This window comes from Candidatus Palauibacter scopulicola (genome assembly GCF_947581915.1).
GTDB classification, from domain to species: domain Bacteria; phylum Gemmatimonadota; class Gemmatimonadetes; order Palauibacterales; family Palauibacteraceae; genus Palauibacter; species Palauibacter scopulicola.
Genome location: NZ_CANPWG010000010.1, coordinates 1 through 56,658, shown reverse-complemented (window position 1 = coordinate 56,658; position 56,658 = coordinate 1). Strand labels below are relative to the sequence as shown.

Genomic DNA, 56,658 nt, shown 5'->3' with positions numbered 1-56,658 from the left:
TCGCGTGGCCGGGCGTGTAGGCCACGCGCAGGGTACGGCCGCCGAGTTGCACCGCGTCTCCCTCGTCCACCTCGGTCACGGACTCCGCGGGCACCGGGAGGAACTCGCCCCAAAGGGTCTCCATCAGGTCGCCGTAGATGCGGCCGGCGGAGGCGAGGAGACGCTCGGGCCGGATCACGTGGATCGCCCCCACGGGGTGGACGTACACCCGCGCTTCGGGGACCCGGCGCACGATCGTGCCGGCGGCCGTGGCGTGATCGAGGTGGATGTGCGTGAGCAGGACGGCGCGCACGTCGGCGAGGCCGAACCCGGCTTCCCCGAGCCCGGCCTCCAGCGCGGGAAGACAGGTCGTGGGCCCGGGGTCGACGAGCGCGACGCCGTCCCCGGTCTCCAGCACGCCGGTCCCGATCGCCAGATCGAAGCCCTGGAACTTCAGATCGACGATCGAGGTCCGGGCGTCGAGCATGCGGCTCGTCATCCGTCCTCCTCCGAAGGGCGCAGTTCGATCCAGAGTCCGCCGGCGTTTCCGAGTACGATGTTGTCGGAGGCGGACTCGCGCCCGCCACGGACGGTGAGCGACACGACCGGCGCCGAGCCGGGGTCGGCCATCCACAGGCGTGCGTCGACCACGTACACGGTCCCCCCGCGGATGCCGACGGCGCGGCCGTACAGGTGCTCGGGGTGACGCGACGGGCCGCAGTCGCGGGCCCCGAAGGCGAGCAGGAACCGGGTGAGGCGGTCCGGATCCTCCATCATGATCCAGACGGCCTGCAGACCCCTCGCGCCGTTCGGGTGTTCCGGCAGCCCGGACACGGTCGGCGGCTCCTGGGCTTCCGGATCGGGCTCGACGAAGAACACCGCCTGCAGGGGATGGTCCGGAGGGAAGGCCGCCCTTCGTCCCATCCCGGAACCGGCAGCCGCGAGTTCGGGCTCGACGTCCCGGGCGATGGCGAGGAGTTCATCCAGGCCGGTCCCGTCGTTCCCGGCGAGAGCCACGTACGCCCCGCCCCCGCCGTCGACGATCAGGTCCGTGTAGCGCCGCAGCTCGGTGGCGCCCGAAGCGTCCGGGTCACCCGAGCCGCTGACGGTCCGGAGTTCGAGCCGGGTCCCGTCACCGAACCCGATCTCCGCCGTCTCCAGTCCGTTGGCGTCGCGCCGCCCGTCCCGGACGTGAAAGCCGAACTCGTCGGTGAGCCGCCGCGACAGAGCGTCGAGGTCGCCGACGGCGACAGGTACGTGGTCGAGGCGCAACGAGGAGCCCGGCGCCAGGCAGGCCACCGGGGCACTCTGTGCGAGCACGCCCGAAGCCGTTCCGAGCAGCGCGCCGGCGACCATCGCGACCAGACGTCGCGGATCGGCAGGCGCCTTGCGCGGCCCCTGCCGCGCCCCCGCGTTCGATCGAGTCATGGGAGTTGAGCGGTGGTTCATGCAGACAAGATGTCGCGGGGACGGCGAGGTCGATAGTTTGCCCGCCATGAAACGACCTCGACCCGACGAGCACGGCGACTACTACGCCATCTACATCGACCGCGTGCCGGACGACCGGACCCTCGCCGACGTCCTCGGCGAGGCGCCCGATGCGCTCGATGCGCTTCTCGGGGACCTCCCGCCCGGGCGCGAGAACTTCGCCTACGAGCCCGGCAAGTGGACGTGCCGCGAGGTTCTGGGTCACGTGATCGATGCCGAGCGGCTCTTCGCCTACCGTGTCCTCCACATCGCCCGCGCGGACTCGGCGGAGCTGCCGGGGATGGATCAGGATGAATGGGCCGAGGCCTCGAACGCGGCCGATCGCCCGATCCGCGAACTTCTGCATGAATTTCGGGCGCTTCGCACCGCGAACGCGGCTCTCTTCGGCTCGCTCGACGAGGACGCGCTCTCGCGCCGCGGGGTCGCGAGCGGCGCGGAGTGCACGGTGCGGGCGCTCATCCATATCATCGCCGGTCACGAGCTTCACCATCGGGACGTGCTCAGGGAGCGGTATCTGTGAGGAGATTGAGATGACGGAGGTTACGCTCTTCTACCTGCGCCCCGGCTGAACGAGCTGCAAACGCACCCGTGCGGTGTTCGACGAGACCGGCGCAACGATCGCGGAGGAACGATCCGCCACGAAGGCGCCGCTGACGGATGAGGACGTGCGGGCGCTCCTGGCGACCGCCGAGCGGGTGGTGATCGCCCGGGGCCGGAGTCGGCGCGATCTGGGTCCAGGGGAGACCGAACTCGACGCGCTGAAAGGGCCTACGGGGAAGTACCGCGCGCCGATCGTGCTCGCGGGGACCACGCTCCTGGTCGGCTTCAACGCCGAGGCGCTCGCCGAACTGTAGCGCGCCAGCCGGGATGGCACCGCATCCCGGGACTCAGCGGGCGGTCTGCACCGTGAAGCCGAAGTCCCCCCTGATCGTATGGCCGTCCTGCGCCATGGCCCGCCACATGACCTCGTAGTCGCCGTCCGAGAGCGTCTCGCTCACGTTCAGCACGACGACGCTCGGGTCGTCCTCCTGGGCGGTCGCCGGCTCCAGGTCGAGGGGTTCGCCTCCCTTCGGCAGGAGGCGAACGGACGTCCCGGCCATCTGCGGCGCCTGCGTGAACCACAACGTGATCGTCGGGGGGCTGATCGCGATCGTCTCATCCTTCTCGGGAGACGACTCCTTGAGGGAGAGGTGCGCGCCGACGAAGACGCTCGCCGTCGTCAGCGTGACGATCGCCAGGACGACCGCCCGGTTGCGAATCCATTCCCCCATCGGATTTGTCCCGAGTTCCGGTTAGCTCGTGTGTCGATCTGCGGCCCGACGATGGTGCGTCCACCGCTCACCTCTCGAATACACCTCCGACAGGCTGTCCGTTTAGTCGCGCGGCAACCTCCCCGGGGCGGAAGCGCCGCGGCGCCGAAAACTTGACTCGTTTCGCCCCCGAAAGCAGCTTGATGCACTGATCCGACGTGCCCTTTGGCGGCGCCCGGAATACCTCTGGCGGCATAGCTGTGAAGCGGATCTCTTCTCGACAGCCGCGGGATCTTCGCCGTTTCGGCGTTCGCGCCATCGTCCTCCTTCAGGCCTTGGTGTTCGCCATTCTTCCGGCGGTGGATGCGATGCTCGAAGCCGGGGGGCCGGACGTCGTCGTGCATGTCGAAGGGGAGCCCGGGGAGCACGGCGACCCCGGGCACAGCCACCTGCTGTGCCAGCTGGCTCGCACGGTGTCGCTCGGGTTCCCCCTCCTGATTCCGATCGATCTGTCGCCGGCCGCCGAAACCGGCCCCCACACCCCGGCCGCGCTCGCCTGGCAACGCCGCCCGATCCTGCCCGGCGGAAGCGGTCCCAGAGCTCCGCCTCGAGCCTGAGCCGCTGCCGGGCCGTGGTCCCGGAAGCCCCCCGAGCGTCCCGTGGGAGGCGGATCGCACGTCTCCCAAACACACGTTACCCACTGAAGCGTTTCAGCGCGGTGCGCGGCGCCCTCTCGAGCAGGAGCGGTCGCTGGCGCATCTCGAAGAAGGCAGTCCATGGTGATCAGGCGTCTGGCCGGTCTCATCACGGCCGTACTGGGAATGGCTGTTGGAGCCGCCGATTCGTCCGCGCAGGTTGAGCATGCGGGCGAGATCGAGGGCGTCGTGCGCGATGCCGACTCCGACGAGCCTCTCGCCGGCGCCCTGGTCTCCATCCCTGCGTCGGATCGGACAGCGGTCTCGCACGGCGACGGCATGTTCCATATCCCGGTGCCGGGCCCGCGCATTTACACGCTGCGGGTCGAACGCCTGGGCTACCGCACGGTCTCGCTGGAGGTTGACGCGTCGCTGGAGGAGGTCGTGGTGGTGGAGATGGAAGCCCATCCCATCGCCCTGCCGGATCTCGTGGTCACCGGGTCCGTCGTGGCCCGCGCGGCGAACGAGGTGCTGCGCCCGACCAGCGTCTTCGCGGGGGAGGATCTGCAGCGTCGTCTGGCGGGAACCCTGGCGGAAACGCTGGCCTCCGAGCCGGGACTGGCGGTGAGCAGTATGGGGCCCAGTTCGGTACACCCCGTGATCCGAGGCCTCAGCGGCGACCGCATACTGATGCTCGAGGACGGGGAACGGGTCGGCGACGAGTTTGCGAGCGGCCCCGACCACGCCACGGCGATCGATCCATCGTCTGCGCGCCGCGTCGAGGTGATCCGGGGGCCGGGTGCGATTCTCTACGGCAGCAACGCGCTGGGGGGCGTCATCAACGTCGTCCGCGATGACGTGCCCTCCTCCGTGCCGCACCACCTCACGGGCGCGTTCACCCTGCAGGGACAGAGCGTCAGCAACGCGGCGAGCGGGAGCCTGAATCTCACGTATGGAGTGACGGACCATATTCCCGTGCGGCTGGAACTCGGGCTCCGCAGCAGCGGCGACCTGGAGACGCCGGTCGGACCCCTCCGGAACACGAGCACAGATATTCGGGAGGTTTCCGGAGGCGCCTCCTGGGTGGACGATTGGGGCCATGCCGGCGGGACCTTCCGCTACTACGGCAACGACTACGGCATCCCCGGAGGGTTCGTCGGGGGTCACGAGGCGGGAGTCCGCGTCGAGATGGAGCGGACCGCGACCCGGCTGCGCAGCGTGCTCCGGCCGCGGGGGATCGTAGAGAGCATCGAGGTCGATGCGGGACACACGTGGTACGAGCACCGGGAGATCGAGCCTCCCGACATCCTGGGCACGCTCTTCAAGCGCCAGACGGTGAGCGGTGACGTTCTCGCCCGTCACGGCGGCTGGGGCCCTTTCTCCTCGGGGGCGCTGGGGACGCGGGCTTCCTGGGAGGACTTCGGCTTCGGAGGCAGCCTCTTCACGCCGAACTCCACGCAGACCTCGCTCGCCGTGTTCGCGCTGGAGGAGGTCGATCTGAATCCGATACGCCTGGAAGCGGGCCTGCGCTACGACTGGGTACGCGTGCGGCCCGACCGGGAGGATCCGGTGTCCGACATCGGCCACATCCGGGAGAGGTCGTTCGGTGCGGCATCCGGGTCCCTGGGGGCCCTGGCGCAACTCACGCCGAACTTCACGGTTGGCGCTTCCGTCGCGCGGGCCTTCCGTACGCCGAGCGTCAACGAACTTTTTTCGGAGGGTCCCCACCTGGCGGCCTACGCCTTCGAGGTGGGGAACCCGTCGCTCGAGACGGAGCGCGGGATCGGGATCGACCTGTTCGCCCGCGTTGCGGGAAACCGGCTGAACGCCGAGATGACGTGGTTCCGCAACGCGATCGCGGATTACGTCTTCCCGCTCGAAACGGGCGAGCTGAGCCGGGTGCGCCTGCCGATCTTCCAGTTCCAGGGGGAAGACGCGGTGCTGACGGGATTCGAAAGTGCGCTCGAGTGGGCGCCGGTCGGCGATCTGACCGTGGAGGCCGTGGCTTCGTATGTGCAGGCCAGGATCGAAGCGACGGAGGAACCGCTTCCGCTGATCCCGCCGCTGCAGGCGCGCTTCGCCGTCGGTTACGCGCCTCGCAACTGGTTCGTCGAAGCCGAAACGCGGGTCGCGGCTCGCCAGGATCGGACGGGGGCCTTCGAGACCGCAACCGATGGGTATGCCGTTTTCGACCTCTCCGCCGGACTGCGGATCACGGTCCTGGGGCGGCTGAACGTGATCACCGTACGGGGAGAGAACCTTGGAAACACCGTGTACAGAAACCACTTGTCGCGCGTGAAGGAGATCATGCCCGAAGCCGGGAGATCCATCACCGTGGCCTATCGCGTCGTCTTCTAGCGCGAGCCATCCGCGCCGAACGCGGAACTGCCTCGTGACGGGAGCGAACGGAACATCAACACAACGAGGTGAAGAGAATGAGACACTATCAGCCGAAACTGTCACTCGCCCTGGCGACCGCGGGACTGCTGGTCCTTGCCGCCTGCGGCGACGATGGCCCCATGGAGCCCGATCACGAAGATCACGCCGAGGAAGTCGAGGGCGTGACCCTGTCGCTGAGCGGCCAGACCGTCGCGTCCTATGACGGACACGATGGAGCGTGGACCGGAGAACTCGAGGTCGAGCCGGGCGAGGAAACCGCCCACATCAACGTGCAGTTCACAGACCACGACGGGCACGCAGTGACGCTCGGCAGTGACTTCTACCTGCGGGTGGACGTCGCGAACGAATCGATCGCCGAGTTCGAGCAGGACACGCCCGGCGAGTTCGGGGGACACCTGCACGGCGTGGCGGAGGGCGACACCGAACTGACCTTCAGCCTCATGCACGGCGCGGTCGGGTCGGGACACGCCGACTTCGTCACCGCGCCCCTCCACGTGCACGTGCACGAGCACTAGGCACCATCACGGCGACGGCTGACGCGGCTCAGCCGTTCGCTGAAGTTCGGCAAGCCCTCCCCGCAGCGACTCCCGGGGAGGGCTTGTCTTTGCTCGCTTGACCGCCGGATCGGGTGCGGCTCAGGTTCACCACTCGTGTGCCGCCGCCCGTAAACGGCCGCGTCGCCAGTCGACGGTCCTACTCCTATTGAGAGGTTTCGATGAGCAGAGCGCGCTCAACATCCCAGGCGCCGCCGTCCACGTTCCGCTTCACCTCCCTCCTCCTCGCGCTCGGCGTCGCCGTCGCGGGGTGCGCGGAAGGCGGCGGAAGCGCCGCGAACGGCGCCGAGTGGAAGAACATCGCCGGCAACGACATGGGCCAGCGCTACTCCTCTCTCGACCAGATCGACGCGGAGAACTTCGGGGATCTCGGGATCGCGTGGATCTGGGACGGGTCGGACTACCCGGCCGTGAACGCGCGCGCCACGCCGATCTACGTCGACGGGATGCTGATCTCCGTGGCGGGCGAGAAGCGGCACACGTACGCGATCGACGCGGGCACCGGGGAGAAGATCTGGGAGTACGTCGAGCCCGAAACCTTCCGCTGGGAATACTCGATGCGGAAGAACCACGGGAAGGGCGTCGCGTACGGGGAGATCGACGGTCGCGCGGTCGTCTACATGGTGAGCCCGGCCTTCTTCCTGCACGCGCTGTGGGCCGACACGGGCGAGCACGTGGAGGGCTTCGGCGGGCCCGTCAGCGTCCCGGGCTTCCCCGAGTCGGGGGTCGTCGACCTGCTCGCGGGGCTGGGGCACGAGTTCGACCCGTACCACGGCATCCCGCTCGAGACCGGCTACATCACGAGTTCGTCGCCCCCGATCGTCGTCAACGGCGTGATCGTGGTCGGGAACTCCGCCGAGCAGGGCTACAACCAGTCACGGCGCGAGAACGTGCCGGGCGACATCCTCGGCTACGACGCTCGCACGGGCGACTTCATGTGGAAGTTCAACGTCCTCCCCGGCCCGGGCGAGTTCGGACACGAGACCTGGGAAAACGACGCCTGGGAATGGACCGGCGACATCTCCTCGTGGGCGCCGCTCTCCGCGGACCAGGAGCGGGGCATCGTCTACATCCCGACCAACGGGGCCACGATGGACTTCTGGGGCGGCTTCCGGCCGGGAGACAACCTGTTCTCCACAAGCTTGATCGCGCTCGATGTGCAGACGGGAGAACGGGTTTGGCACTATCAGCTCGTGCACCACGACATATGGAATTACGACACGCCGCAGATCCCCGTGCTGATGGACGTGACCGTCGATGGCGAGGACATTCCAGCGGTCGTACAGGTCACGAAGCAGGCCTTCGCGTACACGTTCAACCGGGAGACGGGCGAGCCGATCTGGCCCATCGAGGAGCGGCCGGTGCCGGAGGGTCTCATGCCGGGCGAGGCGCTCTCGCCGACGCAGCCGTTCCCGACCTGGCCGGCGCCGTACGACATGCAGGGGCTGACGCACGACGACCTGATCGACTTCACGCCGGAACTGCGGGAAGCCGCGATCGAGGCGCTCGACGACTATGTGATCGGGCCGCTGTTCACGCCGCCGCTGCACCGGGACAACGATCTCGGCAAGATGGCGTCGATGTGGTGTCCGGGAGACGTGGGCGGCACGAACATCGACGGGACGCCGGCGGCGGATCCGGAGACGGGCATCCTCTACGTGACGTCGCAGAAAGGGTGCGGGTCGCGGATCATGGTGCCGGGTGAGGAGCGTGACGCCCGGGAGCCTGCGCAGACGGGGACGACGATCACGAAGTTCGCGGTCGGCGGGTTCGCGGGGGTTCGGCGGGTGCAGGGGCTGCCGCTCTTCAAGCCCCCGTACAGCCGGATCACGGCGATCGACATGAACACGGGCGAACACCTGTGGTGGATCCCGGTGGGAGACACGCCGAACAGCGTGCTCGAGCACGACGCGCTCCAGGGCATGGACATCCCGAATACGGGCACGGGGCGGCAGGCGGCGCAGATCGTCACGAGCACCCTGCTCATGTACACGGGGGAGGGGAGCGATGGGACCTCCTACCTGTTCGCCGTGGACAAGGCGACGGGCGAGCGACTCGGCCGCGTCGAGCTTCCGGCGCTGCCGCGGTACGGGATGATGACCTACATGCACGAAGGCAGGCAGCACGTCGTGATCCAGGCTCCCAACACCCTGGTGGCGCTGCGCCTCGCCGACTGATGCGCGGGACCGCATGAGTCGTCGCCTATTCGTCGGGCTCGCGGTGGCTGCGCTCTCTGCCGGGGTGGCGGCGCCGGCCGCGGCACAGCGGATCAGCGGAACCGTGCGGGAGACTGATGGCGGCCGACCCATCGCGGGCGGCTTCATCAGCCTGCTGGACCGCGAGGGCGAGGCCGTGGAAGCCGACTTCACGGCGGCCGATGGGATCTTCTCGTTCACGGCGCCCGGTCCCGGCCGGTATCGGATCCGCGTCGAGCGTATCGGATACGCGAACTGGATCACGGAGCCCTACGAGGTGACGGCCGGGCATCCGCTCGCGGTCACGGTGGAAGTCCCGCCGGATCCCGTCCGGCTCGGCGACCTCCGCGTCGAGGTCACCGGATCCTGCCTGGACGATCCGAGCGAGGGGGCCGCCCTCGCCACGGTCTGGGAGGAGGCGCGCAAGGCGCTCGAGACCGCGGTGTGGGCGGAGGGCCGGGGCGAGCTCACGTTCACACTCCGGGAGTACCAGCGCACGCTCGATCCGCGCCATCTCACGACGCTGGAGGCGGAGAGTCGCACGCGGCGGCACGTCCGACTGCCCCCCTTCCGGAGCCTGCCGGCCCGCCGGCTCACGACGTCCGGCTACGCGCGCGTGGACCGGGACTCCGCCGTCTTCTACGCACCGGATGCGACGGTGCTGCTGTCGCCGGAGTTCCGGGACACCCAGTGTTTCGGGCTCGACCGCGAAGAGGTCGACGGCGAACCGATGCTCGGCATCACGTTCCGCCCGCGGCGGGGGCGCGACGTGATCGACATCGAGGGCACGCTCTGGCTCAACGAGGAGAGCGCCGAACTGCGCCGCGTGCAGATCCGGTATCGCAACGTCCCAATGCCACGGAACGCGCAAAGGCGGTACATCGGCGCGGATCTCACGTTCGACCGCCTGCCGGACGGTCCGTTCTACGTCCGCGACTGGTGGGTGCGGTTCCCGATCGGGAGCCGCAGCACACGCTTCCGGGCGGGTCTGTCCGCCCGTCCGGATCCGGTGCTGGTCGCCTATCGCCAGGCGGGCGGTACGGTGACGGACGCCTTCGCGGGCGGCATCGCGTTCGAGGTGGGCGAGGGCGCGGTCACGGGCGTGCTGCGGGACAGCGTGAGCGGCGAGCCGCTCGCGGGCGCGGAAATCGTCGTCCGGGACTGGGACGACGCCGCGGCCTTCCTGCCCCGGCCGGAGGCCGCGGACGTGCCCTTCAGCGCGGTCACGGACCAGGCGGGCGGCTTCGAGGTGGCGGGGCTTCCGGATGGCGTCTACGCGCTGGGAGTCGACCACCCGAAACTCCAGGCCGCGGGAGTGCGGCTCAACGAGACGCGCGTGGTCGTCGAGGACCGGACGAGCGAGCCCCTGCAGCTGTGGACGCCGTCCGGAGACGCGCTCTTCGCGCGCATCTGCCCGGGTTCGTCGCCCTACGGGAGTGCGGGCGCCGTGGTCGGCTTCGCACGCGATGCCGCCACGGGGCTCCCGGTGCCGGACATCGAGGTCGAGGTTGTGTGGCGGGTGCGTCGTCTCCAGGGCACGGCGCGCAGCGCGTCCATCTCGGAACAGTCCCGATACGCGGGTGGCATGTCCGACGAGCGGGGCCGCTTCGCGATCTGCGGCGTCCCGCTCGGCGAGGCCGCCTTCCTGCGGCCAACGGGCGCGGAGAAAGCTGTGGAATTCGAGCTGGTCACCCGCGTCGCGTGGCGCGACGTGCTCGTCGAACCGTAAACCCCCCGCCGCTCCCGTCCTCCCGCGGCTCCGGTGGTCGGTCGGCGGACGGCGCGACTTCGGCTGCGTCCTTTCCATGCCTCGTTCGTCTTATGGGGCGGAGGAGGGGGACAGGATCCGATATAGAGACCAAAGGGAGGCTTCCGACATGCGACTGCAACTTGCACTCAACGTGCGGGACATCGATGAGGCAGTGGACTATTACGGCAAGCTCTTCGGTGCCGCCCCGCACAAGCGCCGCGCCGGCTACGCCAACTTCGCCATCGACGAGCCGCCTCTGAAGCTCGTGCTGTTCGAGAACCCGGACGCGGCGGAGCGCGTGAACCACCTGGGCGTGGAGGTGTTCGACGACGCGCGGGTCCGCGAGGCCGGACACCGGCTGGAGGCCGCCGGGATCCTCAGCGAGACCGAGGAGGAGACGGTGTGCTGTCATGCGACGCAGACGAAGGTCTGGTCCGACGAGCCGCAGGGCCTGCGCTGGGAGTGGTACCGGGTCACGGACGACACGCCGGACGGCGAAGCGCTGATCGCGCCAGCCGCGGCCGCGCCTTCGGCGGCCGCCTGTAGCGACGAATCCGAGACCTGCTGTGCCTGAACCCGCGTCGCGGGCTTTGCCCGCCTGGTCCGAGTTTCAGCGGCGCATGCGACGCTTTGTGGGGGGCCGCGTCGAGCCGGCGTGGGTTGATGATGTGACCGGCGACATCGTCGTGCGGCTGCTGCAGCGTCAGGACAGTCTCGCGGAGGCGCGGGATCCGCTCTCCTGGACCTACCGGGTCGCGGCCAACGTGATCGCCGACCATCACCGGCGCCGTTCCGTCGAACGGCGGACCTTGGCGCAACTCGGTGCCGAAGTTCGTGCGCCCGATCCGGGCGCGGACGGCGGCGACCACGAGGCGACGCGGCGGGATCTGGAGGCCTGCCTTCTGCCTTTTGCGCTCGAACTGCCGTCGAAGTACGCCGAGGCCCTTCTGATGACGTACTTCCGGGGCTGGAGCCAGGTCGAGGCGGCGGAGCGGCTGGGATTGAGCGTGTCGGGCATGAAATCGCGCGTACAGCGGGCGCGGGCGATGCTGAAGCGGCAACTCCTGGACTGCTGCGACTTCGAGCTGGACCGGCGCGGCGCGGTGATCGACATGCGCCCCCGCGAAGCGCGCCTGGACGGGGGCCGCGGCCGGAGTACCGCCGAAGGGGCCGGCGGGTGAGAGTTGCGGTCGTCGGCGGCGGCGTCATCGGGTTGTGCGTCGCGCACTACCTCGAGCGTCGCGGGGCCGAAGTCGTCCTCCTGGAGCGCGATCGGATCGGAGGGGGGTGTTCGGAGGGCAACGGCGGATGGGTCTGTCCGTCGATCTCCCGCCCGCTGCCGGCTCCGGGGATGACGCTGACCTCGCTCCGCTGGATGCTCCGGTCGGGCAGCCCCCTCTACATCAAGCCGTCGGCCATGCCCCGGCTCATGGGTTGGCTGTGGGCCTTTCGCGGTCACTGCAACGCCGAGAGCTACCGCGCGGGCGTTGCCGCCCTCGCGGGGCTGAACGCCGCGACGGACCGGTTGTACCGCGGTCTCGTGGACGAGGGCATGGCATTCGAGCGCGCCGAGAGCGGGACCATCCTCGCCTACGACGATGAGCGCGAACTCGCGCAGACCCGGGCGCTGCTGGCGAGACTGGGAGAGGCACGCGTGGGGCCCGTGGACATCCTCGGCCGCGAGGCCCTCGCGGAAGCGGAGCCGGATCTGCGGGGCGGCCTGATCGGCCTGCGGGTGCGCGGCGACACGCACGTGCGCCCGGAATCGCTGTGCGCCGAGCTTGCCGCGAGCCTGGAGGCGCGCGGCGTGGAGATCCGGACGGGAGAACGTGTCCTGGGCTTCACGGGGAAGGGCGACCGTGTCCGTGCGGCGATCGCCTGGGCCGCTCGAGGCGGCGACGCAGCCGACGGGTGGCCGGTGAGGATCGACGCGGATGCCTTCGTGCTTGCCGCGGGAGCCGAAACCCCCGTTCTGGCGGAGTCCCTGAGGGCGAAGCTCCCCGTGCAGGCGGGGAAGGGCTACAGCATCACCGTCAGGAACGCGCGGGTCGGGCTCTCGCAGCCCCTGCACGTGACTCCGGCGCGGATCGGCTTCACGCCGTTTCGCGGGGCGGTGCGCACGATCGGGACGATGGAGTTCTCCGGCTTTAACCTGCGTCTCGACCGGAGGCGCATCGCGATCCTCGAGCGGGCCGCGCGGCGCTACCTGCCGGGGGCGCTGGAGGGCGCGGAGCGCGTCGACTGGGTGGGCATGCGGCCCGTGACGCCGGACGGCCTCCCAGCCATCGGCCGGCTGCCCGGTCTCCCCAACGTGTACGTCGCCACGGGACACCAGATGCTCGGCGTCACGCTGGCCCCCTCGACCGGCCACGCGCTCGCGCAACTCATGCTCGATGGAGGATCGGACATCGACCTCGCACCCTTCGACCCCGCGCGCTTCGCCTGACCCCGCCGAAACGTCACTCCGGTCGCCGGCCGAAAGGGTGTTCTCCGAACACTAAACGAGCGATTGCAGCCCTGTAGCGGCGACCGCATCGTGGAGCCCGTCGCCCATGGTGGTCGACCATACGGAGCTGGATGGACGATGGCACCTCTTCGACTCGGCGCACAGCCCGGGGCGCGAGCCCCGCATCCTCGCCGTTGCCGCGTCCTGTTCCTCGCGCCGCTGCTGGCTGCAGGGTGCGGAGACGGCGAACCCGGCACCGCGCCGCCGGGGGCGCCCGTACCCACCACCCTGGCGATCACTCCCTCGTCCGCGGTTCTGGCCGCCCTGGGACAGACGGTGCAACTGACGGCGACCGTCCGCGACCAGACCGGCGCCGTCATGCCCGGCATCGGCGTGAACTGGGCGAGCACCGACGGCCGAATCGTGACGGTCGATCCCGCCGGGCTGGTAACGGCGGTGAGCAACGGAGCCACGAACATCACGGCCACGGTGCAGGGCGGCGGCGCCTCCGGAGGCGCCGCCATCACGGTTTCGCAGGCGGTCACCGCGCTGACGGTGTCACCCGATCAGGCCGCGGTCGACGCGCTGGAAACGCTCCAACTGACCGCGCAGGCCCTGGATGCGAACCAGCACCCGGTCGCCGGGGTGGGCTTCTCGTGGCACTCTGATGACGAGTCGGTGGCTACCGTCAGCGCCGACGGTCTGGTGACCGCGGTAGCACCGGGATCGGTAGTGATATCCGTGCAGGTGTCGAGCGCCGCCCTCACCGCGACCGCGCGGATCGTTGTGAAGGTGTCCGAGAGGTTTGCCCTCGTGGCGCTGTACAACGCCACCGGAGGCTCGCGCTGGACGCGAAGCGGCAACTGGCTGACGGACGCGCCGACCGACCAATGGCACGGAGTGACCGCCGACGCGGAGGGCCGGGTAACCGGACTGGATCTCTCGGGCATCGGCCTCGAGGGCCGTTTGCCGGAAGAGTTCGCGCACCTCACGAACCTCCGGCGTCTCAACCTGTCGTACAACCGGTTGACCGGGGAAATCCCGGCATATCTGGCGGAGTTCACGGAGCTCGAGGAACTCGGCCTCGCCGTAAACGAGTTCACGGGCCCGATCCCGGTCGAGCTGTCCGGCCTCACCCGCCTGAGAGTACTGGACCTCTCCAACGATCTGTTCGCGGGTCGGAACCGGCTCACCGGACCGGTTCCGCCCGAACTCGCCCAACTGAGCGATCTCGAGGTGCTGGATCTCGCCTTCAACACCCTGACCGGCCAGATTCCGTCGGGACTCGCGGGCCTGCGGAACCTCACGGTTCTCGACATTGAGCAGAATGACCTGAGCGGCCCCATTCCGCCGGATCTTGCCACCCTCTCCGGCCTTGTGGTTCTCTCGCTCGCCGGCAATCGACTCACCGGCGCCATTCCTTCGGCGCTCGGAGACCTCTCCAATCTCGGCGACCTGAAGCTCCACATGAATCAACTGTCCGGGCCGATCCCGTCCAGCCTGGGGAAACTCGGTCGCCTGGCTCGGTTGTCCCTGTGCTGCAATGCGTTTACCGGCTCGATCCCGCCCGAATTGGGCAACCTCTCGTCCGTTGCGTTTCTCGGACTTCAGGTCAACGAGTTGTCCGGCTCCGTGCCGTCCGAGCTTGGAAGGCTTTCGGCCCTCCGGCACCTGTACCTGTTCACAAACTCGGACTTGCGCGGGCCGCTCCCGCAGGAACTCACGAGTCTGCGACTGACCACGTTCGACTGGATCTTCACCGGCCTGTGTTCTCCCCCCAACGCCGAATTCCAGAATTGGCTCGGGAGCATTCCCCGCGGCCAGGGTGAAGGCGTCTGCCCGAGTTCGGAACCGTAAACCTTCCCGCACGCTCCACGCGACTTCGCGATCCGCGATCCGGGTTGACCGTTTGCGTCGTTCCACGGACACTGTGGGCACCCGGATTCCCCGTACCGAGGCCAGCCGAGTGAGCAAATTCGACGACCTTCGCGCCCACCTGCGGGCGATCCGCACGCTCACCAGCGGGGTGACGCGCGGGCTGCCGGTCCTCGAGGCGGCGGCGGACCCCTACGATCTTTTCCGCGACTGGTTCCGGGATGCCGAGGCCTCGGGGCTGCTCCTGCCCGAGTCGATGGCGCTCGCCACGGCGACCGGAGACGGGCGGCCTTCGGTGCGGATGGTCCTCGTGAAGGGCGTCGGGCCCGACGGCTTCCGTTTCTTCACCAACTACGGCAGCCGCAAAGCCGTGGAACTGGACGACAATCCGCAGGCTTCGCTCTGCTTCCACTGGTCCGTGCTCGAGCGGCAGGTGCGCGTTGAAGGGCGTGTCGAGCGCCTCTCGGCGGAAGACTCGACGGCCTACTTCGCGACGCGCGACCGCGGGAGCCAGATCGGCGCGTGGGCTTCCGCACAGAGCCGCCCGATCACCGATCGCGCCGGGCTCGAGGCTCAGGTGGCGGAGGCGGAGGCCCGGTTCGAGGGGAGGGACGTGCCACTCCCCGACTTCTGGGGCGGATACATCCTCGTCCCCGACCGGATCGAGTTCTGGCAGGGTCGCGCCAACCGGCTGCACGACCGTCTCGAATACACGCCGCGCCACGAACCGCCCGACGGAAGCTGGAAGATCACCCGCCTCCAGCCGTGAGCGCGTGGCCGGCCGGTCGCCGATCGATGGGCCGCTAGCTCAGGAGGCCGAGTCCGGCGAGGACGACGAGCGCGACCGCGACCGGCACGACGAAGCGCATCACCGGACCCCAGGCGGCGGTGATCCGGAACCGCCCCGCCCCCTGGTTCGTCTCCGCGCGGAACCGTTCGAACCCCCACGCGACGGCGACGTAGAGGGAGATCGCGAGCCCGCCCACGGTGAGGAAGATGTTCCCCGACACGTAGTCGGCGAGTTCGAACAGGCCGCGGCCGCCGACCTGAAGCGCCGCCCACGGTCCGGCGCCGAGAGCCAGGGGCACGCCCGCCAGCACGACGAGCGCGAGCACGACCCAGAGCGACCGCCGGCGGCTCCAGCCCAGCGAGTCCATCGCGCTCGCGGTGAGCGCTTCGATGAGCGCCAGACCGGAGGTGAGCCCCGCGATGAACACGAAGAAGAAGAAGAACGCCGCCGCCACGTCTCCCGCCGGCAGCCGGCCGAAGAGCCCCGCCATCGTGACGAACAGCAGTCCGGCGCCCTGGTCCGGCTCCATATTGAACGCGAACAGGGCGGGGAACATCACGAACCCGGCGAGGATCGCGGCGATCGTGTCGCAGGCCACGATGGAGGCCGCGCTGCCGGGGATGTCGCTGTGGCGGGGATGGAGGTAACTCCCGAACACGAACGCCCCCATCATCCCCACGCCGATCGAGTAGAACGCCTGCCCCAGCGCCGCGAGCCACGTTCCGGGCCCGATGGCCGAGAAGTCGGGCGCGAGATACCAGCGAACGCCTTCCCACGCCCCCTCGAACTGGAGCGAGACGATCGCCAGCCCGACAAGGAAGAAGAAGAGCAGGGGGATGAGCAACCGCGCCGCGCGCTCGACCCCGCGGCGCAATCCGCGCGCGATGATGAGGCCCGTCAGCAGCATCACCGGGATCGAGTAAGCCAGGACCTCGCCCGGGCGGCTCGTGAAGGCCGCGAATGACTCCGCCGCCGCCTGCACGCTCCCCGCTCCGAAGCCGCCGCGTAGCGCGCGGATGAAGTAGGCCGCGATCCAGCCCATGATGAGCTGGTAGTAGGACATGATGAGGAACGCGGCGCCCGCGCCGAGCCAGGCGATCGCGCGGAAGGGGCTGCGTCCCGCGAGCTTCCGCATCCCGGCCAGCGGTGTCGCCTGCGCGCGCCGCCCGAGGCTGATCTCGGCGGTGAACAGCGGGATCCCGATGAGGACCGCGAGCAGGATGTAGATGAGGAGAAACGCGCCCCCCCCGTTCTCGCCGGCCAGGTAGGGGAATCTCCAGATATTGCCGAGTCCCACCGAGAATCCGGTGGTCGCGAGGATGAAGCCCAGCGGGCTTCCCCAGCGTTCGCGCGTTGCGTTCATTCCCTACCCTGGCAGTCCGTGGCAGAAGGCCCTGCATCGGCGCCCCTGCCGAGTGCGGGGGCGGCGGTGGCTCGCCCTCCGAGGCGTTCCCAGAGTAACCTGTCCGTGATCGAACGTGCGATGCCGGGCCGGACTGTGGTGCGGAACTGCCGGAAAGGAGCGGCGCCTGAAGTACGATCTTCCTACGCTGCGCGGGGATCTGTTCGGCGGTATCACGTCGGCCGTGATCGCGCTGCCGGTGTCGCTGGCCTTCGGCGTCGCCTCGGGGCTGGGGGCCGCCGCCGGCCTTTACGGGGCGATCGCGGTGGGCTTCTTCGCGTCCGTCTTCGGCGGCAACCGGTTCCAGATCTCCGGTCCCACGCCAGCCATGACCGTCGCCATGGCGGTCATCGTGACGACGCATGCTTCGACGCTTGGCGAAGCTTTCACCGTCGTCGTGCTGGCGGGGCTGCTGCAGACCGCGCTGGGCCTGCTGCGGACGGGCCGTTTCGTCGTGTACACGCCCTACGCCGTGATCTCCGGGTTCATGTCGGGGATCGGCATCATCGTCATGTTGATCCAGATCCTGCCCTTCCTCGGCGCACCCACGGCGGCGGGCGGTCCCATGGCTGCGGTGCGGGCGCTCCCGGAAGCCGTGGCGAACCTGAACGGCGGCGCCCTCATCATCGGTGCGGCGACCCTCGCGGTGAGCATCTTCTGGCCGCAGCGGCTGTCCCGGCTGCTGCCCAGCCCGCTCGTCGCCCTCCTCGCGGGGACCGCCCTGGGAGTTTTCTGGCTCACCGATGTGCCGACCATTGGCGCGATCCCCACCGGGCTGCCGGAACTGCAGTTGAGTCTGCCTTCCGCGAGCTTCCTCGCCCGCGCCTTCCATCCGGCGCTCGTCCTCGCCCTCCTCGGCTCCGTCGACAGCCTGCTCACGTCGCTCGTGGCCGACTCGCTGACCGGCACGCAGCACGACTCGAACCGCGAACTGGTCGGCCAGGGGATCGGCAACACGATCGCGGGTCTGTTCGGCGGGTTGCCGGGGGCGGGGGCCACGATGGGGACGGTCGTCAACATCCGCGCCGGCGGCCTCACGCGGATGTCAGGCGCCCTGCGTGCGATCCTGCTGCTGGGAGTTCTGCTGGGCCTGGGCCAGTACCTGGAGCCGATTCCCCATGCCGTACTCGCGGGCATCCTGATCAAGGTCGGGTGGGACATCATCGACTGGCCCCTCCTGGCCCACCTGCACCGCATTCGGCGCGACCACCTGTTCGTGCTGCTGCTGACACTCGCCCTGACGGTGTTCGTCGACCTCGTGACGGCCGTGGCCATCGGCCTCATCGTCGCGGGCATGGCGCACGCGCGGCAGATCGAGAGCCTCGAACTCGACAACGTGCTCTCCGTGCCCCTGCTGGACCGGGTGTTCTTCGAGGGCGCCGAGGGCGCGGACGCGGTGGACGAGTACTCGGCCCGGGTCGGCCTCGTCGCGCTCCGGGGCGCCTTCACCGTCGCGTCTTCCCACAAGCTGGTGAACGTGATCGGGAAGGACATCAAGGACCACGAGATCGTCATCTTCGACTTCTCCGACGCGAAGTACCTGGACGACAGCGCCGCCATGGTCATACGTCAACTGCTCGGCGTCGCCGAGAAGAGCCACACCCGGGTGATCGTGATGGCGGTGTCCGGTTCCGTCGAGAAGACACTGGATACGCTCGACATCCTCGCGGGGCTGCCCGAGGGCCATGTCGTCGACACCATGGACGAGGCGCGCGAAGTCGCGCTTGAACTGCTGAACCGCTGACGAGGAGGATCGAGATGGGCAGGGTTCTTCTGGCGGCGGTCGCCTTCGCCGGAGTGGCGGGAACGGGCAACGGCCTAATGGGGCAGGACGTACCGCTCGCCGCTGACTTCCCGGAGGTATACCGCGTGGGCGGGTTCGACGCGCCCGAGTGGGCGGAGTTCGCCGTGCCGCCCGACGTGCGCTTCGATGCGGCGGGCCGACTCTACGCCATGGAAGGGTTCCTGGGCTCCGGTTCCGTGGTGGTGATCGACACCGACGGAACCCTGGTCCGCGCGGTCGGTCGCCCCGGCGAGGGGCCGGGCGAGATCAACCGGCCCACCGGGTTCGCGGTCTGGCGGGATGGGCGCCTCGCCATCGCCGATATGGGGCATCGCGCCTACCAGATCTTCGGCCCGGACGGCGAGTTCGAACGGTTCGTGCGCGCGGGAAGCGTCAGCGACCCGTTGGGCGGCGCGGGCAGCATGGGCTCGAAGCTTCGACCCGATCCGGCCGGGCTGTCGCTCATCGCTCAGGGGCCCCCGTCGGGAGTCGGCGCGCTCACGGACCTGTTCGGTGAACTCCTCGGAGCGGAGGCGCCGGGCGAGGAACGTGTCGACGACCGCGGGCTCGAGCGGCTGGATCTTCGGGGAGAGGCCGTGTCCCGCGAGCCGATCCTCGAGGGCTGGCGTCCGTCCACCGCGGGGGCCGAGCCGCCGGAACTCTCTCTCGACGACCTGACGGAGCCGGCAGGCATGCTCACGATGATGATGAGTGGCCAGCGGTGGTTCGAACCCGGGTTTCTCTGGGATGTGCTCCCCGACGGCGGGATCGCCTACTCCGATTCCACCGCGTACGAGATCAAGGTGACGGATGGGGCCGGACGGGCGATCCGGCGGTTGAGTCGGGACCTGCATCCCGAGCCCGTCACGCGCCGGATCCGAGAGGAGGTCCGCGAGCGTCGGCTTCGGGACCTTGAGGAGGGGAGCGACCTCGGCGCCGGCTTCCGTGCCGGCAGCGGCGGGAACGAGATCCCGGCGGGCATCCGGGAGGCGACGACGGAAGCGATGCGGACGCAAATCGAGGATCGCGAATTCCATGATGTGATCCCCGTCCTTACGGCGCTGCGCGCGACATGGGACGGCGCCGTCTGGGTGGAGCGAGTGGGGGAGGAACCGTGGGTCGAGTTCGGACCCATAGACGTGATGCGCGCGGACGGCGAGTACGTAGGGACGTTCGCGCCCGGCGCCACGAGGATGCCGGACGCGTTCGGGCCCGACGGTCTCGTCGCCTTCGTGGAACTCGACGAACTCGACATCCCGAGCGTCGTCGTCCGGAGGCTGCCCGTCAAAGTCCGATGAGACGGGTCAGCGGGGCGGGCCGATGCCGAGGGACAGCGTGACGGCGCTCGCCGAATATCCGTAGTCGAGCAGGATGCCGGGGATCTCCACGGTCCACTCGGTCAGCGACCGGGAGTAGGCGAGGCGCAGGTCCACGAGCCAACGGCGGTTCAGCGTCAGGCCGACGCCGACGGATGACGGCCAGCGGGCGCGCCGCTCGCGCCGTTCGCCGAGTTCATCCGTCTCCGGGTTGACCCCGCTCGTCGCGAATTCGGTCCACATGCGGCGGATCCCGCCGAACACGTAGCCCCGTGTCGAGCCGCCTTCGGGGTTGAGTCCGACGAGCACGTTGACCCCGAGGCCGAACCGGTCGCGGAGGTCCCAGGCGCCGGGCCATACATCGTGCGGTTCGCCGTTCGGGGTGGGTTCGATCGTCCCTTCGATCTTCCCCCGGCCGGCGAGCACCCCCTCGAACTCCATGCCCGCGAGCAGCCCGCCGAGAACGCGCGTGTGGAGTCCGAGAGAGGGGCTGACGGCGAGTGTGGCCCCGGAGGCCGTCGTGGCGCTCTCGCTCGATCCGCCGCCCGCCGTCACACGCTTCGAATGCTCCGCCGAGAGCCAGCCCGCTTCGGGCGCCAGCCGAAAGAACACCTCGGACTGGGCGCGGGCCGGCGGCGCGGCCAGCAGGGAGAGGCAGATGACGAGGGTTGTGGGTGCGGCGAACCGGGTCACTGCGGCGCCGGCCCTCCGGTCGCGGCGACCACGCCGCAGTTGGTGAGCAGACGCTGCGCGTCCGCCTTGCCGGAGTCGGATGGCCCGAGTTGGTTCTCGCCCTGTTCCTCGTCGTCGTCGAGTCCGGCCAGGAGTCCGATGTCGTGGTCGGCGATCCGCGAGGCGACGACGCGTATGTGCGTATTGCCCGTGGCGGGATTGTCGAACACGCTCGCCGTGAGGACGTCGTGATGCGCGGCTCCGGTGAAGAGCTCCTGGACCACGCCGGACGTCTGCCGGCGACCCCGCACGAACCCGGCCTCGAGGTTGCCGTCCTCGATCGTGTAGTCCATCAGGTTCAACTGCGCGACCGCGCACTGATAGGCGGTTTCCAGCCCCGGCGGCGCGACGCCCTGGAAGGAGACGGGCGCGGTGGCGCAGCCCGCGAGCAGTAGCGCCAAGAGCGGAACGACACGGTGTGTGGTTCGGTTCATGGTTCCTCCATCTTCGCAGCATCTTCGCAATCCGGGGCGTCCGATGCCAGTACGCCGTACGCTTCTCCGCGTACGCCTTCCACACGACTGACGCGCTCGCGGCGTCACTTTCGAGCCTGCTTGCCGCGCGTGGCCGGGGGCGGCGGGCCGGAGGTCCCGGCCGGACGCTGGCGTGAGCAGCGGATCTCGCATCAGTTTGGGGCGATGCGAGACTCACGCAAATCACGGGGGGATGAGATGTCCGAGATGAATCGTCGCGGTTTCATCGGTCGAGGCCTGAGCCTGGGCGCGGCAGCCGCCGTCGCGGGAGCCGTACCCGCGCGAGCGTCGGCGAGCGGATCCAGACCGTCTCTGTCGTCGAGCGGACGGGCGACGACGCCGATGATGATCACCAGCCACACGAACGACACGGGCCGGCGGGCGGCCGCGGCGTCGTGGCAGATCCTTTCGGGCGGCGGCACGGCGATGGACGCGGTCGAGCGCGGCGCGAACATCATCGAACTCGACCCCGATGAGACGAGCGTCGGCTGGGGCGGCCTGCCGAATGCCGAGGGCGTCGTGCAACTCGACGCGTCCGTCATGGACGGAGCGACGTACAACGCGGGCTCGGTCGCGGGCATCGAGGGGATCCGCACCCCCGCGTCGGTGGCGCGGCTCGTGATGGAGCGCACGGACCACGTCATGCTGATCGGCGACTACGCGCAGCGCTTCGCGGTGGGCTTCGGCTTCGAAGTCCAGGAGCTGATGACGCCGAAGTCGCGGGAGATCTGGCTCCGCTGGCGTGAGCGGCTGTCCGATACGGACGACTGGGGACCCCCGGACCACCTGCGGCGTCCGCGCGACGGCTCAGACGGCGGCGGGCTGGACGAGGCAGAGCAGTGGGCGGAACTGCTCGATCTGCCGGGCCGCGACGGTCCCGACCGTGACTACGTCCTGGCCGAAGCGCTCCTGCACCGCTACGGGACGACAAACGTGCTCGCGGTCGACGCGCAGGGGAACGTCTCGGGCATCACGACGACGAGCGGGCTCGCCTGGAAGGTCCCGGGCCGCGTGGGCGACTCGCCGATCATCGGCGCCGGGCTCTACGTGGACAACGACATCGGCGCCGCCGCCGTGACGGGGCGGGGCGAGGACGTGATCAAGTCGTGTGCCGGGTACTACGTCGTCTCGCGGATGGGCGCGGGGCGCACGCCGCAGCAGGCCTGCGAGGACGCGGTCGCGATGATCCGGCACAAGTACCGGAGCGTGAATCCGGACTTCATCCCGTCCGAGAAGTTCGTCGCGATCAACAAGGACGGCGACTACGGCTGTGCGTGGATGCCCTTCCGCGACACGCCCCCCCGCATGACCGTGGCGAACGCGGACGGGGTCCAGACGTATGAGGGGGTGAGCGTCGCCGACTGAAGAGGCGCCCGACCCGGGCCCCGCGTCCGCCGTGTCCGAAGCGACGGTGATCGTCAGGGAAGCGGGCCTCGAGGATGTCGACCGCCTCGCGCCGCTGTTCGACGGATACCGCCAGTTCTACCGGCAGCCGGCGGACCTGGAGGGCGCCCGCCGGTTCCTGGCCGAACGTCTCGGGGCCGGAGAGTCGCGCGTCTTCGTGGCGGAGACCGCGGACGGCTGGCCCCTGGGGTTCGTGCAGTTGTTCCCGTCCTTTTCCTCCGTGTCGATGAGGCGGCTCTGGATCCTCAACGATCTCTTCGTCGCCCCGGACGCGCGCCGGTCCGGGGTCGCACGCGTTCTCATGGACCGCGCGCGCGAGCTCGCGGTCGAAACCGGCGCCAAGGGTCTCATCCTCGAGACCGAGTCGCACAACGCGCCCGCGAAGCGACTGTACGAGGAACTGGGCTGGGCGCTCGACGGCACCGACCACTACGAGTTGCTCGTGTGAGCCCCCGGGTCAACACGTCGCTGCGCGCGGCGGCTCCGGCGGTTCTGCTGCCCGCGCTGGCGGTTTTTGCGTCCGCCGCGGGGTCGGCGAACGGACCTGCGGATGAAAGCTCCGCCGATGACGGATCGGGCCGGGAACTGCGACTGTCCCTCTCGACCGGCGATGAGGCGCCGACCGCCGCCACGCCCGTCGTCCTCGAGCTGACCGGTACGAACGACGGCCAGGCCACGCTCATCCTCGATTTCCCTGACGGACAGCGCTTTGACTTCGAAGTGATCTCGGAGGATGGGGCCGTCGTCTGGCGGTGGGCGGAAGGCCGATTCTTCGCCCAGGTCCTGGGGCGCGAGACGATGGAGCCCGGTGCCTCGCTACGCTGGGCCGGGAGAATCGAAGCCGGGCTGCCGGCGGGTGCCTACCGCGTCCGCGCCACACTCACCACGGTGGAGCCTCGTACCGTCGAGGCCCCCCTCACCGTCCTCCCACGGAGCTAGCGAATTGAACCACACGATGCCGGCGGGGCTCGCCACGGATATCGAGGTGCTCGAGCCCGACCTTCTGCGGGCCGTCTCCTTCGACGCGGGATGGTCCCTGCTCGAACGCTTCTCGACCCTCGTACGAGAGTCCGGGAGCCACGACGAACACGTCGCGGCCGAGTACATCGGCACCGAACTGAGCCGCATGGGCGTGCCCTTCGAGATGCACGAGCCCGACCTCTACCTCTCCCTCCCCCGCGAGTCCTCGGTGGAATGGGGCGGCGGGTCGATGCGGGCCAAACCGCCGTCCTTCGCGGTCCCGACGCCGGAGGGCGGGATCGAAGGGGAGCTCGTCTACGTGCCGGCCGTGGCCGCGACGGGGCAGCGGGATCTGTTCGCCCGACGGCTCGGCGACGACCTGCCCGACGTGGCCGGCAAGATCGTGCTCAGCGACGGATTCGCGATGCCGGGCATGGTCTCCGCCTTCGAGGCGGCGGGGGCGGCGGGACAGGTCTTCATCAATCCCGGGCGGAACATCCACTGGGGGATCTGCACGTCGATCTGGGGCACGCCGACGACTGCGAACCTCGCCGCGAAGCCCGGGACGCCCGTGGTGGCGGTCAACCACGCCGACGGCGAGCGGCTGAAAGAGGCTGTTGGCGAAGCCGTCCGGCTGGAGGTCCGGCTGGAGGAGGGCTGGTATCCGTGCAAGCTGCCCGTGGCGCACATCGCCGGCGCTTCGGAGGAGTTCATGCTTGTGCACGGACACTACGACTCGTGGGACGTCGGGATCGGCGACAACGCGGTCGGCGACGCGACGCTGCTGGAACTCGCCCGGATCTTCCACGCGGAGGCGGGGCGGCTGCGGCGCTCGCTGCGCATCGCCTGGTGGCCGGCCCACTCGACCGGGCGCTACGGCGGCTCTACCTGGTATGCCGACACGCACGCGCTGGAACTCCGGCGGCGCTGCGTGGGCTCGATCAACATCGACTCGCCGGGGTGCTGGCACGCGACGGAGTACGACGACGTGATGTGGATGGCCGAGGCGGGGCCGCTGTGCGCGCGCGCGATCGCCGACGTCACGGGGAAGACCGCGAAACGGCTGCGGCCGCTGCGGGCCGGCGACTATTCCTTCAATCAGATCGGGCTCACCTCGTTCTACATGCTGCTTTCGAACATCCCGGCGGACGAACGCGCGGCGCTCGGCTTCTATCCCACGGGTGGCTGCGGGGGCAACATCGCGTGGCATACGGAAGACGACGTCATGGCCGTCGCCGAGAGGGAAAACCTCGAGCGCGACCTGGGCGTCTACGTCGCCTCGATCGCGCGCGTGCTCAACTCGCACATCCTGCCGTACGACTTCCGCGAGACCGCCTCGGAACTCGCCGGGTTCGTGGACGGCTACGTGGAGGCTGCCGGGGACCTGCTCGACCTCGGTCCGGTCCGGTCCGAACTCGAAGCGCTGGGCGCCGCGCTGGATGCTCTGTACGCCACCATCGGAGGGAATCGGCTGGATGCTGCGTCGACCGCCGCCGTGAACGAACTGTTCCTCGAGTTGTCCCGCATCCTGGTGCCGATCGGCTACGCGGAGGGAGGGCCGTTCGACCACGATCCGGCGCTGCCCCGGACGCCGATCCCGCGGCTGGCCCGGGTGGCCGAGTTGCCGGGCCTCGCGGAAGCCGGCTCCGACCTGCTGCCCTTCCTGGTGAACGAAGTGCGTCGCGAGGCGAACCACGTGGCGAACGGGTTCCACGAGGCCGCCCGGGCGGTGGGACGCGTGCGGGCGCAGTTGACGGCTTCGGCGCCGGCGGGCTGACGACGGTGCGGCGCGCGAGGGGAGCCGCGGTGCACGCGGCGGCGCTGGCCGGCCTGTCCGCGGCCGCGCCGGCGGCGGCGCAGACGACGGACACGGTCTTCGTCCGGCTGGATGCCGACGGCGCGGCCCACGTGCGACAGAGTCTCGAGCCGGAGGGCGGTGCGGTGCGGGCCTTCGCCATCCGGATCGAGCACCAGACGCTCTCCCTGCCGGGCGCCGATGCCGCGCTCACCCCGGTCGACGGGGCGTACCGCATCGATGCGGTCTCGGACGCGCCGGTCGTCATCTCCTACACCGTCCGGAATCCGGTGCGCGGGCGGCTGGACCGGATCCCCCTGTTCGTCGCCGGCCGGGAGGCCGAGCAGACGGTCGTGCAGGAAATCACGGCGCCGTGGCTGATCCGGCTGGAGGGGGATCCGGGCGTGCTCGATGCGCTGGATCTGTCGACCACGCTGCCGCGCTTCGTCCGGGCCGGCGATGACGTCGTCACGGCCACCCTGTCGAGCGTGCCGGGGCTGCTCCGGCTGTCCCGCGGGGGGGCGCTCTCGTTCGCGCGCATCGCCGACGGCGTTGTCCTCGCGCTGCTGCTGGCCGGGGCGATCTGGACGTGGCGGAACGCGCGGGTCCGCCGCGGAGGCGCCGGGGCCGCGCCATGACGATCATCCTGATCGCGGCCGGTTTCTTCGCCCTCGGCCTCACCGTGGTCCTTCTCTTCCGGAACACGATCCGCGCCGACGACGAACTGGACCGCCGCTGGGCCGAGGTCGTCGCGCAGCGCTCCACGCGCGGCGCCCCGCAGGCCGCGCCCGAGGAAGCGCCCGAACCCGCCGAGCCCTCATGAGCGGCGTCTTCTTTGTCGTGCTCGGCGTCTACGTGGCGATCATCATGGGCATCGCGATCTGGAGCTACTTCCAGACCGAGACCGAGGTCGACTTCCTCGCCGCCGGGCGCTCGATCGGCCCCATCGTCGGCGGGGCGGTCCTCGCCGCCACGCAGATCTCCGCCGGCACCTTTGTCGGCACCGCCGGCCGCCACTACCTGGCCGGCGTCTCCTGGGTCTTCCCATGGCTCGGCCTGTGGACGGGGTGGCTCGTGTGCGCCTTCTTCGTCGCCCCGAAGCTGCGGCGTCTCGGCGCGCTCACCGTCCCCGACTACATCTCGGCCCGCTACGGGAGCGCGAAAGCTGGAGCGCTCGCGGGCGTCCTCATCGTCGTCGCCTACACGATCTATCTCGTGGCGCAGTTCCAGGCGGGCGGCGAGATCGCGGAGGTCGTGTTCGGGATCCGCCCGCTCACGGCGATGCTCATCATCGTCGCCTCGACGGCGCTCTACACGCTCCTCGGCGGGGTCCGGTCCAGTTCCTACATCGATTTTCTGCAGACGCTGATCATGGTCGCGGCGCTCATCGTCGCGGTCCCGGTTCTCCTCAACCAGGTCGGCGGCGGCAGTCCGCTGGCGGCGGTCGAGCGGTCGCTCGACTTTCTCGACACGCTCGACGACCGTCTCGTGGGCTGGTACTACTCGCCGCGCGAGCTCCTCGCCTTCGGAATCGCGTTCGGGCTCTCGATTGCAGCGGCGCCGTACGAACTCACCCGCTTCTACTCGATGCGGGACGAGCGCACGGTGCGGAAGGCGATCTTCGTGGCGATCGGCTTCCAGGTGATTATCGCGACCAGCATCATGTCGATCGGCATGCTCATGCGGGTGCTCTTCCCGAACCTGCCCTCCCAGGATCAGGCCACCGCCACCATGGCGCTGCACGTCCTGCCTCCCGTGGTCGGCGCACTGCTGCTCGTCGCCATGCTGTCGGCGATCATGTCGACGGTGAACTCGATCCTCCTTGTCACCGGCGCGGGCGTCGCCCACGACCTGTACGGGAAGTTCATCCGGCCCGACGCGAGCCAGAAGCACCTCGTGAACGCGAACCGGGTGGCGATCGTCGTCCTCGCGATCATCCCCCTCTTCTTCGCGCTCCAGAAGCTGGGGGATGTGCAGGGCATCGTCCTCGAGCAGGCGAAATTCATCGCCTCCTTCTTCTTCGTCCCCATCGTCATCGGCCTCAACTGGCGCCGGGGGACGGCGAAGGGCGCCGTCGCCTCGATGATCGGGGGCTTCCTCGCCTGCCTTGTGTGGACTCTCTGGTTCCAGGAACACTACTTCCCCCTGTACGGGATCGACTCCGTCGAACTGGGTGTCGGCGCGAGTCTCATCCTCTTCATCATGGTTTCGCTGATGACGAAACCGAATCCGGGCCAGACGCTGGAGCCGTTCTTCGGAAAAGAGTGACCCGTGGACTGCAACCCGCCTGCGGGCCCCTCAACTACGCGGGTCCGCCAACCATAGGGAGACTTTGAATGTCGGACGTACTGAGCCGCCTCGTGGAGGAACTGAACGCGGGTACGGTCCGGGTGGTGGATCTCACGGTCCCCCTCGGCCCCGATACCGTCGTCATCGACCTCCCTCCGATGTTCGCGCCGTCAAAGGGGGTGACGATCGAGCAGATCTCGAGGTATGACGACGACGGGCCGGCCTGGTACTGGAACAACCTCACGCTCGGCGAGCACACCGGGACGCACTTCGACGCCCCGATCCACTGGGTGACGGGGAAGGATGTGTCCGACGGGACGACGGACACGATCCCGCCGCGGAAGTTCGTCGGCCCGGCGTGCGTCATCGACGTGGAGGCGGAGGTCGAGGCGGATCCCGACTTCCTGCTCACGCCCGCCGGACTCGAGGCGTGGGAGGCGGAGCACGGACGCGTACCCGAGGGCGCCTGGGTCTTCCTGCGCACGGGGTGGAGCCGGAGGGAGGGGAAGGAGGCGTTCCTCAACGTGTCGGACGATGGCCCGCACTCGCCGGGCTTTCACCAGGAGACTTCGGCCCTGCTGGCCCACGACCGCGCGGTGCTCGGAGTGGGAGTGGAGACGGTCGGCACCGATGCGGGTCAGGCCGGAGGATTCGATCCGCCGTTTCCGAACCACGGGATCATGCACGGGGCGGGGAAGTTCGGTCTCGCGAGCCTGTGCAACCTCGACCGGCTGCCCCCGACCGGCGCCGTGGCGATCGCCGCCCCGCTCAAGATCGTGGAGGGGAGCGGGAGCCCGCTGCGCGTGATCGCGCTGGCCCCGGCATAGCGGGCGGGGAAGGCAGCACGGATGGACGACGCCGAGCGGCAGCGATCCGCCTACCGGAGGGTCCTGAAGGCGCTGGACGAGGCGATCTTCTGCCTGGAGCGGGAGTCCCCGGACGAACCGGAGGACCTTGGTGCGGAACAGCAGGGGACCTTCCGCCTCGGAGAAGCGGGCGGGATCGCGTTCTCCAGCCATTTCTCGGGGACCGACGCCGGAGCCCTGTTCGAAGAGATCTCCGACGCGACCGAGGAGGAGGACCTGGACCGGATCCGCCAGATCCGGAGCCTCGTCGAATCGAGGCTGCGATCGGGCGGGGACGCCGCTGCCCGCGCTTCGGAGGAGGGTGCCGCCGACTGGGATACGGGCTACCTGCAGTTCCTCGCCGTCCTGAACGAGTCTCGGCGAGCCCGGGAAGCGGGCGACCCGCATCGATACTGGATCATGGCGGGCTTCCTCGCCGGCCTGCTCCAGCGGGATGGAACGCCGGGGCAACACGAGCAGGGATCGCTGCACGACGCGGTCATTGCCGCCTGCAACGAGGGGTGGGGGGAGACCCTGTGGATGGAATGGGAGGCGATCCGGGACGAATGGTTGGCCGGTGACTCGCCGGAAGCCCCGGAGGACCCGGACCTTCTCCTCAGGTGGCTGGGTCTGCGGCTGGCCGCGGCCGAATCGGTGACCGGTTCGTTCGCTTCCGGCCACGTCGGCGGAGCGGCCGATGACCGAAACGAGGGCGAGTCGGACGATGGGGCGCGCTTCCTGCGCTGCGAGCGCTCGACCCGCCGCGCGCAGAACTTCGGCGTCAGAATTGCGCGTGGCGCCCGGGACGAAGTCCGGGAGCACGATCCGCGAACATGAACGAATCGAACCGGGCCGAGCGGCGGCGATCCACGTACCGGAAGGTGCTCGAGGCGCTGGACGAAGCCCGATCCGCGCTTGAACGGACCTCTGCCGAGGGCCCCGATGCGCGGGACGTCGCCCGTTCGGGGGCGTTCCATCTCGGGATGGCCGGCGGGATCGCCTTCCGGGGGAGTCTGCCGGGAGTCGAGTCGGATGCCCTCTTCGATGACATCTCCGATGCCGCCGAGGAACGGGATCCGGGCCGCGCCGACCGGATCCGACAGGGGATCCTGACCAGATTGGGGCCCGGACAGCCGCCGGACGAGAGCCCGTCCGACGAAGGCGAACTCGACCTGGAGGTCGGGTTCCTTCAGAAGCTTGCCGCCCTGAACGAAGCGCGCCGTGCGTGGAGGGAGAACGACAGATTCCGCCATTCGCTCATGTTGGGCTTCCTCACCGGTCTCCTGAACTCGGCGCCGCCATGGCGATACGGCAGCCACTTGGCCGACGCAGTGATCGCCGTCCACTCCCCAGATCGGCGGAAGGCTCGCCGCTGGTTGGAGGCAGAGTCGATCGAGGCGGAGGAATGGCGGGGAGAGTCGGCGGACACCGACGAGAGAGCGCTCCTCCTTCGGTGGGTGGGGGATCGCCTGGCCGCCGGACACCGGTTCAGCGAGCCGTTGTGGTGCCACTCCGTCGATGAGACGGAGGACGAACGCCGAACGCGGAAAGCCCGGGAGAGAGCGTACTTCGAGAGGCAGGAAACCTCGATCCAGCGCGCCCAGAACTTCGGGAAGAGGATGGCCGCCGAGGACGGCGAAGGCATCTGGATTCCGACCAGCTATGCCGTGAACCGTGCTCTCGTGCTGGGGTCGCAGGAGGAAGAGTAGGAGTCCCCACCCGGTGTTCGCGATCCGGGGGACGTTCCCGCGGGAACGCGCCTCAACTATCTTCATAGTCGAAACCTGTTGGCTCCCCCTCCGCGCCAGGAGCAGAACCCGATGCGCCGTTCGCACAGCCATGTCGCCCATGCCGTACTCACTCCGGTTCTCCTGTCGGCCGCGGCCTGCGGCGGGGACGGCGGATCCGCCGCCCGCGGGCTCGACAGCCCCGACGTCACGATCTCTCCCGCGACGGACACGCTCTACGCCGTCGGTGTGCTGGACGGGGCGGATTGGGAGATGTTCGGCCGGGTGGCGGATGTCGCGTTCGATGCGGACGGCACTCTCTATATCCTCGACAGCGATGCCGGGCACGTCATCGTGATCGATCCCGCGGGAGCATTCGTTCGCACCATATCCAACAAGGGCGAAGGACCCGGCGAGCTCCGCCTCCCAACCAGCCTCATCGTGTTCGGCGACGGACGGATCGGTGTGCGCGACGTCAGAAACCGGAGCATCGCGCTCTTCGACCGCGAGGGAGGGCTCCTCGACGACGTCCGGATCGATCCGGAGGGCGCCGTGCCCGCCGGGCGACTCCGCGCCATGCCCGATCACAGCCTCATCGCACCGGCCCGCCGGATGAGCTTCTCGCCGGAGGGGATCTCGGACCGTGAACAGGGCCGTCCGATCACGCGCTTCCGGCTCGACGGAAGCACCGACCTCTTCCACGCGGCCTGGGCGCCCCCGCCGCGCGAAACGCGAACCGACGAAGCGGAGACCGGGAACATCCGCATCCAGATGGAAGCCGGAGAGGCCTTCCCGCTGCCGCTGGCGCTGGACGTGCTCAGTGACGGACGCGTCGCGATCGCCGACTCGGTCGGCTACCGGGTCAAGCTGCTCGATGTGGAGGGGGCCCTCGTGTCGACCCTCGAGCGCCCGGTGCCGCCGGTGGCCGTGACGCCCGCGATCGAGGCGGCCGAGCGCGAACGCCGTCTCGCGAGCCTCGAGTCCGGTGGAAGCGGGGGAGGCGGCGGCATCATGACCCTGAGCATCACCGCAGCGGCCGGATCTGGCGGCGGTGGGAATCCCATGGATTCGGAGGGGATGCGGGAGGCCTTGCGCCAGATCCGCGAGGACCAGATCCGGGACCTGGCGTTCCCGGAGGAGATGCCGGTGATCACGAACCTGGCCGTGGACTGGAGCGACCGCATCTGGGTGCAGCGCTCCGCCCTCCCCGGAGAGACCGGTACGATCGACATCCTGAGCGCCGACGGACGGTACTTCGGCTCGCTCCCCACGGACGGCCTGAGAATCCCCCGAGCCTTCGGTCCGGGCGGCCTGCTCGCATACGTGGAGCGCGACGACCTCGACATTCAGCGGGTCCTCGTCGTCCGACTCATGGCGGACGAACAACTGGAGGGCGCTCGATAAGCGTGGGCGCGCAAGGCGGGCAACCGTGGGCCCGCTCTCCGTTGTCACACGCGGCGTCCGGCCATCGCCCGCTTCTCCCCTGGGGGAAACTCATGTACAAGATCCCTTGTCGTACGCGTCATCTCGTCCTGTTCGCCCTTCCGTTTGCGGCCGTCGGCTGCGGGGGCGACGCCGCACCGGGCGGCGCCGGACCGGGTGCCGCGGGACTCGACAGCCCCGACGTCGCCCTCGCACCCGGCGTAGAGGAGGTGTACACCGTCGGCGTGATGGACGGGGCCGCGTGGGAGATGTTCGGTCGCGTGGCGGGCGTCGCCTTCGGGGAGGACGGCTCGCTCTTCATCCTCGACAATGACGCCGGCCACGTCGTCGTCGTCGGCCCGGGCGGCGAGTTCGTGCGGACGATCTCGAACAAGGGCGAGGGTCCCGGGGAACTCAGCCAGCCGCTCGGGATGGCGGTGTTCGCCGACGGCACCATCGGCGTGAACGACCTCACGCGGGGCATCAAGTTGTTCAACCGGGAAGGCGAGCTCGTCCGAGAGGCCGCGTTCAACATGACGGATGGAGCGCCCGGCATTCCGATCCACGCGCTACCCGACGGCACGGTCCTCTCGGCAGACCTCGTCGGCGGGTCGCTCGCGCTCCTCCTCGGCGGGGACGATGCGGCGCCGGAAGGCCGTCCGATCCATCGGTACCGGCTCGATGGGACCCACGACGTGTTCTACGTGGCCTGGGCGGGACCGCCCGTCGAAGACGCCGAGACGCAGGCCGGAAACATGCGGATCGTCATGTCTCGCATGGAGGCCTTCCCTCTTCCCCTCAGCCTGGGCGTGCTCCGGGATGGCCGCGTCGCCCTGGCCGATTCGGTCGGCTACCGGGTCAAGATCCTCGCTGCCTCGGGACAGGTGACGGGCACGCTCGAACGGCCGATCTCCCCCGTCGCGGTCACCGACGAGATCCGGGATGCGGAGCGCGAGCGCCAGCTCGCCGCCCTGGCGGACGGCGGGAGCGGAGGCGGCGGGGGCGCCGTCTTCATGACTCGGGCGATCTCGATCAGCGGAACCGCCGGTTCCGGAAGGCCGAGTGGTCCCGATCCGGAGGCGATGCGCCGCATGCGGGAAGACCGGATCGCGGACATGGTGTTTCCGGAGGAGGCGCCGGTCATCTCGCGACTGGCCGTGGACCGGAGCGATCGCATCTGGGTCGAACGCTCAGCCCTGGGGGGAGAGCCCGGTCCCACGGACATCCTCACGGCCGACGGGCAGTACTTCGGCACGATCGCCCCGGACGGAGTTCGCATTCCGGCCGCGTTCGGGCCGGACGGCCTGCTCGCCTACATCGAATCCGATGAACTCGGCATCCAGCGCGTCCGCGTCGTCCGTCTCGTGGGCGACCAGCTGCTCGAGGCCGCCGAAGGCGACTGAGCGAGCGCCGGACTAGCGCGACTTCTTCGCCACGAAGAGCGAGAGCAGCAGCGCCACGGCCGGAACCGCGGCCTGCGGCGCCGTCCCGGCCCTCACGAGGGTGTAGATCGCGCCCGCCATGATCGGGACGACGACGACCGCCGCCAGGAAGCTCGTCGGACGCCTCAGGAAACCGACCCCCGCCAGCACCTCCACGACGCCGATCAGGTACTGGAACCACGCCGGATAGCCCCACACCGCGAACTGGTCGACCATCATCCCGGCAATCTTCATCCCGCCATTCAGAAGGAAGAGCAGCGCGAGCAGAATCGACACCACCTTGACGGCCTTGCCAGCAGTTCCGTTGTCCGCCACTGAACCCTCCTCGCGTTACGAGTACCTGGTCCGGCTCCCCATCGATCCCTGAACCTCGTTTCAATCCCGACCCGTGGCCAGACCGCCGACCTCGACGTTCCCGCGGGAACGTCCTCGGATGTTCGATGGGCATGGGTCGATGCAGAGGCGCCGACACTCCCGTGATTCTAGATCTTGAAGCGGAGTCCGGGGATCAGCGCCGGCGTGCTCGCCTGGTAGTCGCGGTAGGCGGGGTACTTCGACGCGGAGATGGTCTCGGTGAGGCGCATGGACGGGATCAACAGGGCGGTGAGGAGGATGAAGCCAAGGCCGGTCCAGTGGAGCCACTGGCCGGAGGCGGAGACGGCAAACAGGTAGAACAGCCACCACATGCCCAGTTCGCAGAAGTAGTTGGGATGGCGGCAATAGCGGAACAGACCCGAAGTGATGAAGGGTTGGGGGACCTCTTCCCCCGCCTCGATCCGTCGCTTCTTGTCCCGCTGGAAGCGCCACATCTGCTCGTCGGCCACGGCCTCGCCGACGAAGAGCACGAGGAACAGCGAGGCGGTGAGGAAATCCAGCCAGCCGAGCGGCGTCTCGCTCCACACCGCCGCCTGGTGCACCGGCGAGGTGAACCACCAGATGAGCAGCATCTGCCCGAAGCTGATGAACGTGAGGTTGAGCAACTGAAACCGGATCGGACCGAGCTTCTCGCGGACCGCGACCCAGCGGTAGTCCTCGTGTCCCGGCCGGAATACCCCCCTGCGCAGGCCGTTGAAGGTCAGGCGCGCCGACCAGAGGACGACGAGCAGGGTCATCAGGTTCACGCGCGGCGAGGCGAAGTCGAGCCCCGCGGCTACGATCAGGCAGTAGACGGGCGGCACCAGGCTCCACAGCCGGTCCACCCACGAGTAGTCGCGCGTCGGGATCGCGACCACCAGGCACATCGCGGCCAGGATCAGGCACAGATCGAGCGCCGTGCCGAAGGGCGTGCCCGACAGCGGGTGCGGGATGACGTTGATGTCGAACACGCCCTGGCTCACGTCACGGTCAGTCGGTGGCGGTCAGCCGTCGCACCAGCGTCTGCAGCCACTCGCTGACGGCGCGCACCTCCTCCTGCAGGTCCTCGTGCCGCTCGTACGCGTCGGCGCCCGGCGCCTGGTCGGCCCGCCCGGTCATGCCGGCGAGATAGTTGAGCTGGCTCAGGAGCATGGGGCGCGGATAGCTGCCCTCCGCGTCGTTGACGCCCGCGTCGAGTTCGTCCAGCTCCGCCTCCAGTTCGTCCAGCGTATCGTTGCGGCCGCCGCCGGCGTCCGCGCGCGCCTCCGCGATGCGCTCGCGCAGGTCGTCGATGCCGTCCGCGACCTCACGGGCCTCCGCCATCGTCTCCCGCACGGCGAGGTTGAAGCGGTACTGCTCCTCGAGGTCGGCGACGGTCACCCCCTCCGCCGCCACCCGCGGGTCGATCCGCAGTTCGAGCCCCGACTCGGCCGTCACGTCGCCCGCCGAGAGGCGGACGGTGTACTCGCCGGGCGGCACGATCGGTCCGCCGCGGCCCTCGCCCTGCGAGCGCATGTCCCACCGCAGCCGGTGCACGCCGGGTGCCGACGAGACGCCGCGCGCCGCCCCGCCGCGCGGGGCCATGCGCTGCATCGCCGGTCCCCCCGCCCGAGCCGCGCCGCCGCCCCCGCCGCTGGCGAAGGATCGGATGACCTCGCCGCCCGCGTCGAGGATCTCGATCCGCACGGTCTCGTCGGGTCCCAGTTCCGGCGAGATCCAGTAGCTGATGTCCGCACCCGCGCCGGGGTAGTCCGGCCGCGCCGTATTCGAGGCCCATTCGAAGCCTGAGTTCCGTCCGGGCCGCGTGCGGTACTGCGGCCGTCCCTCGAACAGGTGCGCCCGGCCCTCGGCCGCGACCGATCCGTCCGCGCCGATCTCGTGCAACGGCGTGATGTCGTCCAGCACCCAGAACCCGCGGCCCATCGTCGAGAGCGCGAGGTCCTGCCGATACACCTCGATGTCCGTCACCGGCGTGAGCGGCAGGTCAAGCTGGAACGACTGCCACGTCTCCCCATCGTCGAAGGAGATGAAGAGCCCGAACTCGGTCCCCGCATACAGGAGCCCCGCGCGGTCCGGATCCTCGCGCACGACCCGCACCGGCACGTCCGCCGGGATCCCGTTCGTCCCATCCGTGAGCAGCTTCCACGTCTCCCCCGCGTCATCCGTCCGGTAGACGTAGGGCCGGAAGTCGCCGAGCAGGAAGCGGTATCCGGCCACGTACACCTTGTCCGGATCGTGCCGGGAGATGTCGATGGAGTTGATGCGGCCCTCCGGCGGCATGTCCGCCGGCGTCACATTCTCCCAGGTCTCCGCGCCATCCAGCGTCACGTACACCGGGCCATCGTTCGCCCCCGTCCAGAGCACGTCCGGATCGTGCGGCGAGGCCTCGATCACGTAGAGGGTGGAATAGTGCTCTTCCCCCGTCGCGTCGCGCGTGATGGGCCCGCCCGACACCATTTGCCGCTCCGGCGGAAACGCCGTGAGGTCGGGAGAGATCCGCTCCCACGTACGGCCCCCGTCTGTCGTCCGGTGCACGTACTGCGAGCCGTGATAGACGAGCTCAGGGTCGTGCGGCGAGACCTCGATGGGCACGACGCGCTGGAAGCGGTAGGGGAGGTTGGCGGGGTTGGTGCCGTACATGTTCACCGCGCCGACGTAGTACTGCTGCTCCTGCCCGGTGCGCTGGTTGTAGACCCCGAAACGCCCCTTGCAGTTCGCGTACACGACGTCGGGGTCGCCCGGCTTCGGCACGGCAGGCCCCGTCTCGCACCCGCCCGGAGAGCGCCAGTAGGCGTCGGGCCCGCCCGGCGCGGAGACCGAAGGCTGCCGGCTCGGCACGGCGACCGTATAGGCATCGTCCTGCTGCCCCGCGTAAAGCCAGTAGGGGAAGCGGTCGTCCACGTCGACCTGGTAGAGTTCGGCGGTGGGCTGGTTGTTGACCGGCGACCACGTCTGCCCGCCGTCCAGCGTCACGACCCCGCCCCCGTCGCTCCCGTGCACCATGATCCGCGGGTCGTCCGGGTTGATCCACAGATCGTGGTCATCGCCGTGCACGTTGGGGATCGTGCGGAAGGTCTCCCCCCCGTCCGTCGACTTCCAGGTCGAGAGGTTCAGGACATAGACCACGTCTCCGTCCGTCGGGTCCGCGATCACGTTTGCGAAGTAGAAGGGCCGGTGCATGAGCTGGTTGCGCGGATCGTCGTTGATCAGATCCCACGTCTCCCCCGCATCCTCCGAGCGGTACAGGCCCTCGATCGGCTCCGGCGCCTCGACCAGCGCATAGACGCGGTCCGGCATGTCCGGCGAGACGGAGAAATCCACCTTGCCGATGAGGCCCTCCGGGAGCCCGGCCGTGATCCGCCGCCACGTGTCGCCCCCGTCCGTCGTCTTCCAGATCCCGTCTTCGTCGCTCGCCCCGGAGATGATCGACCACGGATACCGCTGCGCCCGCCACATCGCGGCGTAGATCACGTCGGGATCCGCCGGGTGGAACTCCAGATCGACCGCCCCGACGGAATCCGAGGTGAAGAGGATGCGCTCCCAGTCGAGGCCACCGTTCGAGGAACGATAGACGCCCCGCGTCTCATTGTTGATGAACGGGTTTCCCATCGCGGCCGCATAGACGAGGTCGGGATTGTCCGGGTGGGCCTTCACGGACGGGACCTGGCCCGCGTCCTCGAGTCCGACGTGGTCCCACGTCTCTCCCGCGTCCGTCGACTTATGGATGCCCTTCCCGATGATGATATTCGAGCGGATGCCGTCCGAGCCCGTCCCCACGTAGATGACGTTCGGATCCGAGTCGGCGACTTCGATGTGGCCGATGGAGGGAGACCGGAAGTATCCGTCTGAAATATTCTCCCACGTCACTCCGTAGTTCGTCGTCTTCCACACGCCGCCGCCGGTTGCCCCCTGGTAGAAGGTGTGGGGATGGGAAGGGTGACCCTCGACCGCCGTGACGCGGCCGCCGCGCGAGGGGCCGACGAAGCGGAAGGAAAGGCCGCCGAAGAGGCTCGGGTCGACGGTGTCCGCGGCCGGGGCCGGGTTCCGGACGCCGACCGGAGGCTCGCCCCCGTGCGCGCCATCCTGTGCGGCGAGGGGCCACGCGAGGGCGGCGACGGCGGCCAGAGGTGCGAGGACGGTTCGCGTGCCGGGAATCGGGGCGGGGAATCGCATGTCTGCTCCTGAGTTATTGCGTCTTGACGATCGCTTCGCCGGCGAGCGCGTCCGTGAAGCGGCCCTCGTCGATCGCGAGCGTACCATTGACGAGGGAGTATTCGACCCCCTCGGCGAGACCGTGCGGGTCGTCGTACTCGGCGGTGTCGCGGAACCGCTCGAGGTCCACGACGATGACATCGGCGACCGCGCCGGGTTCGAGCACCCCGCGGCCGTCGATCCCGTACACGCGGGCCGGAAGCGCCGTCATGGCGTGAATCGCCCGTTCGAGCGTGGTGACGCCTTCCTCCAGCACGTACTTGCGGATCCGCCGCGGGAAGGCGCCGAAGCCGCGCGGATGCGGGTGTCCCTCGCCCGGCACCCAGAGCGAGCCGTCGGAGGACGTCATCATCCAGGGCTGTGACATGAAGCGAGCGATGTCCTCGTCGTTCATGTTGAACGACGTGAGCCCGGTGCCGCCGCCTCCGTCCAGCGCCTCCACGAGGAGGGCGAGCGCCGTCTCGATCGCGTCGACCCCGCGATCGTCCGCCACATCCTGCAGGGTGCGGCCGCCATGGGGGCCACCCTGCAGCATGAGCCGGTCGGCGCCACCCCGGCGGTCGAGGTTCTCCCACATCTCCGCCACGAGCCGGGGGCGCTCCGCGGGATCCTCCATGCGTTCGTACAGGTTGCCCCCCTCGCCCGCGAGGGCCCAGCGCGGGACGAGCGCGCCCACGATGCTCGTCCCCGACGCCTCGTACGGGTACTGGTCCGCGTAGATCGCGAGACCCTCCGCCCGTGCCTCCTCGATGCGGCGCACGACGTCGGCGGACTGGCCCCACACCCGGGGCCCGAGCGCCTTGATGTGCGTGACGACGCCCGTGATGCCGGAGCCGCGCGAGATCTCGATCACCTCGTCCACGGCGCCCATGAGGCCGATCGAATAGTCCGATTCGTCCCTGATGTGGCTTTGGTACACGCCGCCGTACCCGGCCGCGACCTTCGCGAGTTCGACGACCTCTCCGGTCGGGGCGTACGATCCGGGCGAATAGTAGAGGCCGGAGGAGAGTCCGAAGGCGCCCCCGTCCATCCCGTCGCGGACGATCGTCCGCATGCGGTCGAGTTCCTCCGGCGTCGCCTCGCGGGCCTGCATCCCCAGCACGGCGCGCCGCACGCTACCGTGCGGGACGAAGGCGCCCACGTTGACCCCGACGCCGGGGTCGCGGATGCGCGCCCGCTGGTCGGCGAGATCGACCGTGCCGCCGCCGTCGGGGTTCGCGAAGATCGTTGTGATCCCCTGCGCGAGAAGAGGCTGCGCCGTCCGCAGTTCATCGCGGAGGAGCGCCGGCATGGCGTGGGAGTGCGTGTCGATGAAGCCGGGGAAGACGTGGAGTCCGTTCGCTTCGATCACCCGGTCGGCGGTCGCCGCGCCCAGGTCGCCCACCGCTGCGATCCGTCCGCCGTCGATCGCGACGTCCCCCGCCCGGGCCGGACTCCCGGATCCGTCGACGAGGGTGCCGCCGCGGATGATCAGGTCGTAGCTCTGCGCCGCCAAGGGCCGGGCAGCGGCCGCCGCGCCGGAGAGGCCCGCAGCCACGAGCAACGTTGCGAGCCCCCGCGCGGCGTGGCGGCGCGCAGTCGGCAAAAGCATGTTGTAGTTCATACGGTCGAATCTGTCGGCCCGGATGCGAACCGCACAAGCAAAAGCCCACGCAGGCAAGCCCATCGGAGGCCCCCATGCGCCGGAATCGACTTCCGCTGTCGTCGCTCACGTTCGCCGGGATCGCGGCCGGCCTCGCCCTCGCCGCCGGGACGGCGCTTGTCGCGCCGCCATCGCTCGAGGCGCAAGCGTTCGAGGACGCGCGCGGTGACATGTCCATCGCCTTGGCGGGAGATGCGATCATCTCCCGGAAGATGTCTCCGTACCGGGAGCCCGAGTTCCTTGCCCTGCGCGACATCATCCGGAACGCGACCACCGCCTTCGTGAACCTTGAGATCCTCTTCCACGACTACGAGGACGACGTGATCCCGGCGGCGGCAAGCGGCGGCACCTACATGCGGGCGGAGCCGGAAATCGCGCACGAACTCGCGTGGTTCGGCTTCGACATGGTGAGCCTGGCGAACAACCACACGATGGACTTCGGGGCCGGCGGGGCGCGGCGCACGGTCGAAGCGACCGAAGCGGCGGGGCTCGCGGTTGCGGGCTACGGTGAGAACCTCGCGGAAGCGCGGGCCCCGGTCTACGTGGACACGCCCGGGGGGCGGGTCGCGCTGATCTCGATCGCCTCGACCTTCGACGACGCGATGCGGGCCGGACACCAGCGGCCGGACATGCGCGGGCGCCCGGGACTGAGCCCGATCCGCTACGAGCGGCACGTGACCGTGACGGCGGAGCAGATGGCGGGCCTCCGGGACGCGCTCTCGGCGGCGGGACGGGGCGGCGGCTCCGGACCGAGGCTGAACTTCGGCGGCATGACGTTCATCGTGGGCGACAAGCCGGGCATGAAGACGGTGCCGCACGCCGGGGACCTGGCGGAGATCATCGAAGTCGTGAAGGAAGCGCAGCGCCAGGCCGAGTGGGTCATCGTCACGAGCCACTCGCATGAAGGCGGCGACCGCCGCGAGGTGCCGGCCGACTTCCTCGTGGATGTCGCCCGCGCGACAGTTGACGCCGGCGCGGACATGTTCGTCGGCCACGGCCCACACATCCTGCGTGCGGTCGAGATGTACCGGGGCAAGCCGATCTTCTACTCGCTGGCGAACTTCGCCATGCAGAACGAGACCGTCGAACTGCAGCCGCAGGACAACTACGAGGCGCAGGGACTCGGGTACCAGGACCATCCGGGCATGTTCCAGGACGTGCGCATCGAGCGCATGGGCGCCGGCTCCTTCCCCGCCGGGAAAGGGTTCTGGGAGAGCGTCGTCCCCGTCGTGGAGTACGAGGGCGGGGAATTGAAGGAGATCCAGCTCCACCCGATCACCATGGGTTGGCAGTTGCCGCGCCCGGTGCGCGGGCGCCCGATGATGGCGGACTACGCGCTGGGGCAGGAGATCCTCGAGGGTCTCGCGAAGCTCTCCGCCGAGTTCGGAACGACGATGACGATCGAGGACGGCGTCGGCGTCATCCGACCGTGAGTCGCGAGACCTCCTTGCGGGGTGGGGGATAGGCGCGCGGGGACGGCCGCACGCCGGTGGCGGCAAACGATTCCGCCGCCTTGAGCGCGGCGAGCACGGGGTTGATGACGGGCACTCCGAGGCGCTCGCCGAGCTTCCGCGCCACGTCGAGGAACCCCATCGTCATGCAGCCCAATACGAGCGTGTCCGCCCCGGCACGCAGCGCCGCGTGAGCCTCCGTTTCGAGCGTTTGGAGCACTTGATCCGCGCGCTGCCTCAGCTCGAGCACCGGGACGTCGACGGCACGGATGTCCGCCACGAGTCCTTCGAGCCCGTACCCGCGCATCTGGCGGCGAATCGCGGGCACGACTTCGTCCACGACCGTGATGATCGCGAAGCGCTGGCCCATCTGCGCCGCGGCGAGCGCTCCGGCCTGGCCCGGGCCGATGACGGGGAAGTCGACGAGTTCACGGGCCGGCGCGAGGCCGGGATCGCCGAAACACCCGATGATCATCGCGTCGAACCCTTCCGCCTCGAGGCGCGGCGCGGCCTCGAGGATGCCGGGCACCGAGAGATACTCCTCGGCGGACGACTCGACCGAGGCCGGGCCGTTCTCCGTCTCGCGAACGACGGCTTCCGACCCGTGAAAGGCATGCTCGTTGAGAAAAGCCTGGCGGCGGACGAGTTCCTCCGGCCCGAGAGGGCCGCGGGACATGGGTCCGGGAAGAAAGTAGACGATGCGCATGGTCGGATCCGTGGGTCTCGGATTCACGGGCTGATCGAACGGAACATGGGGCGGAACGAATCCGGATGGAACACGGCGGGATGACGGGCGTCCGTCTCGCACCCGGAGATCTCTCGCTCCTGCGGGGAGATGAGGGGGAGGGGGCGCGGCTGGCGATGTCGATCCTCGCGCGCATGGCCGACGTGGTCGGGGCGCGGGAACTGCTCGACATCACGGCGGCGCATATCGATTCGTCGCTCTACCAGGGACCGGCGACGCTCGAGTTCGCGGAGCGTCTGGCGGACGGCGGGGCGCAGGTACGGGTGCCGACGACGCTCAACGTGTCGGGTGTGGACGAACACGGGTGGCGGGAGTGGGATGTGTCCGAATCCTGGGCAGCGCCGGCGCGGCGCCAGATGCAGGCGTACGAGACCATGGGCTGCGAGCCCACCTGGACGTGTGCACCCTACCAGACGCAGCCGCGGCCGGGGCTCGGAGAGCAGGTGGCGTGGGGCGAGTCGAGCGCGATCGTGTTCGCGAACTCGGTGCTGGGCGCGCGCACCGAGCGCTATCCGGACCTGCTGGACATCTGCTGCGCGGTCACGGGCCGGGCCCCGGCCGCCGGGCTCCATCTGACCGGGAATCGGGCGGGACAGGTGCTCGTCGATCTCTCCGGCGTCCCGCGGGGGCTGGCGGACGAGCCCGCCCTGTATCCGGTGCTGGGACACTGGATCGGCCTGCGCGTCGCGGGGCGGATCCCGGTGCTCGACGGACTCCGGGCCCGGCCGGGGGAGGACGACCTGAAAGCGCTGGGAGCCGCCATGGCCTCCTCGGGCGCGGTAGGTCTGTTTCACTGGGTCGGTCTTACGCCGGAGGCGCCCGACCTGGGCGCGGCGTTTCAGGGGAGGGAACCGGCGGCCCGACTGGGTCCGGGATCCGCGGATCTGTGGGCGGCGCGGGACGAACTCGGCTCGGGACTGTCCGACGCGGACGGCCTCGACCTCGTCGTGCTCGGGAGTCCGCACTTCTCGCTGTCGGAATTCGCCGCCCTGGCGCCGCTCGTCGACGGCCGGCGGCGCCACCCCGGCGTGCGGCTGTTGATCACGACCGGACGGGCCGTCCGTGCACTGGCGAAAAAGGCGGGCTACCTCGACGCGATCGAATCGTTCGGAGGGGAACTGACCGTCGACACCTGCATACTCACGACGCCCATGCTGCCGAACACCATCCAGCGGCTCATGACGAACTCCGCCAAGTACGCCTGGTATACGCCCGGCTTGCTCGATCGCGCCGTCGCCTTCGGGAGCCTGTTCGACTGCGTGGCATCCGCCGTCGCCGGTCGCGTCACGCGCGACGACGGCCCCTGGACCGCCGAGCCGTGAGCGACGTCCCCGCCGCCCCGGGCTCCGGTCCCCTGAACGGCCGCGCGCTCGTCGCGGGCGCCGCGGAAGGCGCCGTCCTCTACTCGTCCGAGCCGCTCAGCTTCTGGGGCGGCTACGACGCCGAGACCGGAGAGATCATCGACCGCCGCCACCCGCTGGCCGGCCGGACCGGCGCCGGCCGCATCATGGCCATCCCGGCGACCCGCGGGTCCAGCACGACGACCGCCGTCCTCCTCGAGGCCATCCGCCGCGGCACCGCTCCCGCGGCATTCCTGACCCGCGGCCCCGACACCTTCCTCGCGCTCGCGGCCATCGTCGCCGCTCAGCTTTACGACCGCGCCCCACCCGTCATCGCGCTATCCCCCGACGACTTCGAGACGCTGAGCCGGATCTCCCGCGCCCGGGTCGAGCCTGCGGGTACGGTTCTCGTCCGCTGACGGCGCCCCGGAAGCCGCCTGCCGTCGCTCCGGACCGTTGCCGGATGCGGTGTCAGGCTGGTGGCTTGGACTCCTGCTCATCATTCTGAGTCCTCGATCGGCCAAGTCCTCTATCGGCCCGGGTGGAGGCCGCCCCCCGAGTCGTCGTGAATAAATGGAGCCGCGGGTAACGACGCGGCGCTGACCAGCAACCGTTTTTCGCGATGGAGGGAACCACGATGGACATGGATTGGGACGCGATACTGCTTGAGCCGATCCGCGCCTTCCTCGATCAACTGGTCGGGTTTCTGCCCAACCTGGTGGCCGTGGTGGCGATCCTGGTTGTTGGCTGGATCGTCGCCAGGCTGATCAAGATGGCGCTCATCCGACTGCTTCGAGCCGTAAAGGCGGACAGCCTGGCCGAGCGGATCCAGTTGGCGGAGATGCTGGCCAAGGGTGGCATCGAGCGCACCTTCTCCCAGTTGGTCGCAGCCCTGGCCTATTGGATCGTCATGCTCGTCGTGCTGGTGGCGGCGCTGAATGCGCTGCAACTTACCGCCACCGCCGAGTTGCTTCAGCGACTCGTCGGCTTCCTGCCCACGATCGTGACGGCCATCGTCGTGCTGATTCTGGGGATCCTGGCTGCCGGTTTTCTGGGGGCGACGGTCCGCGCCGTGGCCAGCAACGCGGGCATCGCGCAGGCCCAGGTGCTGGGGCAGTTCGCACAGGTTGTCGTAATCATCTTCGCCGTGGTCGTGGCCCTGCAGCAGGTTCAGGTCCAGTTCGTGGGCGACGCCTTCCTGATCATCCTCGCGGCGATCGGCTTCGCGCTGGCCCTCGCCTTCGGGCTCGGATGCAAGGACCTGGCGGGCCGCTGGATGAACGACCTCGTCGACCGCCTCTCGCCGCGAAAGGACTAGGCGGGCAGTCCGGATCGAATGCCGTGGCGCTCGGCTCCGGGTGAGCAAACCGGAGCCGAGCGGTCGGTCTAGCGGCGGTAGTCCAGCGGCGGCGGGCGGTCGCCGAGCAGCGCGGAATACTCGAAGTCCGCGCCGCGGTGCGCCCGCAGTTCCTCCCACGCGGCGGCGATCACATCCGGGCTCTGGAAGAGTTCGATCGTCGTCAGCGCGAGCGTCTTCGCGGCGACGATCATCCCCTTCGTCCCGATGTCGGTGCCTCCGGCCGCCACCGCCTGCCAGCTGTGCGCCGAGGTTCCCGGCACCCAGGTGGCCGTCGACAGCCCCGTCGTCGGCACGACCCAACTCACGTCGCCGACATCGGTCGATCCGCCGCCCGCGGGGTCCACCCCGAACTCCTCGATCTCGGCCTCGGAGCCCAGCGGCCGGCCGGAACCGCCCACGAAGGAGTCCTGGATCTGCTGGGCGAAAGCCCGCTCCGCCTCCGTGTACTCCACGCCCCCCACCTTGCGCAGGTTCGCGTCCATTACCCGTCCGAGGGCGACGTTGGGCACGAGGTCGTAGAGCCCGTGGATCACCTCGTATTCCATCCCGGTCCCGGTACCCATCGCGGCGCCCTCGGCGGCGCGCGCCACGCGCTCGAACAAGCTGAGCACGGTGGGGGCGTCCGGGTGCCGCACGTAGTAGTAGACCTCCGCGAAGTCCGGCACGACGTTGGGCGCGAACCCGCCCTGCGTGATCACGTAGTGGATGCGCGTCTCCTGAGGAACGTGCTCGCGCATGAGGTTCACCATGTGGTTCATCGCCTCGACCCCGTCGAGCGCGCTCCGTCCCCGCTCCGGCGCGCCCGCCGCGTGCGCGGAGTAGCCCCGGAAGCGGAACTTGGCGGACTTGTTGGCCAGCGAGCGCCCCACCCTCGCGCTGTTCCGCGCGCCGGGATGCCAGTGCAGCGCCACATCCACGTCGTCGAACAGGCCCGCGCGCACCATGTACACCTTCCCCGCGCCTCCCTCCTCGGCGGGCGTACCATAGAGCCGGATCGTCCCCTCGTGTCCCGTCTCCTCCAGCCATTCCTTGACCGCGATGGCCGCCGCCACGGAGCCCGCGCCGAACAGGTGGTGTCCGCACGCGTGGCCCGCGCCTCCGATGATGATGGGGGAGCGCACGGGCACCGCGTCCTGGGAGATGCCCGGCAGCGCGTCGTACTCGGCCAGGATCCCGATGACCGGACCCCCGGAGCCGTAGCTCGCCACGAACGCCGTGGGCATGTCGGCGACGCCGGATTCGATCGAGAACCCCGCCGCCTCGAGTTCGCCCTTCAGCAGCTCGGAACTCTTCTCCTCCTGGTAGCCGACCTCGGCCCACTCCCAGATCTGGCGCGCCACGCCCCCGTAGTGGTCGCTGCGCGCGTCGATCGCCGCGATCTGCGCATCCTGAGCCGCCGCGAGGGACAGCGGGAATGCCGCCACGATGGCGCCGGCGAGGAGTCGGCGACCGCGGAGCTTCCTGTTCACCAAGGGGTGCCTGTCTGACCTGGACATGCTTTCTGGAACTCCTCGAAGGGGGACGGATAGTACGGTCTTTGGAAGCTGGCCCGGCGCAGCGCGTCTGGCTAGCCTTGGTCGCCGTTTCTCGTACCGATCACGGGCTGGGGGGTGGGAGCGATGAGGTTTCCTGCACGGCTGGGCATTGTCCTGGGATTGACGCTCGGGTCTGTCCCGCCGCCGGCGGTTGCACTCGTTCAGGAGGGACAGGAAGGCGATCCGGAGGCTGCCGCCTGGAACTACAGCGCGGAGTTGAGCCTGCTCTTCACGTCCGGAAACTCCACGGTTCGCACCTTCGGTCTCGGCGGCACCGCACGGCGGGAATGGGCCGGCGGTGAGATTTCCTTCCGCGCGGGCGGGCTTCGGACCGAGTCGGGGACGACGAGACGCGTCGCCGTGGGTACGGAGGAGGACTTCACCGTGACCAGCGACGCCGACCCGAAGCCGACGGCCGAAAACTACTTCCTGCGCGGAGAATACGAGCGGTCCTTCTCCGACCATGTCCACCTCACCACGGGCGCAGCGTGGGAAAGGAACACCTTCGCCGGATTCGAGAGCCGCCTTTCCCTCGTCGGCGGCATCGGGAACCTGTGGGTCGAGACCGAGACCACGCGGCTCAAGAGCGACTACGGCATCACGTTCACCGCACAGAACGATGTCGTGGACGATCCCGAAAAGAGTTCCGGCTTCGGCGGGGTGCGCGTTTCCACCGACTTCCGTCGGCGGCTGACGCCGACGGCCAGCCTGGAGAGCGTGCTGATCCTGGACGAGAACCTCACGGACGCGGCGGACCTTCGAGCGGACTTCGCGACCTCCCTCGCCGTCGACATCAACTCCTCGCTGGCCGTCAAGACGGGACTCCGGCTGGTGTGGGACAACGTACCGGCCCTCACGCGGGCTCCCCTTGAGCGGCCCGCCGGAACGCCGACCGGCACGACGGTCCTCGTCCCGCGCCACAAGCTCGACTCCACGCTGACCATCGCGCTCGTCGCCAACTTCTGACTCGAGGGGTGATTGTCGGGAGGCTCACCGTCCCCGCACATTAGCCGGCATGGTCAGGCGATCCGGTGGGTTGGTTCCACGACTTGGAAGGACCGCCGTCTTCCTTCCGCTCCTGCTGTCCGGCTTGTCCGCCGGCTGTCGGTCGGACGCCCCGCCGCCGGTCGCCGCCGAACCGGCGGCCACGCCCGCGGGGGCCGAGGCCGGCCCGGCGCCCGGGCCCGGATCGGCTGACGCGCTCGCACCACCCGAGACGACTGACCCGGAGGCGGCAGGACCCGAAGCGCCGGCCGCAGCGTCAGGGCAGCAGGCGCCGCCCCTGGCTCAGGATTCGATCGGGATCCGGCTGGAGGCGCTGGCGCTGGCCCAGGAGCGGATCCTTGCCCGGCTGGATTCGCTGCAGGCCCCCGTCCCTCCCGCGACCACCGGGGACACGTCGTCCACGGCGCTTCCGGCACTGGATCTCGAGGAAGCGGGAGAAGAGGTACGGGGTCTCGGCGTCGGCATCTTCTGGTCGCTCGTCGTCATCGTCATCTTCCATCTGCTGATCCGGGTCCTGGTCTGGACGCTGGAGGCGCTCGCCGAGCGGAGCGTCCGGCGCCGTCTCGCCTTCAAGTCGCTCATCCCCATCAGCCGCATGCTCCTCTGGGCGATCGCGGCCTACCTGATCCTCCGCACGGTCTTCCGCGTCGACGCCCAGGGAATCCTGGCCGCGAGCGCCGCTCTGGGTGTGGCGCTGGGGTTCGCCGCCCAGGATTTGCTCAAGAACGTGTTCGGCGGCCTCATCGTCGTGTTCGACCAGCCCTTCCAGGTCGGCGACAAGATCTCGGTGGGCGGGACCTACGGTGAGGTCGTCTCCATCGGACTCCGCTCCACGCGCATCGTGACGGCCGACGACAACCTGGTGTCGGTGCCCAACGCCCAGGTGGTGCAGGAATCCGTCGCGAACGCGAACGCGGGGCAACTCCATTGCCAGGTGGTGACGGACCTCTATCTGCCGGGACGCGTGGACGAGCGGAAAGCGAGGGGAATCGCGTTCGACGCGGCGGTCACGTCCAGGTACGTCTTCCTCGAGAAACCCATCGTCGTACTTGTCGGCGACGAGTTCCGGACGACGTTCCTCACGCGCATCAGGATAAAGGCGTACGTACTGGATCCACGCTTCGAGTTCCTCTTCCAGAGCGACGTCACGGAGCGGGCGCGGGCTGGTTTCCGGGCGGCGGGCCTCGTCGCCGAGCGGGATCTGTATCCCGCGGTGGAAACGACCGCGCCGACCGATCCGGACCCGTCGGCCGCGGGCGGAGGTCTGCGCGCATGAACGCGGGCAACGGCAACCCGGCAGACCTCGGCGACCTGGGCCGCCGCGCGTCCGGCCCGGCAAACGACGCGGAGATCGCCGACCGGATCGCCGAAGCCGTGCATCGACCCTTCCGGGACGTCTGGCGGCGGTACGAGGAAGACGATTGGGCTCCGATCCGCCGCGCGTTGGGCCGTGCGTCCAGAATACACGCGAAGGCGCTGGCGGAACTCGAGGCGGACGTCGGCCCCGGGGGTGCAGACGGGGAGGAGTCGCGTCGACCGGACGCGGCGGACCGATACCTCCGGGCGGCCTCCGACGAGGTCCTGAAGCCGTTGTGTCGGGCCATCCGCCGCGCGCCGCTGGCCGCCGGTCTGCGGGCGTCGCTGTCGGCTGCTCGCGCCGAAGCGGAGGCGGGCGTGGAGGAACTCCCGGCGAAGGCCGACGTGCCCCTCGCCGCGGATGCGCTCCGACGCGCGCGCGATGCCCGGGGCGGGATCGACGCGAAGCGCCTCCTCGCCCGCGCGCTCCGGCCCATCGTCTGGCGGCGGGTGACGCACGAGGTCCCGGTCGCCGGCCTCGCCCGGCGGCACCTCGATGGGGTCGTTTTCCCACGGCAGGCGCGCGCCTGCCGGGTGAGTCAGCGCCGGCGGGCCGTCTGGCTGGGCGGCCTGGAGCGCGCCTTCGACGCGTGGATCGAGGCGGCCCTCCACCCGGAGGGGGGGCGCACGTCCGCCTACCCGGGCCGGCTGGCGGCGGCGGGCCGGGCGCTTCAGGGCGAACTCCTGCCGGCGGCGGACGGTCTGGGCTCGGCCGCCGGACCCGCACCCGCCGATGCGGACCGCCGTGCGGTCCGGATCCTCAAGGCGACGGTGGCGGTCGCCGGCACGTTCGTTGCGCGCGATCCGCCCCACCCCCGGCACCGGGACCCGGATTCGGCATGGGCGGAAGGCTGGGATCGCTGGGCCCGCGAGTCCGCCAACCGGCTGGAACTGTACCGCAACCTGCTCGAAGCGAGTCTCGAGATTTCGTCCATCGGGGGCCGGCTGGCCACCGCTTGGGCGGAAACGATGGAGCGGGTGAGCGGGGTGATGTCGGAGCTCGAGTCGGCGCTCGACGAAGGTCGTCGGCGCGTGGCGGAGCTGACGTCCGCACCCGAGGCCCTGCAAGGGACGCTTGAGGCCGAGCGGCGCGGACTCGCCGAGGCGCTGGCGGGGCCCGCCGACGTGCTGGGCGACTCCGGGGCCTTCGTCGCGGAACTCACGGCTGCCGCCGATCGGGCGGTCGGACGGATCGAGGCGCTCAACCTAGGCCTGCCCGAGGTCGCGTCCCTGCACGAGATCCCCGACGCCGGCGAAGCCGTGCGGCGGCCGGGCCGGGAAGCGCGGCAAGTGCAGGTCCGTGAGGCCGCAACCCAGGCCTTCGACACGTTCAGGATGGAGCGGATCCGCGCGATACCGGGCGGCATGGCCCGGGCGCTCGACCGGGCAGGCGCCGAGGTGGCGGAGGCGTGCGAGGTGTCGGCGTACGGATACGAGGTCACCCTCGCCGAACTCTCCGATGCGCGCGACGGGTCGGAGCCCCCCGATCGCGGTCGGGTCATCGCTCCCGCCGGGAACGCGCTGACGCGCGCCGCCGACAAGCTCGAACAGACGCGTGAGGTCCTGTTCGAGGCGAGCGCGACGGCCGGGCGCCGGGCGGCCGCCGAGGTCGCCGAGGGGACCGGGCGCCTCACCCGCCGGGCCCTCGCCGAGGGGTTTGCGGCGGAACTGCTGCGAGCACGCTCATACCTCGAGGGCGAGGTCGCCGGGGACTGGCGACGGTGGCGGAGCCGCCTCGCCGAGCGTCAGCCCTCCGTTGCGTCGGCCGTCCGCGCCGGATGGCGACGCCTCGCAATCGTCGCGAGGGCCCTCGGCCTCCTCCCGCCGATCAAGGGAGCGGCCGACCCCGATGCTCCCCAGCCGGCTTCGGTATCGGAGGTCTTCCGGGATCTTCCGGCCGTGTACCGCCGATTGTTCTCGTTGGAGCCCCTCACCGATTCCCAACTCCTGGCCGGGAGGGATCGCAGCCTGACCGAGATCGTGAAGTTGCATCGGGCGTGGGAGGAAGGCGGGGCCGGTTCGTTGATCGTGGTCTCACCCCCCGGCGTCGGGACCACGAGTTTGCTGAACGTGGTCGCGGCCCGTCTTGCGGCGGATTCGCCGGCCTGCGTGAGGCGGATCCTGAGTGAACGGGAGCGCGACGAACCCCGGTTCGCGCGCCGCCTCGCATCGTGGCTCGGCCTCGAAGCCTCGGAAACACCCGGGGAAACGGTCGACCTCGACCGGCTCGCCGACCGGGTCCTGCGGCTCCCGGACGGGGAGATCCCCCGGACGGTGATTCTCGAAGGCGGAGAATTCCTGCACCTGCGCGCCCCGGGCGGCGGCGAGCTGTTCGAGCGCCTCATGACCTGCATCGCGCGCACGGAGTCGAGGATCTTCTGGATCGTCTCGCTGAACGCCTCGGCGTGGCAGATCGTCCGCGCACGCCTCCGGCCGTTCGTCCGCGACATGCACTGCCTGACGCTGTCCCCCCTTACCGCCGACGAGTTGCGGCAGGCGATCTTCGCGCGGCACCGGCGGAGCGGGATCCCGCTCCAGTTCGACGAACCCCGAGCGGGGCGGGCCGCTCTTCTTCGGCGGCTTCGACGCGCGCGGACGAGCCAGAGGCGTCGACAGTTGATCGAGGCCGACTACTTCCGGCGGCTCCACCGCGCTTCGCTCGGTTCCGTGCGACTGGCGCTGCTCCACTGGCTGAGGTCCGTGGACCTCGAGACGATCGAGGGCAGCCTTCTCGTCCGTCCTCTGACCCCGACCTCACCGTCGCTGGACACGCTGGATATCGACCAGAGCTTCGCCCTCAAGGCGATCCTCGACCACGGGACTCTCACGCTCACCGAGTACGGCGAAGTCATGCGAGTCCCGCCCGCCGCCGCCCGCCACACGCTCAGGTCGCTCGAAGAGCTGCGCCTGGTCGAAATCGGCCCGGACGGGGAGGCCGCCGAGGAGGAGGCCCCCGGAGACGCGCCGGACCCGGCCGGGCCCCGCTACCGGATTCGACCGCTCATGCTCGGCGCGGTGAGCCAGCACCTCCGGTCCCGCAACGTCCTGCACTAGAAGAGCGCGAGCTGGTCGGGGGGCGCGTCGCCGACCGGGGGGCGGTCGCGCCAGCCTGACGGTTCCCGGATCGGGGCGCCGCGCGGCTCTGTGCAGGCCGCATCGTCGGCGGCGACGCGGTTCACCCGGCGGCTGACCGCGAACACCTCCAGCGCTTCCGCGTCGAACGGCCGTAGCGGCTCCATGGTGCGCTCGGAGATGTCGAGGTCGAGCCACATCTGCGCGTCCTCGCCCTCGAGGATGACCGGCATGCGGCCGTGCAGCGGTTCGAGCAGCGCGTTCGCGTCCGTCGTGACGATCGTGCAGGAGGGGATCGTGCCGCCCGGCCCCCGCCACACGTCCCACAGGCCGGCGAGCGCCATCGGTCTCCGGTCCCGGCGCCGGATGAAGTACGGCTGCTTCAGGCCGCCCTCCGTCCGCCATTCGTAGAAACCGTCGGCGAGGACGGCGCAGCGCCGGTCGATGACGAGGCCGCGAAACGCGCGCCGGGTTTCGAGCGACTCGGCGCGGGCGTTGATCATCGGCGGGAGCGACGCGCGATCCTCCGCCCAGTTCGGAATCAGCCCCCAGCGAAGCGGAACCAGTTCCCGGCCGCCGGTCCCTCGCCGCAGCGCGATGACCTCGTCCGTGGGCGCCACGTTGTAGCGGGCGACCCATTCATCGAGCCGCGATGGATCGGCCTCGAACAGTTCGGCCAGGTCCGGCACCGGCGTCTGAAGGCTGAATCGTCCGCACATGGGAGCAACTTAACGAAGCCCGACGCGATCCGTGGACCCCGTTGCGGGTCCCGGCGCGCGCGCCGACAATCCTCCGTTCCGGGCGACCGAGGCAATTCGCCTGCCCCGAACCGCGAACGATCCATGCGAAGGACATAAACGAGATGAAGATCGCACTTGTACAGCAGTCGGCGGGGCCCGACCGCACCCGCAACCTCGAACGCGCGCTCGATGCGATGGGGCGCGCCGCTTCGGAAGGCGCCGGTCTCGTGGCGTTCCCGGAACTCGCGATCGACCGCTTCTTCCCGCAGCGGCCGGACGACCCCGGCGCCGCGCGGATCGCGGAGCCGATCCCCGGCCCCACCTGCGACCGAATCGCTGCGCACGCCGCCGAACTCGGCCTCGTCACGGTGTTCAACCAGTACGAACTCGGGCCCGACGGGCGTTGCTACGACAGCACGCCCGTGTTCGACGCCGACGGCTCGCTGCTGGGGGTGACGCGGATGATGCACATCACCGAATACGCGTGCTTCCACGAGCAGCACTACTACGCGAAGGGCGACACCGACGCGCTCGTCTACGACACCGCCGTGGGACGCGTGGGCGTCGCGATCTGCTACGACCGCCACTATCCCGAGTACATGCGGCGACTGGGAGAACGAGGGGCGCAACTCGTCGTCATCCCCCAGGCGGGCGCGGTCGGGGAGTGGCCCGAGGGGCTGTTCGAGGCCGAGGTGCGCGTGGCGGCCTTCCAGAACGGCTACTTCGCCGCGCTGGCCAACCGCGTCGGCGCGGAGCCCCGCCTCACCTTCGCCGGCGAGTCGTTCGTGGTCGATCCCGAGGGCGTCGTCCTCGCGCGGGCGCCGGAAGGGGAAGAGGCCATTCTCTACGCCGACGTCGAGCTCTCGCGGTGCGCGGTCTCGACCGCCCGGCGGCTGTTCTGGCGCGACCGCCGCCCCGATGTCTACGCACGCTGGACCGAGCGCCTTGCCACGGCCTCGTCCGTGCCCGGCCGCTGACTCCGGCCGTCCGCCGCCGCCGGCTCCCGCTCGTGGAACTCCTCATCGTCGTGGTCGTCCTCGTCGGTCTGATGGCCGTCGTCCGTCTCTTCATGCCCCGGATCGTCCCCTTCTTCGTCTTCTATCCGGAGACGCTGCAGCCGCACGAGACGCATCCGCGATACTGGGGATTCCCGCGGGCAACCGAGGTCCGAATCCCGACCGAGGACGGGATCGAACTGCACGCGTGGTGGTTTCCCGCAGACCCGCCGGAGTCCAGGCGGGGGACCGCGATCTACTTCCACGGCAACGCCGGGCACCTCGGAGACCGCGGGACGGTGGCGGCGGCGCTCTCGAACCTCGGACTCGATGTCCTCCTGCCCGACTATCGAGGCTACGGAGCGAGCGAGGGGAAGCCCTCGGAGGAAGGCCTCTACGCGGACGCCAGAGCGGCGTACCGGTGGCTGGTGGAGGAGCGGGGCGTCGAGCCCGAGCGGCTCCTTCCCCTGGGAAACTCTCTCGGAAGTTCCGTGGCCGCGGAACTGGCGGTGAGCCGCCCGGTGGCCGGCGTCGTCCTGCTCGGGCCGTTCACGGACACGGCGGCGATCGCCCGGCACCGCCTGTCGTGGCTGCCCGACTGGTATCTGGACTGGCTGCACAACCGCTTCGACACGCTGGAAAGGGCGCCGCGCATCGAGGTGCCGACGTTCGTCGCCGCCGGCGAGGAGGATCGCGTCATCCCGCCCGGCCAGAGCCGGGACGTCTTCGAGGCGCTGCGGGGACCCCGCCGCTGGCTCGAGATCCCCGGGGCGGGGCACAACGACATCTTCTCGCACGAAGTGCTATGGCGGGAGCTCCACGGCTTCACCCGCGACGTCCTGGACGGTCTCGTCGCCGGAGCGTCGTGACCCCCGCAGCCTCGCCCGCGCGGCGAAGTCGGCCATCGAGCGTGGCGAGTGGCAGCGAGCGGCGGAGCGCCGTCTCAAGATAGGCGGCGTCGTAGACGGAGAGTCCGCGTCGCAAGGCGAGATCGAGGATCACGCCGTCGCTGTGCTCCTCGTCGGTCAGTATCCGCATTCCCTTGAGGTCCGCGACCGTGGCCGGCACATCATCCTCGTTCATGCGTTCCCGGCGTCTGTTGACAGTGAGGCCGTTCAGGATTTCGTACCACCAGATCCGAGGGACGACGGCGAAGTGTTCCAGGGTCAGGCGCATCGCCAACTCGGCCAGCGGATCATCTTCGTCCGCAAGACACCAGGACAGCGCGACCGACGCATCCAAGACGAGCGTCATCAATATCTGTGCCCTTCATGGATCGTTTCGATGAGTTCCGCGATCGACGCGCGGTGCGGCAGGCGCTTGCGGCGCTCGAGGATGCGGCGGGCCGCTGCACGGGCCCGGGCACGATCGTCCTCGTCGACGGGGATCAGCCGGGCGACCGGGCGACCGTGTCGGGTGATCGTGAGAGATTCTCCCGCCGCCACGCGGTCCAGGAGCTGCGCCAGGTGGGTCTTGGCCTCGTAAGCCCCAATGTGGTCCATGCCAGCCTCCGAAGGTTAGACCAGACGATACGACTGGTCTAATTCTAGGTCGGGGACGACCTGCAGGGAAGCGTGCGGCAAAATCTCGACGTCAGGCCGGCGACAGGAGCCACTCCGCCGTCATGGCCAGGTCGGGCGCGATGTGTACGGGGTCGGCGTCGTCCGGGCGGGACTCGCCCTTGCGGTTGACCCACAGCACGGGGACTCCGAGCGCGGTCGCGGGGACCACGTCGTGGAAGAGGCTCTGCGCCACGTGCAGCCACCGGTCGAAGCCGGCGGCCCACTCCCGTCCGCGCTCGAAGTGCGCCGCGGCCGGCTTGTAGCTGCGCAGCCGCTGCGCCGTGCCGAGGAGGCCGAACTCGACCTCGAAGTGCTTCAGCGTCCCGGCGAGCAGGTCGTCGTCGATGTTCGAGAGGATCCCCAGCGTGACGCCCGCCGCGGCGAGGCGCGAGAGCGCCGGATTCGTGTCGGGGAAGGGCCGCCAGAAGGGAATGCTCGCGGGGACGCCGGCCGCGAACCCGTCCTCCGTGTTCCACGCGTTCGCGCGCGCGACTTCCACCGAGGTCTCCGTGAGCAGCTGCCGGTAGGGGCGATACTCGCTCGTCTTGAGCCGGTTCTGGGCCGCGTGGAACTCGCCAAGGAGCCGCTCATCCTCCACCGCGGCCGCCTCCGGGTACGCGGCTCGGAGCGCCGCGAGAATCCCGCCCTCCCAGTCGATCAACGTGCCGTAGCAATCGAACGTGAGAAGGGTGCCCCGTCCCGCCGTCCCCTCGAAACTGTGCATGCTCTCCCTCGAAACCGCTACGTTTCCCCCATGTCGGCCGGCGAGATCTTATTGGGCGTGGCAGGGGAGGGCCACCGGAAACCGAACCCCTTCGCGGGAGGGGGCCTCGATCGCGCCACTCATCTGAGGGCCGACCCCCGGTGGCTCACCGACCGGTTGTCCGATCCGGCCTCGCGCGTCGTGCCCGTGTGGCGCGAGCGCAGCCTCGTATCCCAAACGGCGCGGGAAGTCGCGGCGAAAGCGGACGGCCTGGCCTACCGGCCGGTACTCCTTCCGCCTGAACTCGCAGCCTCCGCCTCGGCACCACCTGAAGAATGGATCTTTCTCGGACTCGAAGGGGGACGGGACGGTGGCCGCGCGCTCTTCGCCGCCGACGTGTCCGGAGAAGCCGGGGAAGCCGGGGAAGCCGGGGGGGCAGGGGAAGGGCCGCCTACCGACGGCTCGCTCGACGGGGCGGGGAAGTTCCTCGATCTCCGCGGCGTGGGGGCGATGCTGGGGCAGGGAGACGGCTCGCTCCTGGCCTACGCCCGGGCGATCGTCACCTGGAGTCGCCGGCACCGCTTCTGCGGCTCGTGCGGCGCTCCCACCCGGCCGGAGCAGGGAGGACATGTCCGGCGCTGCGCCGACGAAGCGTGCGGCGTCGACCATTTTCCGCGCACGGATCCGGCCATCATCGTCCTCGTGACCGACGGCGACCGCTGTCTGCTCGGGCGGAAGGACATCTGGCCGGAGGGCGTTTACTCCACGCTGGCCGGGTTCGTGGAGCCGGGCGAGAGCCTGTCGGAGGCCGTCGTCCGCGAGGTCAGGGAAGAGTCGGGGATCGAGGTGGCATCGGTCCGATATCGCTCGTCCCAGCCGTGGCCCTTCCCGGCATCGCTGATGCTCGGCTTCCGGGCCGAGCGCGTGGGCGGCGAACTCACCGTCGCGCGGCAGGAACTCGTCGATGCGCGCTGGTTCGAGCGCGCTGATTTTGCCCGCCGCCGCGAGATCGGCCTCCGGCTCCCGGGTCGCGTCTCGATCTCCCGCCGCCTCATCGAGGACTGGCTGGCGGGAGCGCCGGAATCTCATTATCAATAACGGATTGTGGAACGAGTTGGCGGAATCGGGGGCGGGTCGTTCGGCCGCTTCCATCGCCTCCAGCGCAAGGAGCGCCGCATGAAACGAATCGCGTCTCGCACCATCGGTGCATGGGGAGTGGCCTTGGTTGCGCTCGCCTGCCTCGCACCCGGCCTGAGCGGCCAAGCGGGCAGCATCGCGGGCAGAGTGACCGAAGAAGGCTCCCTCCGACCCCTTTCATCCGCGCAGGTGTTCATCGAGGGCACCGGCATCGGGACCTTTACCAACGCCAGCGGGGACTTCGTGTTACTCAACGTTCCCGCCGGCGAGTAGACGGTGGTCGTCCGCCTGGTCGGTTACCGTCAGGCCTCCGAAGCCGTGACCGTCACCGCCGGCTCGACCGCGACGCTCGACGTTGCTCTGAACGTCACCGCGGTCCAGATGGACGAGATCGTCGTGACGGGCACCGGTGTCGCGACCGAGAAACGCCGTCTCGGCCACACGATCGCGACCCTGGACGCCGCGGAACTCGAGAACGCGCCCATCTCCGACTTCAG

At 69.7% G+C, this 56,658-nt stretch carries 54 protein-coding genes (1 of these 54 only partly in view); 38 read left to right on the top strand and 16 right to left on the bottom strand.

Annotation, left to right across the window (positions count from 1 at the left end; all coding sequences use genetic code 11):
• A protein-coding gene (locus RN743_RS02025; protein ID WP_310775730.1) for an MBL fold metallo-hydrolase crosses the window boundary here: on the bottom strand, nt 1–478 show its 5' portion. 467 nt of this gene lie to the left of the window's left edge; only the first 478 of its 945 coding nucleotides appear in the window; it begins with the start codon at nt 476–478; its stop codon lies off the left edge, out of view.
• Nucleotides 475–1,407, bottom strand: coding sequence for a VOC family protein (locus tag RN743_RS02020; protein ID WP_310775728.1), 933 nt, complete (start codon nt 1,405–1,407; stop codon nt 475–477). Before RN743_RS02020 ends, RN743_RS02025 begins: the two co-directional genes overlap by 4 nt.
• Before the next feature lie 67 nt (nt 1,408–1,474).
• Here RN743_RS02020 and RN743_RS02015 point away from each other — a divergent pair, with 67 nt between their 5' ends.
• Together RN743_RS02015 and RN743_RS02010 are read left to right on the top strand one after the other, a co-directional pair.
• Nucleotides 1,475–1,987 (top strand): DinB family protein, encoded by a 513-nt coding sequence (locus RN743_RS02015; protein ID WP_310775726.1) that lies wholly within the window; start codon nt 1,475–1,477, stop codon nt 1,985–1,987.
• Between the two features lie 73 nt (nt 1,988–2,060).
• Nucleotides 2,061–2,321 carry a hypothetical protein gene (locus RN743_RS02010; protein WP_310775724.1) on the top strand — a complete coding sequence of 87 codons (261 nt, stop codon included), beginning with the start codon at nt 2,061–2,063 and terminating at the stop codon, nt 2,319–2,321.
• A gap of 33 nt (nt 2,322–2,354) precedes the next feature.
• Here the strand turns inward: RN743_RS02010 and RN743_RS02005 are convergent, their stop codons facing one another.
• A complete protein-coding gene (locus tag RN743_RS02005) occupies nt 2,355–2,738 on the bottom strand; it encodes a copper resistance protein CopC (protein ID WP_310775721.1) in 384 nt (127 codons plus the stop codon).
• A 239-nt stretch (nt 2,739–2,977) separates the two neighbouring features.
• On the opposite strand from RN743_RS02005, the gene RN743_RS02000 reads away from it, so the two are divergent.
• From RN743_RS02000 to pdxH, 10 genes are all read left to right on the top strand, one after another.
• The gene (locus RN743_RS02000; protein ID WP_310775719.1) at nt 2,978–3,334 is read left to right on the top strand and encodes a hypothetical protein; all 357 of its coding nucleotides are present in this window, start codon (nt 2,978–2,980) and stop codon (nt 3,332–3,334) included.
• Nucleotides 3,335–3,493: 159 nt separating this feature from the next.
• The gene (locus RN743_RS01995) at nt 3,494–5,710 is read left to right on the top strand and encodes a TonB-dependent receptor (RefSeq protein ID WP_310775717.1); all 2,217 of its coding nucleotides are present in this window, start codon (nt 3,494–3,496) and stop codon (nt 5,708–5,710) included.
• A gap of 77 nt (nt 5,711–5,787) precedes the next feature.
• A complete protein-coding gene (locus RN743_RS01990; RefSeq protein WP_310775715.1) occupies nt 5,788–6,267 on the top strand; it encodes a hypothetical protein in 480 nt (159 codons plus the stop codon).
• A 200-nt stretch (nt 6,268–6,467) separates the two neighbouring features.
• Nucleotides 6,468–8,483, top strand: coding sequence for a hypothetical protein (locus tag RN743_RS01985; protein WP_310775712.1), 2,016 nt, complete (start codon nt 6,468–6,470; stop codon nt 8,481–8,483).
• Nucleotides 8,484–8,496: 13 nt separating this feature from the next.
• On the top strand, nt 8,497–10,230 hold the full coding sequence (locus RN743_RS01980) for a carboxypeptidase-like regulatory domain-containing protein (protein WP_310775710.1): 1,734 nt from the start codon (nt 8,497–8,499) through the stop codon (nt 10,228–10,230).
• A gap of 148 nt (nt 10,231–10,378) precedes the next feature.
• Nucleotides 10,379–10,825 (top strand): ArsI/CadI family heavy metal resistance metalloenzyme, encoded by a 447-nt coding sequence (locus RN743_RS01975; protein ID WP_310775708.1) that lies wholly within the window; start codon nt 10,379–10,381, stop codon nt 10,823–10,825.
• Nucleotides 10,826–10,871: 46 nt separating this feature from the next.
• Nucleotides 10,872–11,432: a sigma-70 family RNA polymerase sigma factor gene (locus tag RN743_RS01970; protein ID WP_310775706.1), complete on the top strand. Its 561-nt coding sequence runs from the start codon at nt 10,872–10,874 to the stop codon at nt 11,430–11,432.
• Nucleotides 11,429–12,697, top strand: coding sequence for an FAD-dependent oxidoreductase (locus RN743_RS01965; protein WP_310775705.1), 1,269 nt, complete (start codon nt 11,429–11,431; stop codon nt 12,695–12,697). Before RN743_RS01970 ends, RN743_RS01965 begins: the two co-directional genes overlap by 4 nt.
• Before the next feature lie 138 nt (nt 12,698–12,835).
• The gene (locus tag RN743_RS01960; protein WP_310775703.1) at nt 12,836–14,554 is read left to right on the top strand and encodes an Ig-like domain-containing protein; all 1,719 of its coding nucleotides are present in this window, start codon (nt 12,836–12,838) and stop codon (nt 14,552–14,554) included.
• Between the two features lie 109 nt (nt 14,555–14,663).
• The gene (pdxH, locus tag RN743_RS01955) at nt 14,664–15,341 is read left to right on the top strand and encodes a pyridoxamine 5'-phosphate oxidase (RefSeq protein ID WP_310775701.1); all 678 of its coding nucleotides are present in this window, start codon (nt 14,664–14,666) and stop codon (nt 15,339–15,341) included.
• Nucleotides 15,342–15,375: 34 nt separating this feature from the next.
• Here pdxH and RN743_RS01950 read toward each other — a convergent pair whose 3' ends face one another.
• Nucleotides 15,376–16,725 (bottom strand): sodium-dependent transporter, encoded by a 1,350-nt coding sequence (locus RN743_RS01950; RefSeq protein WP_310775699.1) that lies wholly within the window; start codon nt 16,723–16,725, stop codon nt 15,376–15,378.
• A 115-nt stretch (nt 16,726–16,840) separates the two neighbouring features.
• Between RN743_RS01950 and RN743_RS01945 the strand changes: the two genes are divergently transcribed.
• Both RN743_RS01945 and RN743_RS01940 read left to right on the top strand, forming a co-directional pair.
• A complete protein-coding gene (locus RN743_RS01945; RefSeq protein WP_310775697.1) occupies nt 16,841–18,508 on the top strand; it encodes a SulP family inorganic anion transporter in 1,668 nt (555 codons plus the stop codon).
• 14 nt (nt 18,509–18,522) lie between these two features.
• Nucleotides 18,523–19,845 (top strand): hypothetical protein, encoded by a 1,323-nt coding sequence (locus RN743_RS01940; RefSeq protein ID WP_310775695.1) that lies wholly within the window; start codon nt 18,523–18,525, stop codon nt 19,843–19,845.
• 6 nt (nt 19,846–19,851) lie between these two features.
• Here the strand turns inward: RN743_RS01940 and RN743_RS01935 are convergent, their stop codons facing one another.
• The gene (locus RN743_RS01935) at nt 19,852–20,556 is read right to left on the bottom strand and encodes a hypothetical protein (RefSeq protein ID WP_310775693.1); all 705 of its coding nucleotides are present in this window, start codon (nt 20,554–20,556) and stop codon (nt 19,852–19,854) included.
• Nucleotides 20,553–21,029: a hypothetical protein gene (locus RN743_RS01930; RefSeq protein ID WP_310775692.1), complete on the bottom strand. Its 477-nt coding sequence runs from the start codon at nt 21,027–21,029 to the stop codon at nt 20,553–20,555. Before RN743_RS01930 ends, RN743_RS01935 begins: the two co-directional genes overlap by 4 nt.
• 246 nt (nt 21,030–21,275) lie before the next feature.
• Here RN743_RS01930 and RN743_RS01925 point away from each other — a divergent pair, with 246 nt between their 5' ends.
• The 12 genes from RN743_RS01925 (at nt 21,276) to RN743_RS01870 (ending at nt 32,913) form a co-directional block, all read left to right on the top strand.
• The gene (locus tag RN743_RS01925; protein WP_310775690.1) at nt 21,276–22,433 is read left to right on the top strand and encodes a N(4)-(beta-N-acetylglucosaminyl)-L-asparaginase; all 1,158 of its coding nucleotides are present in this window, start codon (nt 21,276–21,278) and stop codon (nt 22,431–22,433) included.
• A gap of 31 nt (nt 22,434–22,464) precedes the next feature.
• Nucleotides 22,465–22,920, top strand: coding sequence for a GNAT family N-acetyltransferase (locus RN743_RS01920; RefSeq protein WP_310775688.1), 456 nt, complete (start codon nt 22,465–22,467; stop codon nt 22,918–22,920).
• Nucleotides 22,917–23,411: a BsuPI-related putative proteinase inhibitor gene (locus RN743_RS01915; protein WP_310775686.1), complete on the top strand. Its 495-nt coding sequence runs from the start codon at nt 22,917–22,919 to the stop codon at nt 23,409–23,411. The genes RN743_RS01920 and RN743_RS01915 overlap by 4 nt, the downstream gene beginning before the upstream one ends.
• Before the next feature lie 4 nt (nt 23,412–23,415).
• Nucleotides 23,416–25,209, top strand: a complete 1,794-nt coding sequence (locus tag RN743_RS01910; RefSeq protein WP_310775684.1) for a M28 family peptidase — start codon at nt 23,416–23,418, stop codon at nt 25,207–25,209.
• Between the two features lie 5 nt (nt 25,210–25,214).
• The gene (locus RN743_RS01905) at nt 25,215–25,865 is read left to right on the top strand and encodes a hypothetical protein (RefSeq protein ID WP_310775681.1); all 651 of its coding nucleotides are present in this window, start codon (nt 25,215–25,217) and stop codon (nt 25,863–25,865) included.
• On the top strand, nt 25,862–26,050 hold the full coding sequence (locus tag RN743_RS01900) for a hypothetical protein (RefSeq protein WP_310775679.1): 189 nt from the start codon (nt 25,862–25,864) through the stop codon (nt 26,048–26,050). Before RN743_RS01905 ends, RN743_RS01900 begins: the two co-directional genes overlap by 4 nt.
• The gene (locus tag RN743_RS01895) at nt 26,047–27,495 is read left to right on the top strand and encodes a sodium/solute symporter (protein ID WP_310775677.1); all 1,449 of its coding nucleotides are present in this window, start codon (nt 26,047–26,049) and stop codon (nt 27,493–27,495) included. Before RN743_RS01900 ends, RN743_RS01895 begins: the two co-directional genes overlap by 4 nt.
• A gap of 68 nt (nt 27,496–27,563) precedes the next feature.
• Nucleotides 27,564–28,343, top strand: a complete 780-nt coding sequence (locus RN743_RS01890; protein ID WP_310775675.1) for a cyclase family protein — start codon at nt 27,564–27,566, stop codon at nt 28,341–28,343.
• A gap of 21 nt (nt 28,344–28,364) precedes the next feature.
• Nucleotides 28,365–29,198: a hypothetical protein gene (locus RN743_RS01885; protein WP_310775673.1), complete on the top strand. Its 834-nt coding sequence runs from the start codon at nt 28,365–28,367 to the stop codon at nt 29,196–29,198.
• Nucleotides 29,195–30,070: a hypothetical protein gene (locus RN743_RS01880; RefSeq protein ID WP_310775671.1), complete on the top strand. Its 876-nt coding sequence runs from the start codon at nt 29,195–29,197 to the stop codon at nt 30,068–30,070. Before RN743_RS01885 ends, RN743_RS01880 begins: the two co-directional genes overlap by 4 nt.
• Nucleotides 30,071–30,181: 111 nt before the next feature.
• Complete coding sequence (locus tag RN743_RS01875) at nt 30,182–31,492, top strand: 6-bladed beta-propeller (RefSeq protein WP_310775669.1); 1,311 nt, start codon at nt 30,182–30,184, stop codon at nt 31,490–31,492.
• Between the two features lie 92 nt (nt 31,493–31,584).
• On the top strand, nt 31,585–32,913 hold the full coding sequence (locus tag RN743_RS01870) for a hypothetical protein (RefSeq protein WP_310775667.1): 1,329 nt from the start codon (nt 31,585–31,587) through the stop codon (nt 32,911–32,913).
• Nucleotides 32,914–32,925: 12 nt separating this feature from the next.
• On the opposite strand, the gene RN743_RS01865 is transcribed toward RN743_RS01870, so the two are convergent.
• From RN743_RS01865 to RN743_RS01850, 4 genes are all read right to left on the bottom strand, one after another.
• Nucleotides 32,926–33,267 (bottom strand): DoxX family protein, encoded by a 342-nt coding sequence (locus RN743_RS01865; RefSeq protein WP_310775665.1) that lies wholly within the window; start codon nt 33,265–33,267, stop codon nt 32,926–32,928.
• Nucleotides 33,268–33,434: 167 nt separating this feature from the next.
• Nucleotides 33,435–34,289 (bottom strand): DUF1295 domain-containing protein, encoded by an 855-nt coding sequence (locus tag RN743_RS01860; RefSeq protein ID WP_310775663.1) that lies wholly within the window; start codon nt 34,287–34,289, stop codon nt 33,435–33,437.
• A gap of 7 nt (nt 34,290–34,296) precedes the next feature.
• A complete protein-coding gene (locus RN743_RS01855; RefSeq protein WP_310775661.1) occupies nt 34,297–37,479 on the bottom strand; it encodes a hypothetical protein in 3,183 nt (1,060 codons plus the stop codon).
• Between the two features lie 13 nt (nt 37,480–37,492).
• A complete protein-coding gene (locus RN743_RS01850) occupies nt 37,493–39,109 on the bottom strand; it encodes an amidohydrolase family protein (protein WP_310775659.1) in 1,617 nt (538 codons plus the stop codon).
• An 86-nt stretch (nt 39,110–39,195) separates the two neighbouring features.
• Here RN743_RS01850 and RN743_RS01845 point away from each other — a divergent pair, with 86 nt between their 5' ends.
• The gene (locus RN743_RS01845; protein WP_310775656.1) at nt 39,196–40,593 is read left to right on the top strand and encodes a CapA family protein; all 1,398 of its coding nucleotides are present in this window, start codon (nt 39,196–39,198) and stop codon (nt 40,591–40,593) included.
• Here RN743_RS01845 and RN743_RS01840 read toward each other — a convergent pair.
• A complete protein-coding gene (locus RN743_RS01840; protein ID WP_310775654.1) occupies nt 40,580–41,344 on the bottom strand; it encodes an aspartate/glutamate racemase family protein in 765 nt (254 codons plus the stop codon). The two genes, RN743_RS01845 and RN743_RS01840, sit on opposite strands and share 14 nt — an antisense overlap.
• A gap of 53 nt (nt 41,345–41,397) precedes the next feature.
• Between RN743_RS01840 and RN743_RS01835 the strand changes: the two genes are divergently transcribed.
• The 3 genes from RN743_RS01835 (at nt 41,398) to RN743_RS01825 (ending at nt 44,014) form a co-directional block, all read left to right on the top strand.
• Nucleotides 41,398–42,678, top strand: a complete 1,281-nt coding sequence (locus RN743_RS01835) for an aconitase X catalytic domain-containing protein (protein WP_310775652.1) — start codon at nt 41,398–41,400, stop codon at nt 42,676–42,678.
• Complete coding sequence (locus RN743_RS01830; RefSeq protein ID WP_310775650.1) at nt 42,675–43,115, top strand: DUF126 domain-containing protein; 441 nt, start codon at nt 42,675–42,677, stop codon at nt 43,113–43,115. Before RN743_RS01835 ends, RN743_RS01830 begins: the two co-directional genes overlap by 4 nt.
• A gap of 224 nt (nt 43,116–43,339) precedes the next feature.
• Entirely contained in the window at nt 43,340–44,014 is a 675-nt protein-coding gene (locus tag RN743_RS01825) for a hypothetical protein (RefSeq protein ID WP_310775648.1), read from the top strand.
• Nucleotides 44,015–44,082: 68 nt separating this feature from the next.
• Here RN743_RS01825 and RN743_RS01820 read toward each other — a convergent pair whose 3' ends face one another.
• A complete protein-coding gene (locus RN743_RS01820; RefSeq protein WP_343218976.1) occupies nt 44,083–45,435 on the bottom strand; it encodes an amidohydrolase in 1,353 nt (450 codons plus the stop codon).
• Between the two features lie 240 nt (nt 45,436–45,675).
• On the opposite strand from RN743_RS01820, the gene RN743_RS01815 reads away from it, so the two are divergent.
• The 3 genes from RN743_RS01815 to RN743_RS01805 all read left to right on the top strand — a co-directional run bounded on the left by RN743_RS01815 (nt 45,676) and on the right by RN743_RS01805 (nt 51,006).
• On the top strand, nt 45,676–46,557 hold the full coding sequence (locus RN743_RS01815; RefSeq protein WP_310775644.1) for a DUF481 domain-containing protein: 882 nt from the start codon (nt 45,676–45,678) through the stop codon (nt 46,555–46,557).
• A 70-nt stretch (nt 46,558–46,627) separates the two neighbouring features.
• Nucleotides 46,628–47,872 (top strand): mechanosensitive ion channel domain-containing protein, encoded by a 1,245-nt coding sequence (locus tag RN743_RS01810; protein ID WP_310775642.1) that lies wholly within the window; start codon nt 46,628–46,630, stop codon nt 47,870–47,872.
• On the top strand, nt 47,869–51,006 hold the full coding sequence (locus RN743_RS01805) for a hypothetical protein (RefSeq protein WP_310775640.1): 3,138 nt from the start codon (nt 47,869–47,871) through the stop codon (nt 51,004–51,006). The genes RN743_RS01810 and RN743_RS01805 overlap by 4 nt, the downstream gene beginning before the upstream one ends.
• Here the strand turns inward: RN743_RS01805 and RN743_RS01800 are convergent.
• Nucleotides 51,003–51,743, bottom strand: coding sequence for an SOS response-associated peptidase (locus tag RN743_RS01800; protein ID WP_310775638.1), 741 nt, complete (start codon nt 51,741–51,743; stop codon nt 51,003–51,005). The two genes, RN743_RS01805 and RN743_RS01800, sit on opposite strands and share 4 nt — an antisense overlap.
• A 143-nt stretch (nt 51,744–51,886) precedes the next feature.
• On the opposite strand from RN743_RS01800, the gene RN743_RS01795 reads away from it, so the two are divergent.
• Both RN743_RS01795 and RN743_RS01790 read left to right on the top strand, forming a co-directional pair.
• Entirely contained in the window at nt 51,887–52,741 is an 855-nt protein-coding gene (locus tag RN743_RS01795; protein ID WP_310775636.1) for a nitrilase-related carbon-nitrogen hydrolase, read from the top strand.
• 32 nt (nt 52,742–52,773) lie between these two features.
• Complete coding sequence (locus RN743_RS01790) at nt 52,774–53,628, top strand: alpha/beta hydrolase (RefSeq protein ID WP_310775634.1); 855 nt, start codon at nt 52,774–52,776, stop codon at nt 53,626–53,628.
• Here the strand turns inward: RN743_RS01790 and RN743_RS01785 are convergent.
• The 3 genes from RN743_RS01785 to RN743_RS01775 all read right to left on the bottom strand — a co-directional run bounded on the left by RN743_RS01785 (nt 53,585) and on the right by RN743_RS01775 (nt 55,045).
• A complete protein-coding gene (locus RN743_RS01785; RefSeq protein ID WP_310775632.1) occupies nt 53,585–54,013 on the bottom strand; it encodes a type II toxin-antitoxin system VapC family toxin in 429 nt (142 codons plus the stop codon). The two genes, RN743_RS01790 and RN743_RS01785, sit on opposite strands and share 44 nt — an antisense overlap.
• Nucleotides 54,013–54,261, bottom strand: coding sequence for a type II toxin-antitoxin system prevent-host-death family antitoxin (locus tag RN743_RS01780; protein WP_310775630.1), 249 nt, complete (start codon nt 54,259–54,261; stop codon nt 54,013–54,015). The genes RN743_RS01785 and RN743_RS01780 overlap by 1 nt, the downstream gene beginning before the upstream one ends.
• A gap of 91 nt (nt 54,262–54,352) precedes the next feature.
• On the bottom strand, nt 54,353–55,045 hold the full coding sequence (locus RN743_RS01775) for an HAD family hydrolase (RefSeq protein WP_310775628.1): 693 nt from the start codon (nt 55,043–55,045) through the stop codon (nt 54,353–54,355).
• 57 nt (nt 55,046–55,102) lie between these two features.
• On the opposite strand from RN743_RS01775, the gene nudC reads away from it, so the two are divergent.
• The 3 genes from nudC to RN743_RS01760 all read left to right on the top strand — a co-directional run.
• The gene (gene nudC / locus RN743_RS01770) at nt 55,103–56,122 is read left to right on the top strand and encodes an NAD(+) diphosphatase (protein ID WP_310775626.1); all 1,020 of its coding nucleotides are present in this window, start codon (nt 55,103–55,105) and stop codon (nt 56,120–56,122) included.
• 78 nt (nt 56,123–56,200) lie between these two features.
• Nucleotides 56,201–56,434 carry a carboxypeptidase-like regulatory domain-containing protein gene (locus RN743_RS01765; protein ID WP_310775624.1) on the top strand — a complete coding sequence of 78 codons (234 nt, stop codon included), beginning with the start codon at nt 56,201–56,203 and terminating at the stop codon, nt 56,432–56,434.
• 3 nt (nt 56,435–56,437) lie between these two features.
• A partial coding sequence (locus RN743_RS01760) for a hypothetical protein (RefSeq protein WP_310775622.1) occupies nt 56,438–56,658 on the top strand: 221 nt, incomplete at its 3' end.

Bases quoted from the DNA above. Each gene is read 5' to 3' on its own strand.
- RN743_RS02020 (WP_310775728.1), bottom strand. From the start codon at position 1,407: ATGACTCGATCGAACGCGGGGGCGCGGCAGGGGCCGCGCAAGGCGCCT.
- RN743_RS02015 (WP_310775726.1), top strand. From the start codon at position 1,475: ATGAAACGACCTCGACCCGACGAGCACGGCGACTACTACGCCATCTAC.
- RN743_RS02005 (WP_310775721.1), bottom strand. From the start codon at position 2,738: ATGGGGGAATGGATTCGCAACCGGGCGGTCGTCCTGGCGATCGTCACG.
- RN743_RS01995 (WP_310775717.1), top strand. From the start codon at position 3,494: ATGGTGATCAGGCGTCTGGCCGGTCTCATCACGGCCGTACTGGGAATG.
- RN743_RS01990 (WP_310775715.1), top strand. From the start codon at position 5,788: ATGAGACACTATCAGCCGAAACTGTCACTCGCCCTGGCGACCGCGGGA.
- RN743_RS01985 (WP_310775712.1), top strand. From the start codon at position 6,468: ATGAGCAGAGCGCGCTCAACATCCCAGGCGCCGCCGTCCACGTTCCGC.
- RN743_RS01980 (WP_310775710.1), top strand. From the start codon at position 8,497: ATGAGTCGTCGCCTATTCGTCGGGCTCGCGGTGGCTGCGCTCTCTGCC.
- RN743_RS01975 (WP_310775708.1), top strand. From the start codon at position 10,379: ATGCGACTGCAACTTGCACTCAACGTGCGGGACATCGATGAGGCAGTG.
- RN743_RS01970 (WP_310775706.1), top strand. From the start codon at position 10,872: ATGCGACGCTTTGTGGGGGGCCGCGTCGAGCCGGCGTGGGTTGATGAT.
- RN743_RS01960 (WP_310775703.1), top strand. From the start codon at position 12,836: ATGGCACCTCTTCGACTCGGCGCACAGCCCGGGGCGCGAGCCCCGCAT.
- RN743_RS01950 (WP_310775699.1), bottom strand. From the start codon at position 16,725: ATGAACGCAACGCGCGAACGCTGGGGAAGCCCGCTGGGCTTCATCCTC.
- RN743_RS01940 (WP_310775695.1), top strand. From the start codon at position 18,523: ATGGGCAGGGTTCTTCTGGCGGCGGTCGCCTTCGCCGGAGTGGCGGGA.
- RN743_RS01930 (WP_310775692.1), bottom strand. From the start codon at position 21,029: ATGAACCGAACCACACACCGTGTCGTTCCGCTCTTGGCGCTACTGCTC.
- RN743_RS01925 (WP_310775690.1), top strand. From the start codon at position 21,276: ATGAATCGTCGCGGTTTCATCGGTCGAGGCCTGAGCCTGGGCGCGGCA.
- RN743_RS01900 (WP_310775679.1), top strand. From the start codon at position 25,862: ATGACGATCATCCTGATCGCGGCCGGTTTCTTCGCCCTCGGCCTCACC.
- RN743_RS01895 (WP_310775677.1), top strand. From the start codon at position 26,047: ATGAGCGGCGTCTTCTTTGTCGTGCTCGGCGTCTACGTGGCGATCATC.
- RN743_RS01890 (WP_310775675.1), top strand. From the start codon at position 27,564: ATGTCGGACGTACTGAGCCGCCTCGTGGAGGAACTGAACGCGGGTACG.
- RN743_RS01885 (WP_310775673.1), top strand. From the start codon at position 28,365: ATGGACGACGCCGAGCGGCAGCGATCCGCCTACCGGAGGGTCCTGAAG.
- RN743_RS01880 (WP_310775671.1), top strand. From the start codon at position 29,195: ATGAACGAATCGAACCGGGCCGAGCGGCGGCGATCCACGTACCGGAAG.
- RN743_RS01875 (WP_310775669.1), top strand. From the start codon at position 30,182: ATGCGCCGTTCGCACAGCCATGTCGCCCATGCCGTACTCACTCCGGTT.
- RN743_RS01870 (WP_310775667.1), top strand. From the start codon at position 31,585: ATGTACAAGATCCCTTGTCGTACGCGTCATCTCGTCCTGTTCGCCCTT.
- RN743_RS01855 (WP_310775661.1), bottom strand. From the start codon at position 37,479: ATGCGATTCCCCGCCCCGATTCCCGGCACGCGAACCGTCCTCGCACCT.
- RN743_RS01850 (WP_310775659.1), bottom strand. From the start codon at position 39,109: ATGCTTTTGCCGACTGCGCGCCGCCACGCCGCGCGGGGGCTCGCAACG.
- RN743_RS01845 (WP_310775656.1), top strand. From the start codon at position 39,196: ATGCGCCGGAATCGACTTCCGCTGTCGTCGCTCACGTTCGCCGGGATC.
- RN743_RS01835 (WP_310775652.1), top strand. From the start codon at position 41,398: ATGACGGGCGTCCGTCTCGCACCCGGAGATCTCTCGCTCCTGCGGGGA.
- RN743_RS01825 (WP_310775648.1), top strand. From the start codon at position 43,340: ATGGATTGGGACGCGATACTGCTTGAGCCGATCCGCGCCTTCCTCGAT.
- RN743_RS01815 (WP_310775644.1), top strand. From the start codon at position 45,676: ATGAGGTTTCCTGCACGGCTGGGCATTGTCCTGGGATTGACGCTCGGG.
- RN743_RS01805 (WP_310775640.1), top strand. From the start codon at position 47,869: ATGAACGCGGGCAACGGCAACCCGGCAGACCTCGGCGACCTGGGCCGC.
- RN743_RS01800 (WP_310775638.1), bottom strand. From the start codon at position 51,743: ATGTGCGGACGATTCAGCCTTCAGACGCCGGTGCCGGACCTGGCCGAA.
- RN743_RS01795 (WP_310775636.1), top strand. From the start codon at position 51,887: ATGAAGATCGCACTTGTACAGCAGTCGGCGGGGCCCGACCGCACCCGC.
- RN743_RS01785 (WP_310775632.1), bottom strand. From the start codon at position 54,013: ATGACGCTCGTCTTGGATGCGTCGGTCGCGCTGTCCTGGTGTCTTGCG.
- RN743_RS01780 (WP_310775630.1), bottom strand. From the start codon at position 54,261: ATGGACCACATTGGGGCTTACGAGGCCAAGACCCACCTGGCGCAGCTC.
- RN743_RS01775 (WP_310775628.1), bottom strand. From the start codon at position 55,045: ATGCACAGTTTCGAGGGGACGGCGGGACGGGGCACCCTTCTCACGTTC.
- RN743_RS01765 (WP_310775624.1), top strand. From the start codon at position 56,201: ATGAAACGAATCGCGTCTCGCACCATCGGTGCATGGGGAGTGGCCTTG.